Genomic DNA, 44,829 nt, shown 5'->3' with positions numbered 1-44,829 from the left:
ATTCTTTTTGCGGTGTATTGGTCTTGGTTTCCAGCCAAGGCATAATGCTGGCATGCTGGGCATAGAAATGCGTCAGATCCGGTACCAGATCCTTGATCACCGGCATATGCGGCAGCGGATAGATGCGGATATCGCCGCGGATTTCGTCCAAGCCATAGATGCAGGCCAGAGTATTCTGCCCGTCGATATTCATCGCGCAAGAGCCGCAGATCCCCTCGCGGCAGGACCGGCGGAAGGTCAGGGTCGGGTCGATCTCGTTCTTGATCTTGATCAGAACGTCCAGCACCATCGGGCCGCATTGATCCAGATCGACGAAATAGGTGTCGAGGCGCGGGTTCGCGCCATCATCGGGCGACCAGCGATATATCTGCACCTTGCGCACGTTCTTTGCGCCTGCGGGCTTGGGCCATGTTTTGCCAACCGTCATCCGGCTGTTCTTGGGCAGTGTCAGTTGGACCATGTTCCCTCTCCTTATCCCTGGCTGTCGCTGGGGGTGCCGCTTAGCCTGCGGCGTTCACGCAATTCAGCGCGGCCGGACGGCTGACGATGCTGGTAATCAATGTGCCAACCTCGCGGCTGGGGCCGGTGGCGGCGGAAAGCGTTGCCAATTCGTCTGCCGTTGCCGCCTGCAGCACGCAATCGGCCAGAATTTCACCTGCGGCCCCCGGCGAGATCTCTTGCAGCATCGGCAGGATCAGGGCGCGGGCGGCGCTGGTATCTTGCGCCATTGCAGGCGCGGCGATCAGCGCCAGCACAGCGGCGAATACGAATTTCTTCATGAACAGCTTCCTTATCACAGTGCGGGCGGACGATAGGGCGCAAAGCCCGTTCTGCGGCGCACACATTCATCATAGACCTGCATCGGGTCGCGCCCGCGCAGGAAATCTGTATTCACACCCAACTCGACCTCGGCCGACGGGCCGGATCGGTTGTTGAAGCCAACCGTTACACCGCCCGTTGGCCCCATCGCCGCACGGGCGCGCTGTTCGCAATAAGCGGTCGCGGCGACAATATCGACATTGCCGCTGGGCGCGGCACCGCAAGCCGTCAGGGTCACAAACCCCAGCAGTGCCAGCGCCGGCGCGCGCATTACGACAGCGCCCCTTGCATGACCGACAGCAGGCCGGCGTTGCTCATATTACTCAGCAAACAATTCTGCGTGCCGCGGCGCGTGGCGATATCGCGCACAAGCTGCGAGGTTTCCGCACTGACCGTGCCTGTGACGGCCCCGGTTGCCAGCACCAACAGCTCAGACCCGTTGGCATTGTCGATAATGCAATCCGTCACCGGCGCGACATTGATACCGGGCGCGCGGGCGGCCACGGCATTATTCACCGCTTCCTTGGCCAGGACGCGCGACGCATCGGTCACCGTATCTTGCCCGATGCACCCCGCCAGCCCGGCAAAAGCCGTAAAGAGAACGATATACTTCAATTAATAGACCCGTGCTTTGGGGGCGATCTTTTTCAGATCAATCCCGCCTTCCTCGACCGTCGTCAGCGGATCAAGATGAACCGGACGATAATCCAAGGATACAGTATTCCCCTCGACCCAGGCTAGCGAGTGCTTGCGCCAGTTCACGTCATCGCGTTCAGGATAGTCCTCATGCGCATGGGCGCCGCGCGATTCCTTGCGTGCCTCGGCGGCGACGATTGTCGCCAGCGCGTTGGGCATCAGGTTCGTCAGCTCCAGCGTTTCCATCAGATCGCTGTTCCACACAAGGCTGCGGTCACTTACCTTTAGATCCGCGACTTTGGCCGCAACGGCGGTCATCTTTTCGACCCCCTCTGCCAGCGTTTTGTCGGTGCGGAACACGGCGGCATCGGCCTGCATGGCGCGCTGCATTTCCAATCGCAGATCGGCGGTCGTCGTGCCGCCATTGGCATAACGCAAGGCGTCGAACCGATCAAAAGCCTTTGCAATTGAATGCAGATTCGGCGCGGCATTGGGAGTGCCCGCCTGAACGATCTGGCCCGCACGAATGGCTGCCGCACGCCCGAACACCACAAGGTCGATCAGTGAATTCGACCCCAACCGATTCGCACCGTGGACCGAGGCACAGCCCGCCTCGCCCACCGCCATCAGACCCGGCTGCACACGGTCGGGATTATCCGCCGTCGGGTTCAGCACTTCGCCCCAATAGTTCGTCGGGATACCGCCCATATTGTAGTGGACGGTCGGCAGCACGGGGATCGGCTCTTTGGTCAGATCGACACCGGCGAAAATCCGCGCCGATTCCGAAATACCGGGCAGACGCTCGTGCAATGTCTCGGGCGGCAGGTGGTTCAGGTGCAGGTAGATGTGGTCTTTGTTCGGGCCGACACCGCGGCCTTCGCGAATCTCGATCGTCATGCAGCGCGAGACGACGTCGCGGCTGGCCAGATCTTTATAGGTGGGGGCGTAGCGCTCCATAAACCGCTCGCCGGCCGCGTTGGTCAGATAACCACCCTCGCCGCGCGCGCCCTCGGTGATCAGACAGCCCGAGCCATAGATACCCGTGGGGTGGAATTGCACGAATTCCATATCTTGCAGCGGCAGCCCCGCGCGCGCCACCATGCCGCCGCCGTCGCCCGTGCAGGTATGGGCCGAGGTTGCGCTGAAATAGGCGCGGCCATAACCGCCCGTCGCCAGCACGACCATCTTGGCCGAAAAGACGTGGAACGTGCCATCATCCAGCTTCCATGCCAGAACGCCGGTGCAGACACCGTCTTCGGACATGATCAGATCGAGCGCGAAATATTCGATGTAGAACTCAGCCTGCTGTTTCAGGCTTTGGCCATAAAGCGTGTGCAAGATCGCGTGGCCGGTACGGTCGGCGGCGGCGCAGGTGCGTTGCACAGGCGGGCCTTCGCCATATTCGGTGGTGTGACCGCCAAAGGGGCGCTGATAGATCTTGCCCTCTTCGGTGCGGGAAAACGGCACACCGTAATGTTCCAGCTCGTAGACCGCCTTGGGCGCTTCGCGGGCCAGATATTCCATCGCATCGGTGTCGCCCAGCCAGTCGCTGCCCTTCACCGTGTCATACATATGCCACTGCCAGCTATCGGGGCCCATATTCCCTAGGCTGGCCGCAATGCCGCCCTGCGCCGCAACTGTATGCGAGCGGGTCGGGAAAACCTTGGAAATACAGGCCGTCCGCAGGCCTTGTTCCGCCATGCCCAGCGTTGCGCGCAGGCCCGCGCCACCGGCACCAACCACCACGACGTCATATTCATGCGTCTCGTATGTGTAAGCAGCCACGTCTTTACGTCCTCATGAAGGTTGGCCCAGCGCCAGACGCACCAGCGCCAACAGGCCGGTCGCGATCAGCAGCCACGACAGGCCGCGGGCGATCAGCACGGTAATTTCACGGGCAAAGCCCTGCAGGTAATCTTCCAGCATCATCTGTGCGCCGACAGCAAAGTGGCGCAGACCGACCACCAGCGTCAAACCCAAGACGATCAGCGGAAACGGCCGACCGACATAGGCGCGCGCCTGATCAAACGGCAGGAACAGCGCATTCCCCAGCACCCAGACCAGGCAAGGCACCAGCACCAGCAAGCCATAAGATGTCGAGGTCATGAAAATATGGTCAAACGTGCCCGTGCGCGATGCGCCATTGCCAACGGCACGTTTGCGATCCGTCAAATAACGCATGATCGCCCCCTTAGATCAGCCAGAACAGGCCAACGGTCAGCACCGTCAGCACGAATGAGCCAATGACAGCCGCCCAGCCCAGCCGCTCGGCCGTCTGGATTTTCAGGCCATAGCCCTGATCAAATATCAGATGCCGCGCGCCTGCCAGCAGGTGATACCACAGCGCCCAGGTCGAACCCACGATGATCAGCCGCCCGATCCAGCTGGTCACAACCCAATGCACCGGCCCGAACCAATCAGGCCCCATCGCCAGCCCGAGCAGCCACCACACCAGCAGCACAGCGCCCGCAATCAGGGCATTGCCGCTGATGCGTGTCAGCAAGGACGATGCCGAAGTTAATTGGATGCGGTAATATTTGCCAAGCATGAAGGGCGATAATGGCCGCCCGCCCTTTTGCATATCAGCCATGACGCCACCTCTCTCGTGGCGGGCTGGCAGTGGGGCCAACGCATGGCCCACACCGGCTCGCCCGCAGCAAACCCTTTGGCAATTCGCTTTTGCATAAACGATCCAAAAGCGAAGTCACGGGAAAATCGCCACTGCCGGGGTCATGTTATCGCAAAACCTGTCATTTGTGATCACAAGCCGCGTGACACGCAACCGAATCGAAACGGATTACAGCTGGCCCAGCTTGATTTCAGGGTCATAGGTCGCATCGACATCCTTGGTCACGGCCTGACCGCAGCGCATGACTCCGTTCGCCGCATCAAAGGCATAGGTGGGATTGCCGTATAGTTCCCAGCCTTTGGACAAGGCTTCGGTCACCTTATGGCAGAAGGCAGAGGTGTCATCGGCGGTCAGCAGGCGATAGGCTTTCATGGCATGTCCTTTCAATTGGAAAACAGCGATTTCCCCAGCGATACGACGGGCCACGTTCAAAGGCGAGCGCTAACAGCGCGCAGGCAGTCTTGCGCCAGTTGCCGTGCGGGTTTACGCAAGGCCCGTCAGAGCGGCAAAAGCCCGCTGTTTGCCCTTCAAGGAGGAACGGAAAACCATGGCACGACCCAAAATTGCACTGATCGGCGCCGGTCAAATCGGTGGCACGCTGGCCCATTTGGCGGCCATCAAGGAACTGGGCGATGTGATCTTGTTCGACATCAGCGAAGGCACCCCCCAGGGCAAAGCGCTGGATATCGCGCAATCGGGCCCGTCCGAAGGCTTTGACGCCATCCTCAAAGGCACCAATGATTACGCCGATATCGCAGGCGCCGATGTCTGCATCGTGACCGCCGGCGTGCCGCGCAAGCCGGGCATGAGCCGCGATGACCTGCTGGGCATCAACCTGAAAGTCATGAAATCGGTCGGCGAAGGCATCGCCAAACACGCGCCCGACGCCTTTGTCATCTGCATCACCAACCCGCTGGATGCGATGGTCTGGGCGCTGCAACAATTCTCGGGTCTGCCCGCGCATAAGGTTGTTGGCATGGCTGGCGTGCTGGATTCGGCGCGCTTCCGTCACTTCCTGTCGGTCGAATTTGGCGTGTCGATGAAGGACGTTACCGCTTTCGTGCTGGGCGGCCATGGCGATACGATGGTGCCGCTGGCGCGCTATTCCACCGTTGGCGGCATCCCCCTGCCCGACCTGGTCGAGATGGGCTGGACCTCGCAAGAGACGCTGGACGGCATCATCCAGCGCACCCGTGATGGCGGCGCGGAAATCGTCGGCCTGTTGAAGACCGGCTCGGCCTTCTATGCGCCCGCGACCTCGGCGATCGAGATGGCCGAAAGCTATCTGAAAGACCAAAAGCGCGTCCTGCCCTGCGCAGCCTATGTCGAGGGCGCCTTCGGCCTCGACGGCCTTTATGTTGGCGTGCCCACCGTGATCGGTGCAGGCGGCATCGAAAAGGTCATCGGCATCAAGCTGTCGGCGGACGAGCAAGCCATGTTCGACAAGTCGGTCGACGCGGTGAAGGGCCTTGTCGCAGCTTGCAAGACCATCGACCCCAGCCTTGTCTAAACCCGCCGTTTAAGGCCATGAAGCCCACCGGAACATCACGTTCTGGTGGGTTTTTGTTATCACGAATCCACGTTGTTTTGATTAAGGTTTTATTACCGCCAAAACTTTGGACTTTTTTGTGATCACATGATCAAATCGTGTGATCACAAATGTCGGATTTTAGCGCTAACCCCCAAGAATCCCGTTCTGAACGCGCACCGCCTGTGGTTGATTGGCCGCAGTTTCAGGCGGCCACGCGGCGGACTATAGGAAGTTTACCGCAAAGACCGCATATATGCCCCAAGTGGCAAGATGAGGCGGGCGATGAATATTCATGAATATCAGGCAAAAGGCCTTTTGCGTGATTACCAGATCCCCGTTGGAGCGGGTCAGATCATCCTGAACAGCCGTGATGCCGACCAAGCTGCGGCCGCGCTGCAGGGCCCGCTATGGGTGGTAAAGGCGCAAATCCACGCAGGTGGTCGCGGCAAAGGCCATTTCATCGAGGAGGCCGCAGGTGCCGGCGGCGGTGTCCGCCTCGCGCGCTCGGCGTCCGAGGCCGCGCAGATCGCGCGCCAGATGCTGGACAACACCCTTGTCACCGTGCAGACCGGCCCCAAGGGTCGCAAAGTCGGCCGCGTCTATCTTGAAGCTGGCGCCGATATCGCGCGCGAGCTGTATCTGGCGCTGCTGATCGATCGCAAAACCTCGCGCATCTCGTTCGTTTGTTCGACCGAGGGCGGCGTCGATATCGAACATGTCGCTGCAACGACGCCGGAAAAGGTCATCACCATTGCGGTCGATCCCGCGACGGGTTTCCAGCAATGGCATGGCCGCGCCATTGCCTTTGCGCTGGAACTGTCCGGCGCGCAGATCAAGGAATGCGTCGCCCTGACCGGCAATCTTTACCGCGCCTTCACCGAGCGCGACATGGAGATGCTCGAGATCAATCCCCTGATCGTGACGCCAGCGGGCCATCTGCACTGCCTCGACGCCAAGGTCGGTTTTGACAACAACGCCCTTTATCGTCACCCCGAAATCGCCGCCCTGCGCGACGAGGCCGAGGAGGACGAAAAGGAGCTTGCTGCGTCCAAATTCGATCTGAACTATATCACGCTGGACGGCAGCATCGGCTGCATGGTCAACGGCGCGGGCCTTGCGATGGCGACGATGGATATCATCAAGCTCTATGGTTCGGCGCCCGCGAACTTTCTGGATGTCGGCGGCGGCGCCAGCAAAGAAAAGGTGACCGAGGCGTTCAAGATCATCACCTCTGACCCCAATGTGCAGGGGATTTTGGTGAACATCTTTGGCGGCATCATGCGCTGCGATATCATCGCCGACGGTATCATTGCCGCCGTGCGCGAGGTTGGCCTGCAAGTGCCCCTTGTCGTCCGGTTGGAGGGCACGAATGTCGAAATCGGCAAGGATATCATCCGCAATTCCGGCCTGAACGTGATACCCGCAGACGATCTGGCGGATGCGGCGCAAAAGATCGTCGCGGCGGTCAAGGATGCAACCCATAAGGCAGCGGAGGCTTGAATGGCCATTCTCGTTAACGCCCAGACCCGTGTCATCTGCCAGGGCATCACCGGCGCGCAAGGCACATTCCATTCGCAGCAGGCGCTGGATTACGGCACGCAGCTTGCCGGCGGCGTGACGCCCGGCAAGGGCGGCACCACCCATCTTGGCCTCCCCGTGTTCAATACCGTGCATGAAGCGATCGCGAAAACCGGGGCCAATGCCACTGCGATCTATGTCCCGCCGCCCTTTGCCGCCGATTCGATCCTCGAGGCGATTGACGCCGAAGTGCCGCTGATCGTCGCGATCACCGAAGGCATTCCGGTGCTGGATATGATGCGCGTCAAACGCGCGCTGGTGGGTTCGAAATCGCGCCTGATCGGGCCGAACTGCCCGGGCGTTCTCACCCCGAATGCCTGCAAGATCGGCATTATGCCCGGCAGCATTTTCAGCGCGGGTTCGGTCGGCGTGGTCTCGCGCTCGGGGACACTGACCTATGAGGCGGTCAAGCAGACGACCGACGTCGGTCTGGGCCAGTCGACCGCCGTCGGCATCGGCGGCGACCCGATCAAAGGGTCCGAGCATATTGATATTTTGGAAATGTTCCTCGCCGATCCGGCGACGGAATCCATTATCATGATCGGCGAGATCGGCGGCACAGCCGAGGAAGAGGCCGCCCAGTTCCTGAAGGACGAAAAGGCCCGTGGCCGCTGGAAGCCGACCGCCGGTTTCATCGCGGGCCGTACCGCCCCGCCCGGCCGCCGTATGGGTCACGCAGGTGCGGTGATCTCGGGTGGCACCGGGGATGCCGAATCGAAAATCGACGCGATGCGCTCTGCCGGCATCGTGGTGGCCGATAGCCCAGCGACGCTGGGGCAGGCCGTAATGCAAGCCATTCGCGGCTAAAGCCGCCTTTATAGACCCAAAGAGTCGAGAGTCATGAACGACCAGTCCTCATCGCAAGCCTTTCGCGCCGCAGATATGCTGAACGGTGCCAATGCCGATTACATCGCGCATTTGCAGGCAAGCTACGCCAGTGACCCGCAATCGGTTGACGAAAGCTGGCGGGCTTTGTTCGCCGCGCTTGACGACAATGGGGCGGCCCAGGCCGAAGTATCTGGCCCCTCTTGGGCGCGGCGCGACTGGCCGCCGATGGCGGCGGGCGATGCGATCTCGGCGCTAGACGGGCAATGGCCGGGCGATCCGATCCCCGCCGATCAGGTGAAAACCACGACGCAAAAACTGCAGGCCAAAGCGGCCGAGGTCGGCAGCAAGGTGTCCGAAGGCCAGCTGCGCACCGCCGTGCTGGATTCGCTGCGCGCGCTGATGCTGATCCGCGCCTATCGCATCCGTGGCCATTTGGCCGCCGACCTTGATCCCCTTGGGATGCAGGCAAAACCCTATTACCCCGAGCTGGACCCGGCCTCTTACGGGTTCACCGGTGCCGATATGGAACGCCCGATCTTTATCGACAACGTGCTGGGGCTGGAAGTTGCGACCATGACCCAGATCGTCGATCTGGTCCGCCGCACCTATTGCGGCACGTTTGCGATGCAATACATGCACATCTCGGACCCCGCACAATCAGCTTGGCTGAAAGAGCGGATCGAGGGTTACGGCAAAGAAATCACCTTCACCCGCGAGGGTCGCCGCGCGATTCTGAACAAGCTGGTCGAGGCCGAGGGCTTTGAAAAGTTCCTGCATGTCAAATACATGGGCACCAAGCGCTTCGGCCTTGATGGCGGCGAAGCGCTGATCCCGGCGATGGAGCAGATCATCAAGCGCGGCGGCGCGATGGGCGTGCAGCAGATCGTCATGGGCATGCCCCACCGCGGCCGTCTGTCGGTGCTGGCCAACGTGCTGTCCAAACCCTATCGCGCGATTTTCAACGAATTCCAGGGCGGCAGCTTTAAGCCCGAGGATGTCGATGGTTCGGGCGATGTGAAATATCACCTTGGCGCATCATCTGATCGTGAATTCGACGGCAACAAGGTGCACCTGTCGCTGACCGCGAACCCCTCGCACCTCGAGGCGGTGAACCCTGTCGTGCTGGGCAAAGTGCGCGCGAAACAGGCGCAGCTGCGCGATAGCGAGCGCACCAAAGTGCTGCCGATTCTGCTGCACGGCGATGCCGCCTTTGCCGGTCAGGGCGTTGTGGCGGAATGTTTTGGCCTGTCGGGCCTTGTTGGCCATAAAACCGGCGGCACGATCCATATCGTCGTGAACAACCAGATCGGCTTTACCACCGCGCCCAGCTATTCGCGATCCTCGCCCTATCCGACCGACATCGCCCTGATGGTCGAGGCGCCGATTTTCCACGTCAACGGCGACGATCCCGAGGCCGTGGTCCACGCCGCCAAGGTCGCGACCGAGTTCCGCCAACTGTTTCACAAGGACGTGGTGATCGACATTTTCTGCTATCGCCGCTTTGGTCACAATGAGGGCGACGAGCCCATGTTCACCAACCCGGCGATGTATAAAACGATCAAGGGCCACAAGACGACCCTGACGCTTTATACCGACCGCCTTGTCGCTGACGGCCTGATCCCCGAAGGCGAGATCGAGGAGATGAAGGCGCGTTTCCAAAGCCATCTGAATGATGAATTCGAGGCGGCAAAGACCTTCAAGCCGAACAAAGCCGACTGGCTGGACGGCCGCTGGGCGCATTTGGGCCGCCCCGATCAGGACAATACCCCGCGCGTCGCCACCGCGATCGCGGCTGAAACCATGGCGGAAATCGGCAAATCGCTGACCACCGCCCCGGATGGCTTTGGCCTGCACAAGACCGTTGACCGCCTGCTGGAAGCCAAACGGAATATGTTTGAAACCGGCGAAGGCTTTGACTGGTCGACAGCCGAGGCTTTGGCCTTTGGCGGTCTGCTGACCGAAGGCTATCCCGTCCGCCTGTCGGGTCAGGATTCGACGCGCGGCACGTTCAGCCAGCGTCATTCGGCCTTTATCGACCAACAAAGCGAGACGCGTTACTATCCGCTGAACAATATCCGCGAAGGCCAGTCGCATTACGAAGTCATCGATTCGATGCTGTCGGAATATGCTGTTCTGGGCTTTGAATACGGCTATTCGCTGGCCGAGCCGAACGCCCTGACCCTGTGGGAAGCCCAGTTTGGCGATTTCGCGAACGGCGCACAGATCATGTTCGACCAGTTCATCTCGTCGGGCGAATCGAAATGGCTGCGGATGTCGGGCCTTGTGATGCTGCTGCCGCACGGGTTCGAGGGCCAAGGCCCCGAACACTCGTCCGCGCGCCTTGAGCGGTTCTTGCAGATGTGCGGCGGCGATAACTGGATCGTCGCGAACTGCACGACGCCTGCGAACTACTTCCACATTCTGCGCCGTCAGATCCACCGCGATTTCCGCAAACCGCTGGTGCTGATGACGCCCAAATCGCTGCTGCGCCACCGTTTGGCGACGTCCAAGGCCAGCGATTTCACCGAAGGCAGCTCGTTCCACCGCGTGCTGTGGGATGATGCGCAACTGGGCAGCTCGGCGACCGAGTTGAAGCCGGACGATCAGATCAAACGTGTCGTCGTCTGTTCGGGCAAGGTCTATTATGACCTGCTCGAGGAACGCGACGCCCGCGGCATCGACGATATCTATCTGATGCGTCTGGAACAATTCTATCCGTTCCCGACGATGACTCTGGTGCGCGAGTTGGGCCGCTTCAAGGATGCCGAGATGATCTGGTGTCAAGAAGAGCCCCGCAACCAGGGCGGCTGGAGCTTTGTCGAGCCGAATTTCGAATGGGTTCTGAACCGGATCGAGGCAAAACACCGCCGTCTGACTTATGTCGGTCGCGCAGCCTCGGCCTCGCCCGCAACGGGGCTTGCAAGCCAGCATAAAGCCCAGCAAAACGCCCTTGTCGACGAAGCGCTGACCATCAAAGGAAACTGACCATGAGCACCGAAGTCCGTGTTCCGACGCTGGGAGAAAGCGTCACCGAAGCCACCGTGGCAACATGGTTCAAAAAGCCCGGCGATGCCGTCGCGGTCGACGAAATGCTGTGCGAGCTGGAAACCGACAAAGTAACGGTCGAGGTTCCCTCGCCCGCTGCCGGCACCTTGGCCGAGATTATCGCGGCTGAGGGGGAGACCGTCGGTGTCGGCGCCCTGCTGGCGCAGATCACTGCGGGTGCCGCCGCGCCTGCGCCTGCGCCCGCCGCTGCCCCCATCGCGCCGCCCAAGGCCGAGGTGAAGCCCGTCCCCGAGGCCACCGCCCGCAAGGGCGATGACGCCCCCTCGGCGCGCAAGCTGATGGCGGAAAACAATATTGAGGCCAGCGCCGTCGCAGGCTCGGGCCGCGATGGCCGCGTGATGAAAGGCGATGTCCTGGCCGCATTGGTCAGCGCACCTGCCGCGCCCGCACCTGCCGCGGCCCCCGCCGCGCCGCGCGCCGCCAGCCGCGCCGATGATGCGCCGCGCGAGGAACGCGTAAAGATGACCCGCCTGCGCCAGACCATCGCGCGCCGGTTGAAAGAGGCGCAAAACACCGCCGCCATGCTGACCACCTATAACGAGGTGGACATGACGGCGATCATGGATTTGCGCAATCAATACAAAGACCTGTTTGAAAAGAAACACGGCGTGAAGCTGGGCTTTATGTCCTTTTTCGCCAAGGCCTGCGCCCATGCTTTGGCCGAAGTGCCCGAGGTGAATGCCGAGATCGACGGCGATTCGGTGATCTACAAACGCTATGTCCATATGGGCGTGGCGGTTGGCACGCCGAATGGTCTGGTGGTTCCCGTCGTGCGCGACACCGATACCAAATCCTTTGCGCAGATCGAGAAAGAGATCGCAGGCTTTGGCCGCAAGGCGCGCGATGGCAAACTCTCGATCGAGGATATGCAGGGCGGCACCTTTACCATCTCGAATGGTGGTGTGTATGGCTCGCTGATGTCCTCGCCCATTTTGAACCCGCCGCAATCGGGCATTCTGGGCATGCACAAGATCCAGGATCGCCCCATCGCCCTGAATGGCCAAGTTGTGATCCGGCCGATGATGTATCTGGCTTTGTCCTATGATCACCGTATTGTGGATGGTCAGGGGGCGGTGACTTTCCTTGTGCGCGTGAAAGAAGCGCTGGAAGATCCGCGCCGCCTGTTAATGGATCTGTAATCAAAGGGATAGACCATGACTGCTGAGCTGATCGTTCTTGTTCTGGTGGCCTTGTTACAAGTTGTGCAAATTATGCTTGCAGGTGCGGCGATGAACCAAGCCGGGCTGATGCAATGGAATGCGGGGCCGCGTGATACGGCCCCGAACTTTCCGCCGCTGGTCGGGCGCCTGATCCGCGCCGTGAACAACACGACCGAAGGGCTTGTGCTGTTTGCCATCGCCGTCATCGTCACGGTGATCACCGGCCAAAGCAGCGGCCTGACCGCGACGCTTGCCTGGATCTATCTGGCTGCCCGCGTGCTTTACGTGCCCGCCTATGCCTTTGGCTGGTCGCCTTGGCGTTCGGCCATCTGGGCGGTCGGGCTGCTCAGCACTGTGATCATGCTGATCGCTGCACTTTTCTAACCCAACAAGACCAAGCCCCCGACGAGGAGGAACCCAATGTCCAGCTTTGACCTGATCGTGATTGGTGCCGGCCCCGGCGGTTATGTTTGCGCGATCCGCGCAGCGCAGCTGGGCCTGAAAACAGCCGTGGTCGAGGGACGCGAGACTTTGGGCGGCACCTGCCTGAACGTCGGGTGTATCCCGTCGAAAGCGCTGTTGCACGCGACCCATAGCCTGCATGAGGCGCAGCATAATTTCGACAAAATGGGCCTTGAAGGCGCGGCGCCCACTGTCAACTGGGACAAGATGCAGGCCTATAAAGGCGATGTCGTCGGGCAGAACACCGGCGGCATCGAATTCCTGTTCAAAAAGAACAAAGTGACCTGGATCAAGGGCTGGGCCTCGATCCCCGCTGCGGGTCAGGTCAAGGTCGGGGACGAGGTTCACACCGCCAAGCATATCGTCATCGCCAGCGGCTCGGAGCCCGCGAGCCTGCCCGGGGTCGAGATTGACGAGGAGGTCATCGTCAGCTCGACCGGTGCCTTGGCGCTGAAACAGATCCCGAAACGTTTGGCCGTCATCGGCGCGGGCGTCATCGGGCTAGAGTTGGGTTCGGTCTATGCCCGCCTTGGCGCCGAGGTGACCGTGATCGAATATCAGGACAAGATCACCCCCGGCATGGATGCGGATGTGCAGCGCACATTGCAGCGCATTTTGGCAAAACAAGGTCTGAATTTCGTGCTGGGCGCCGCTGTTCAGGGCGCGACCACCGCAGAGGGTGGCGCGACGCTGAACTACAAACTGAACAAGACCGGCGATGAGCATAGCTTGACCGTCGATACCGTTCTGGTCGCCACCGGCCGCAAGCCTTTTACCGCGGGCCTTGGCCTTGATACGCTTGGCGTTGCCCTGTCGCCGCGTGGCCAGATCGAGACTGACAGCCACTACGCCACCAATATCAGCGGCATCTATGCCATCGGCGACGCGATCGCCGGCCCGATGCTGGCCCATAAGGCCGAGGACGAGGGGATTGCCATCGCCGAAATCCTTGCCGGTCAGGCGGGCCATGTGAATTACGGCATCATCCCCGGCGTCATCTATACCACGCCCGAGGTCGCCAGCGTCGGCGCAACCGAAGAGGCACTGAAAGCCGAAGGGCGTGCCTATAAGGTGGGCAAATTCAGCTTTATGGGCAATGCCCGCGCCAAGGCCGTGTTCCAGGGCGAAGGCTTTGTAAAGCTGATCGCGGATAAGGAAACCGACCGTATCCTTGGCGTCCATCTGATCGGCCCCGCAGCGGGCGATATGGTGCATGAGATCTGCGTCGCGATGGAATTTGGCGCATCAAGCGAGGATGTCGCCCGCACCTGCCACGCCCACCCGACCTTTTCCGAAGCTGTGCGCGAGGCCGCACTTGCCTGCGGCAGTGGCGCAATTCACGCCTAACGCTGCTGCATTCGCGCGTATTTCCGCTTTCGCATGGATTTCCCCTAGCGCTTGGCCCTATCATGGGCCTTGCGCCTATCATGGGATATTAACATGTTGCGCCCATAACGGATGCGGGAACGCAGGTAACAGGCAATGTTGGAATTTCACGACGTCAGTAAGTCCTTTTGGACCGGGACACAGCGCAAGGTGATCCTGAACCACGCCTCGTTCCGGGTCGAACTTGGGCAATCCCTCGGCATTTTGGCGCCCAACGGCACCGGGAAAAGCACTCTGATCAATATGATCGCGGGGCTGGAAAAGCCGGATGAGGGGAAAATCATCCGCAATTGCCGCATTTCCTTCCCGCTGGGTTTTATGGGCGGCGTCGTGAACAAGATGTCCGGCAAGGAAAATGCGCGCTATATCGCCAATATTTACGGACTTGATGACGATTATGTCGAGGCTTTCTCGCGCTGGCTTTGCGGCCTTGGCGAATATTTTGATATGCCTCTGGGCACCTATAGTTCGGGGATGCGCGCGCGTTTCACGCTGTCGCTGATGCTCGCGCTGGATTTTGATATGTATCTGATTGACGAAGGCATGCCCAGCACGACCGATGTCGAGTTTAACCGCAAAGCTGGCGCGATTTTGCGTGAGCGGCTGGAAAAATCGACGGTGATCATCGTGTCTCACCTGCCGAATGTGCTGGAAAAATTTGCCGAGCGCGCGGCCGTCTTGCGCGACGGGACGCTGCATATGTTTGACACGCTGGAAGAGGCGAAACAACTTTATGACTACACCGCCTAAAGTCCGCCGGTTCCGCCCGCGCCCCGATGCCCCGCTCACCGATACGGACGCCGTACAATCTGCGGCCACCCCGCCCGAGGCCGAAGCACCTGTGACGGGATCGACCGACCCCAATGTCATCGCGCAAGAGGGGCTTTCCGCCCGCCAACTGCGCATGGCGCGCCGCGTGGCCCAACGTCACGGCATAACATTTACCACGGATTTTGACGCTGTTGCCCAATTGCGCGCCCGCGGCGTCGACCCCTTTGGCGGCAATAGCCTGCTGGATATCATTCCCGATGATGGCCAAGGGCAAAATGGCACGGCGAATTCGCCGCTGACCGAAAATCTGCCTGTAAAACGCGCCAAAACAGAACCGCAGCTGCGCCCCGCCGCACCGGTCGGGCGTCCAACCGTTGCTGGCACCAATGCCACGCTGATCGACGCCGCCGCAGATCGCAGCAAGGAAATCCTGGCGCTGCAGCGCGACATTGCCCGCCGCCGCCGCCGCAAACTTGCGCTGCTGATCGCACGGCTGAGCTTTTTCGTATTTCTGCCGACCCTGCTGGCCGGCTGGTATTTTTATGTCATCGCAACGCCGATGTATGCGACGGAATCTGAATTTTCGATCGACCAACCCGCATCTGCCATGATGGGTTCGGGCACCAGCACAGCATCTATGCTATCGGCCAGCGGCTCGGTCGGCATCATCCAAGACAGCGTAACGGTGCAATCCTATCTGACCTCGCGCACAGCGATGATACGTCTGGACGAAGACTTGGGCTATCGCGCCCATTTCAACCAGCCAAATATCGACCCGCTGCAGCGCCTGCCCGATGATGCGGGCTATGAAGACGCCTACAAGCTGTTCGAGCGCAACGTGAAGGTCGGTTTCGACCCGACCGAAGGCATCTTGCGGATGGAGGTGATCGCCGCCGATCCCGCCACCAGCGAGGCCTTTGCCAAGGCGCTGGTCGGCTATGCGGAAGAGCAGATCGACGGCATGACCCTGCGCCTGCGCGAGGCGCAGATGGCCGATGCAGAACAAAGCTATCGCGATGCCGAACTGCGCCGCGCTGATGCCTTGTCCCGCTGGCTCGCGATTCAGCAAGAGATGCAACAGATCGACCCAACCAGCGAGTTGCAAGTGCGTATGCAGCAGATTGCGTCACTGGAAACCGAACGCCAGCAGCTGCAAATCTCGCTGCGCAGCCTAGAGGTCACCTCGCGCCCGGTCGAATCGCAACTGCAGGGGCTGCGCAGCCGGATCGCGACGATTGATGGCCTCGTGGCCGAGCTGCGCACCTCGCTTGCGGCCTCGGACGGCGGCAGCTCGCAGGCGGTGCGTAACACTGAACTGCGGATCGCCGAGGAAAACTATAACTTCCAGGTCGAGATGGTGGGCCAGTCGTTGGCGCAGATGGAGGCCGCCCGTCTGGAAGCCTCGCGCCAAGTGCGCTATATTCGTATGGGCGTCGAACCCGTCGCCCCGGACAGACCGACCTATCCGCGCGCCTTTGAAAACACCCTTGTCGCACTATTGGTGTTTGCTGGCATTTACCTGATGCTGTCGATCACAGCCTCGGTTCTGCGTGAACAGGTGTCGTCCTGATAAATGCGGCGCGGGCACGCCCCGCGCCAACCCCAAGGAGAAGATCATGCAGGACGTCGCCATTCGCGGCCTGAGCGTTGGAAACAACCAGCCATTGACGCTGATCGCTGGCCCCTGCCAGTTGGAATCTGCCGATCACGCGCAGATGATTGCCGGCACTTTGGCCGAGATCTGCCAGCGCACCGGCGCGCAGTTCATTTTCAAGGGCAGCTATGACAAGGCGAACCGCACCTCGCTGTCGGGCACGCGCGGCCTTGGCATGGAGGCTGGTCTGAAGATCCTAGAGGGTGTGCGCGCCGCATTTGGCTGCCCCGTGCTGACCGATATCCACGAACGCGAACAATGTGCTGAGGTCGCCTCGGTCGTGGATGTGCTGCAGATCCCTGCCTTCCTGTGCCGCCAGACCGATCTGCTGATCGCTGCCGGCGAGACGGGCGCCGCGATCAATATCAAAAAGGGCCAGTTCCTTGCGCCTTGGGATATGGCGAATGTCGCGTCCAAGGTCGCATCGACCGGCAATAACCGCATCATGCTGACCGAGCGCGGCGTGTCTTTTGGCTATAATACATTGGTCACCGATATGCGGTCGCTGCCGACCATGGCCCGCACAGGTTATCCGGTGGTCATGGATGCCACCCATTCGGTGCAGCAGCCCGGCGGTCAGGGCAATTCTTCGGGCGGTCAGCGCGAATTTGCGCCGGTGATGGCCCGCACGGCCGTCAGCCTTGGCATTGCTGCCGTGTTCATTGAGACACACCAAGACCCCGACAATGCGCCGTCGGACGGCCCCAATATGATCTATCTGGATCAGATGGATCGCCTGATGACCTCGCTGATGGCATTTGATGCGCTGGCAAAGGCCGACCCGCTGCGCCCTTGACCTTGCGGCGCGGCAGCGCCATATCTGCGGCAGGTTGCCGGAACCTGCCGCCCGCGGGACAATCCCTTGGTGAAGCCGGCCACGCGGTGTCGCGTGTTTTTCCATGATCCATCCGGCCAGGCCGGGGCGGTTATTGGCAATGCGGGCCCCAAGACCAACGCCCGCGACCCCAAGGATGCCATCATGGCACGTATCGACCACCTGAAAACCGAGGCGCGCGCCCTGCGCGCCCAAAACCCCCATCTCACCCATTCAGCCGCGTTGGAATCAGTGGCGCAAAGCCACGGCTATCGGGACTGGAACACCGCCAGCGCCGATGCGCAGCGCCCGCTGGAACTGGGCGCGCCGGTGGCGGGTCATTACCTTGGCCATGCCTTTACCGGTAGGCTGCTGGATGTGCAGACATTGGACGCCAGCGGGCGGCAACGCCTGACGGTGCAATTCGACACGCCGATCGACGTCGTCGAATCGCAGCACTTCTCGGCCTACCGGCAACGTGCGACCGCAACGGTCGAGGCGAATGGGGTTTCCCCCGCGCGTCTTGGCAATGGCACGCCCCAAATGCAGATCTGGCGCGATTCACGCCGTATGTGACGCATGGGCATTGGCGGTATTGCTGAAAATGGGGGTTGAACAGCCCGAAAGACATCAGTAGATACCGCCTCACGGTTGGGGTATCGCCAAGTGGTAAGGCAGCGGTTTTTGGTACCGCCATTCCCAGGTTCGAATCCTGGTACCCCAGCCAATTTCCTGAAAAATAAAGACCGCAAGAACGCCACAGCAATGTGACGCCTAAACGTGTTTTTTTACTTGCGGCGCAGGCGGATGATCACGTCGACGGCGGCAACCTCGACGCCAGCGGGCGCCTGGGGCAAGCGGCGGATTTCCAGCTGATCAGCAGGCGCGTCGCTGAGGGTCGCGCTGTCTTCCCAGTAGAAATGCGGGTGATCATCAAGGCGCGTGTCGAAATAGCCCTTTGAGCCATCGACCGTAATTTCGCGCAACAGCCCCGCCTCGCAGAAGGCGCGCAGGGTGTTATAGACCGTCGCCAGCGACACCTGCTCGCCCGAGGCGGTCACGGCATCGAACAGGCTTTCCGCGGTCACATGGCGATCCAACCCGTCGCCCACCAAATGGGTGGCCAGCGCAACGCGCTGACGTGTCGGGCGAAGACCCGCCCCGCATAGCCATGTAATGCCACGCTCGGTCTGCGCTTCACCCATCTCGGGAAAGGTTTTCATCGTATCCATAGGGGGACTATGCGGGAAATGGGCCAATCTCGCAATGCGAATCGTGTGCAACTGGATTGGCGCGCCCCGCAAATTCACGCGATCCTGCCTTCTGCAAGGCCAATGCCACGCTTATATGACGCCCATCGCCGTTCGCGACGCCCCGTTGCGCTTGCCCTGAATAAGCGGGGGGTGATAGACGACCCCTGATATAAGTAGACATGGATAAGCCCTTTAGATGACCAGCTACCCGACGCACTTCGACAAAGATGACCTCCTTGCCTGTGCGCGAGGCGAATTGTTCGGGCCGGGCAATGCCCAGCTACCCATGCCCCCCATGCTGATGATGGACCGCATTACCGATATCTCGGGCGATGGCGGTCTGCACGGCAAGGGCCATGTCGTGGCCGAGTTTGATATTACCCCCGATCTGTGGTTTTTCGCCTGCCATTTCCCCGGCAATCCCGTGATGCCCGGCTGTCTGGGTCTGGATGGCCTGTGGCAGTTGACCGGTTTCAATCTGGGCTGGCGCGGCTGGCAGGGTCAGGGCTTTGCCCTGGGCGTCGGCGAAGTGAATCTGAAGGGCATGGTCCGCCCCGACCGCAAAATGATCCGCTATTTCGTCGATTTCACCCGCGTCATCGACCGCAAGCTGAAGATGGGCGTGGCCGATGGCCGCGTCGAGGCTGATGGCGAGCTGATCTATACCGTCAAGGATATGAAGGTCGGCCTTGCGGCACCTGCCGCCTAAGTCGCCTGAAAGGAGAATGCCATGCGTCGTGTTGTGATTACAGGTCTGGGGATTGCTTCCTCGATCGGAAACAACGCCGAGGAAGTCGCCGCCGCGCTAAAGGCGGGCAAATCCGGCATCACTGCCAATGCGCAGATGCAGGAACACGGCTTCCGCTCGCAAATCGCGGGCGATGTGAAACTGAACATCGCGGACCATATCGAAAAGCGCACGCTGCGCTTCATGGGCCCGGGCGCAGCCTATGCCTGGATTGCTATGTCGCAGGCGATTGCCGACGCTGGCCTGACGGAATCCGAGATCTCGCACGAGCGCACCGGCCTGATCGCAGGCTCGGGCGGGCCATCGACCTCGAACCTGTTCGCGGCGCATCAAACCGTGCTGACCACCGGCAGCCCCAAACGCATCGGGCCGCTGATGGTGCCGCGCGGCATGTCCTCGACCGTGTCGGCGAATCTGTCGACCGCCTTTAAAATCAAGGGCATCAACTATTCTATCACCTCGGCTTGCTCGACCTCGCTGCATTGCATTGGCGCGGCTGCGGAACAGATCCAATTCGGCAAGCAGGACGTGATGTTCGCAGGCGGTGGCGAGGAACTGGACTGGACCCTGTCCTGCCTGTTCGACGCCATGGGGGCCATGTCCTCGAAATACAATGACACGCCCGAGCGCGCCTCGCGCGCGTTTGACGCGGGCCGCGATGGTTTTGTCATCTCGGCGGGCGGCGCGATTGTCGTGCTGGAAGAGCTGGAACACGCCCTTGCGCGCGGCGCGAAAATCTATGCCGAAGTCACCGGCTTTGCCGCAACCTCGGATGGCCATGACATGGTTGCCCCCTCTGGCGAGGGCGGCGAGCGCGCCATGCGCCTGGCGCTGAACACCCTGCCCGAGGGCCGCAAGGTCAGCTATATCAACGCACATGGCACCTCGACCCCCGTCGGTGACGTGGGCGAGGTCGAGGCGGTCCGCCGCGTCTTTGGGGACACCCATCCGGTGATCTCATCGACCAAATCCATGACCGGCCACAGCCAGGGCGCGACCGGCGCACAAGAGGCGATCTATTGCCTGTTGATGCTGCGCGATGACTTTATCGCGCCCTCGATCAACGTTGAAACCCTCGATCCGGCGATCAATCCGGGCGAGATCGCCCTCACGACAGTGCTTGACGCGGGGCTGGATACTGTGATGACAAACAGCTTCGGCTTTGGCGGAACGAACGGCTCTATGCTGCTGTCCCGCTTCGTGAAATAATCCGCGAAGGAAGGATGCGCATGACACTGGATCTGAACGGCAAACGTGGCCTGATCATGGGGGTGGCAAATGACCACTCCATCGCTTGGGGCATTGCAAAAGCCATGCACGAGGCCGGTGCGGAACTGGCCTTTACCTATCAGGGCGAAGCCTTTGGCAAACGCGTGGCGCCGCTTGCGGCCTCTGTCGGGTCGGATTTTCTGGTCGATGTCGATGTCACCAACGACGAATCGCTGGATAAGGCGTTCGACCTGCTGGAAACCCGCTGGGGCAAGATCGACTTTCTGGTCCACGCCATCGCCTATTCCAACAAAGACGAGCTGACCGGCCGTTTCATCAACACCTCGCGCGAGAATTTCAAAACCTCGATGGTGATTTCGGTCTATTCGCTGATCGAAGTGGCCCGCCGCGCGCGCCCGCTGATGAGCGACGGCGGCACGATCCTGACGCTGACCTATCAGGGCTCGAACCGCGTGACACCCAATTACAACGTCATGGGCGTGGCCAAGGCGGGTCTGGAAAGCGCCGTGCGCTATCTGGCGAATGACCTGGGGCCCGAGGGTATCCGCGTCAACGCCATCTCGCCCGGCCCGATGAAGACGTTGGCGGGTTCCGCCATCGGCGGCGCGCGGGCAACCTTGCGCCATACCGAACAGAACTCGCCCATGCGCGCCAATGCGACGCTGGATGCGATTGGCGGTACGGCGGTTTGGCTCGCCTCGGCTGCGGGGCGCTGCACCACGGGCGAAGTCGTCAGGGTCGACGGCGGCTATCACGTTCTGGGCATGCCCCAGCAAGAAAATCTGTAAAAGATCAGGGCGCCAACCGGCGCCCTTTTTCATGGCCACGACGACTGCACAACGGGGACAAAGATGAATCACGACTTGATCAATGCTGCTTGGGATCGCCTGCAGGGCCATGTGCGCCGCACCCCGATCCTGTCATCGCCCGCGCTGGATGCGATTGCCGGGCGGCGCATCTTGGTCAAGGCGGAATGCCTGCAAGTCACCGGATCGTTTAAGGCGCGCGGCGGCTGGGCGGCAGTCTCGGCGCTGACAGGCGCGCAGGGTGTCATCGCCTATTCCTCGGGCAACCACGCGCAGGGCGTCGCGCGCGCGGCAACAGCGCATGGCCTGCCCTCGGTCATCATCATGCCGGCCGATGCACCAAAGGCCAAGATCGACGGCACCCGTGCCCTAGGCGGCGAGGTGGTGCTGTATGACCGCGAGACCGAGGATCGCGACGCCATTGGCGCCGAGATCGCCGCCGCGCGGGGGCTGGTGCTGATCAAACCGTTCGACGACGCGCAGGTCATCGCGGGCCAAGCCTCGGTCGGGATCGAGATTGCCGAGGAACTCGGCGATCTGCCCGCCGATGTGCTGGTGCCCTGCGGCGGCGGCGGTCTGGCTTCGGGAATCGCGCTGGCACTATCCGCCCGCGCGCCGCAAATGCGTGTCCGCACCGCTGAACCCGAAGGATTCGATGATGCCGCCCGCTCGCTGCTGGCGGGCCATCCGGTGAAGAACGCCAGCCTTGGCGGCTCGATCTGTGATGCGATTCTGACGCCCTCGCCCGGCGCGCTGACCTTTCCAATTCTGCAATCCTATGCGCAGGCAGGCCTTGTCGTGACCGAGGATCAAGTGCTGCGCGCCATGGCTATGGCCTTGAAACACCTGAAGATTGTGGTAGAGCCGGGCGGTGCCGTCGGCCTTGCCGCCGCGCTGTTCCAGCCGCAAGCATTTGACACCGATACGGTCATTGCCGTTGCCTCGGGTGGGAATGTTGACCCCGCCATTTTGGCCCGCGCCGTTGCCCTGATGTAAACCCCCGATCTAAACCCTAGTAAATGAGTCGGGCGCGGGTGTCGCAGTGTAATGTCGCACCCCCTGGCCTATATAGGTTTCAGCACAGCAAGCAGCGTCGCTTCTAGGCAGCCACCCGATAGGGCAAGCAACCGAGTGAGGCGACGCAGCCAGCCAATCCCCTGACATACCGCCAGCAAGGCAGGTCGCCACCAACCGGCAGCCACCCCCTCAGCCAGCTTGTCAGGATGCCAATCAAAGCGCCGCCAGCTATCGCGAGCCCCGCTTTAAACAGTCTTTTCTTCAAACAGACAAAGATCAGCAATCAGGCAATCGCCACAGCGCGGCTTGCGTGCAAGGCAGATGTATCGTCCGTGCAGGATCAACCAGTGATGCGCGTGCTGCTGGAATTCAGCGGGGACGTTATCCTCGATCGCGCGTTCGACCGCGACCACATCTTTGCCCGGACAAATCCCGCTGCGATTGCCGATGCGAAAAATATGGGTATCCACCGCCTGCGCGGGGAAATGCCACCAGATATTCAGCACCACATTCGCCGTCTTGCGCCCCACGCCGGGCAGTGATTCCAGCGCCGCGCGTGAACTGGGCACCTCGCCGCCGAATTCATCCACCAGAATCTGGCTCAGACGCATGACGTTTTTGGCTTTGTTCCGGAACAGGCCGATGGTTTTGATATGTTCGATCAGACGCTCTTCGCCCAGATCCAGCATCTTTTGCGGCGTGTCGGCCACTTCGAACAGCGCCCGCGTCGCGCGGTTCACCCCCACATCAGTCGCCTGCGCGGACAGGGCCACCGCCACCACAAGCGTATAGGCGTTGGTGTAATGCAGCTCGCCCTCGGGGGTGGGAGATGCGGCGCGAAAGCGGGTAAAGACCTCGCGCATGACGTTATAATGCAGCTGTACGACCATGGCTTCCTTTTGCCTTGGCGCAGACGCACGCACAAGCGTTTGCGCATGTTTCGGGTCGCCAACGCCGCGCCGCGCCCCTAAATTCACCGCATGGAAACGCATGAACCTTATCACTATGGGCTGATCGCCCGTGCCATTGCCGCGCTGGATGCGGGTGGGGCGGATATGTCGCTGGATGATCTGGCTGCAAAGCTTGGCCTGTCTCCCGCCCATCTGCAACGCGTGTTCACGCGGTGGGCCGGGATCTCGCCCAAGAAATACCAGCAGTTCCTGCGCGCCAATCTGGCGCGTGATTTGCTGGCCAGCCGTCACACCACGCTGGATACAGCGGCAGAGGCGGGCCTGTCCGGCACCGGCCGTCTGCACGACCTGATCCTGCAATGGGAGGGGATGACCCCCGGCGCCTATGCCGCCAAGGGCGCGGGCGTCACCATTCGCCATGGGCTGTTCGATACGCCATTTGGCCCCGCGATCGTGATGGCAACCGATCAAGGCATCTGCGGCATCGGCTTTACCAGCCATCAGGACCCCGCCCTGACCTATCGCGATCTGGCGTCGCGCTGGCCAAACGCGGACTTTCAACAAGACGGCCGCCTTGATTCGCAGGTTCAAGCCGCATTCAGCGGCGGCCCCGCCCGCCTGCATATGATCGGCGCGCCGTTCCAGATCAAAGTCTGGGAGGCGCTGCTGGCGATTCCAGAAGGGCAAGTCACGACCTATGGTGATATCGCGCGCCGCATCGGCAATCCCGCCGCCGTGCGGGCTGTCGGCACTGCTGTTGGACGTAATCCAATTGCCTATTTGATCCCCTGCCACCGCGTTTTACGGCGCGATGGCGGCATGGGCGGCTATCACTGGGGTTTAGACAGCAAGCGACATCTGCTGACATTTGAGGCCGCGCGCACGGAACCGCCTGTCATTTCAAGGGTTATTGGATAGCCACTGCGATTCTGGCATAGTTGGCGCATCCTGCGGCAAACTTGGCCGCAATTGGTATAAGGCAGATCAGATATGACCTTCTCGAAAATTTCGCTCGGCGTTGCTGCCGCCTCGATGCTGGCGCTGGCCGCATGTCAGGCCCCGATCCAAGGCCAAACCAACGACAACACGCGCCAAGGTGCGATGGTTGGCGCGGGTCTGGGCGCTGTTGTTGGCGCGCTGACCGGCGACGACTCGAATGACCGCTGGCGCAACGCCGCCATCGGCGCAGCGGTTGGTGGTGGCCTCGGTGCCGTTGGTGGCCAAGCGCTGGACCGCCAAGAGGCCGAGCTGCGTCAACAACTGGGCGGCAACGTCGGCATTGTGAACAACGGCCAAAACCTGACCGTGACCATGCCGCAAGACGTGCTGTTCGGCACCAACTCGACCGCTGTGTCGATCCAGTCGCAAACCGATCTGCGCACCGTCGCAGCCTCGCTGAACCGCTATCCGAACACGTCGATCAGCGTGATCGGCCACACGGACAGCACCGGTTCGGCCTCCTATAACCAAGACCTGTCGGTGCGCCGCGCGCAGGCGGTGGCTTCGGTCCTGATCAACGGCGGCGTTGCCCCGGCACGCGTTTACACCGTTGGCCGCGGCGCAAGCCAGCCGATCGCCAGCAACGCGACCCCCGATGGCCGCCAGCTGAACCGCCGCGTGAAAATCATCATCACGCCGACCAACTAACGCCGCGTCGCAACGCATGGGCCGCCAGATCGCTGGCGGCCCAATTGCCCGTCCTGCCGTTTTCTGGTGTTATGCGCTGAACGATGGGGGGCCCTATGCCATTCGAAAAAATTCAGGCGGAGAAGCTATCGCAATCCGTCGCCCGCCAGATCGAGCTGCTGATTCTGCGCGGTATCCTGCGCCCGGGCGAACGCTTGCCCGCCGAGCGTGAGCTGGCCGAACGCCTTGGCGTCTCGCGCCCCTCACTGCGCGAGGCTTTGGCCGAATTGCAAGACCGCGGCCTGCTGATCAGCCGCGCCAACGCCGGTGTCTTTGTCGCCGAGGATCTAGGCGCCGCCTTTTCCCCTGCCCTTGCCAAGCTCTTCGCCAGCCATGACGAGGCCGTATTCGACTATCTGGCCTTTCGCTGCGACCTCGAGGGGATGGCGGCCGAGCGCGCCGCGACCCATGCCTCTGATATGGATCTGCGGGTGATCAACACGCTTTACCTCAAGATGGAGGCCGCGCATCTCAAGCGGAACCCGTCGGAGGAAGCCGAGTTGGACGCCGATTTCCACCTGTCGATTGTCGAGGCCAGCCACAACGTCATCATGCTGCATATGATGCGCGCGATGTTCCAGCTGCTGCGCGTCGGTGTGTTCTATAATCGCCAGGCCATGTTCAAGCAGCGCCCGATCCGCCAGCAGTTGCTGGAACAGCATCGCGCGATCAATGATGCACTGCAAACCCGCGACCCCGAAGGCGCGCGCAAGGCGGTGATCGACCATCTGGCCTTTGTCGAACGCTCGCTGACGCATCAACGCAAGGCGGACCGCAACGATGCTGTGGCCCGCCAGCGTTTTCAACACGAAGTCACCCGCTAAACAAAAGGCCCGCCACCGTCACCGGTCGCGGGCCTTTCTTTTATCTTGTCTTCAGCGACTTAGTGCAGCTGGGCGTCAACCGTTTTGATCGCGTCATCGATCAGCTTGTTGCCCTTGGTAGCATCCATCTGGCCGGCGATCACATCACGGGCAGCCGCGATTGCAACGCTGGCCGCGCGGTCACGCACGTCTTTGATGGCCGCCTTGTGGGCGCTGGCGATCTGGTCTTCGGCAGCCGACAGGCGACGTGCTACCGAGGTCTCGATATCGGCACGCGCTTTTTCAGCAGCAGCTTCGGCCTCGCGGCGGGCAACCTCGACAATGCGGGCAGCCTGCTCTTGGACTTCTTTTTGCTTCTGCTCATAGGACGCCAGCAGCGCCGCAGCCTCATCGCGCAGGGCGCGGGCTTCGGCCAGTTGGGCGCGGATCGTCTCGGCCCGTGCATCCAGAACGCGCACGATCAGTGCGGGAACCTTTGCCCAGATCAGGACGCCGATGAACAGCAAGAAGGCCAGCAGAACGACGAAGTCGGTGTTGCGCAGCGAGAAGAACGGGCCGTCAGCCGCCAGTGCAGGCGCGACTGAGGCGCCAACCAGCAGAGCTGCGATGCTAAGAACCTTACGCATCTGTTCAGCCTTTCATCTTGGCGTCGACAGCAGCCGACAGCGCATCATCTTCGGCGGCAACGCCGAACAGGGCAACAACATCACCGACCGTTTCCTTGGCGACGCTGGTGATGCTGGCAACAGCCTGATCACGGATCTCGCCCAGAACCTTTTCGCTTTCGGCAACTTTGACACTGATCTGCGCATCGGCCTTGGCAAGCTCTGCCTTCAGCTCGGTGTCGATCGTGGCACGGGTCTGCTCGACAATGCGGCCAGCCTCGACACGCGCATCGCTCAGCGCCTGTTGATAGGCAGCTTCGGCGCTACGTGCTTTCTGGTTCAGCTCTTCGGCGGCAGACAGGTCGTTACCGACGGTGCCCGCACGCTCGGCCAGAACCGAACCGATACGCGGCAGCGCAATGCGCGACAGAATGAAATAAATCGCGACAAGCCCGAGCAGCGTCCAGAAAATCAGGTTTCCGTAATACGCTGTGTTGAGCTGAGGCATGGCCGCTTCGACGGCGGGATTGTCCATGGCGTTCTCCAACGGCTCTGCTTGCATCAAAGGGCGCGCGGGGGAAGACCCCTCACGCGCCCCAAAGATGGGCCGCTATGGCCCGGTCAGATCGAAATCAGACCGCGAACAGCAGCAGAAGAGCGACCAGGAACGAGAAGATGCCCAGGGCTTCTGCGAATGCCATGCCGATGAACAGCATTGCAGTTTGGCCACCAGCGGCCGAGGGGTTGCGCAGCGCGCCAGCCAGGTAGTTGCCGGCAACGTTGCCCACACCGATGGCTGCGCCAGCCATACCGATGCATGCCAGACCAGCGCCGATGTATTGGCCGAGTTGTGCGAGTTCCATGATTAGCTCCATTCGCGGGAAATTGGAATTTCGGTTTCGTTTGCGCCGTCCCTGCCCTTAGTGGGCGGGGTGCAGCGCGTCTTTCAGGTAAACACAGGTCAGGATCGTGAACACATAGGCCTGGATCACGGCGACCATGACTTCAAAGGCAAACATCCCCGAGATTGCGATGATCGACACGGGGGCGATCAGCAGCGATGCGGCGAATGCAGCGAAAACTTTGATAACAGCGTGACCAGCCAGCAGGTTACCTGCAAGACGGATCGAGTGGCTGACGGGGCGCACGAAGTAAGAGATCACCTCGATCACCGCCAGAACCGGGCGGATCGCCAGCGGGGCCGACTTGATCCAGAACAGACCAAGGAAGCCTGCGCCGTGCTTTACAAAGCCCAGACCGGTCACAAAAACAAACACGATCAGCGCCAGAACGACCGTCACCGCGATATGCGAGGTGGGCGAGAAGCTCATCGGGATCAGTGCAAGGGCGTTGGCAAACAGCACGAACAGGAACAGCGTCATCACCAGCGGGAAATATTTCACGCCGTCATGGCCAGCCACGTCTTCGACCATCTTGTGGATGAAGCCATAGGTCATTTCTGCAACCGACTGCATACGGCCGGGGATCAATTCGCGCTTGCGGGCACCGACAACCATCAGCAGCCAGACGCAAACGACGGCCAGCATGATCCACAGCGACGCATTGGTCAGCGTGAGGGTGCCGATATCGCCGCCGAACAGCGACTTTACTTGGAACTGGTCAAGCGGGTGGAAAACAAAACCCGTTTCAGTGCTCTCGGCCACTCTCTTCACCCTTTTCTTCGCTGGCCGCTTTGGCCTGCTGTTTCATCTGCACTTCGTTGGCGGAACGGATCATCGTCCGCACGCCAGCGATCAGGCCCAGGAACAGGAAAATGATCATCAGGAACGGCTTGGTGCCGAATACAACATCAAGGCCGTAGCCAATCGTTGCCCCGATCCCGATGCCGGCGACCAATTCGATCACCATGCGCCATGCCAGATCGGCCTGCGAAAAATCCCGACCGGGTTGGACCTGCGGCGCGTCACGTTTCCTGACCTCGCGAAGGCGATGTTCAAGTGCCTCTAGGCGCTTCTTCTCACCATCATTTTGATCGGGATCGGACATGTCGCTGACCCTTCCTGTCTTGGGCTAGGTGCTAAGCAATGATGCGCCATGAGTCAACCCGACTCCAACGAATATATATAACGCAAAATCAATTACTTACATAAATAGATCAGCGGCAGCGCGCCCAAAAGCCCCATTTCCCATATTCAACCTTTCGGTTGACGTTTTTCACGTGAAATGACCATATTGGCGGATGCAGCACCGCCTTGATCTTGTCTTTTCGGCCCTTGCCGACCCTACGCGGCGCGCCATCTTGGCGATGCTGCTGGAGGATGACATGGCCGTCACCGATGTCGCGGCGCCCTTTTCCATGTCGCTGGCGGCGATTTCCAAACACCTTCAAATCCTGGCTGAGGCGCGCCTGATCTCGCAAGAAAAGCGCGGGCGGGTGAAATGGTGCAAGCTAGAGCCGGACGCCCTGCGCGAGGCAAGCATCTGGATTCAAGGCTTTGGCCTGTTCGAGGGCTTTGACCTTGATGCGTTCGAGGCGTTCCTGACGCAGGAGCTGCCCCCCGAGGCCCAAGCGGAAGCCTAACAGGTCCAGTCGCGCGCCGCGCCCTTCAGCATCCGCAAGAACCCCTGTACCTTGGCCGAGCGATGCAGATCCACATGCGTCACCACCCACAGGGGCGAAATCCAGTCATCGCGCAGCGGCACGACCTCGCGCAGTTCAGGGTTCACGCCCAGCAGCCAGCGCGGCACAAAGCCGATCCCCGCCCCGGCGATGACGGCGGCATACATCTCTTGCAGATCCAGCGTGCGATAGACGACCTGCTTGCGCGGCACGACCGTCGCCAGCCAGCGCGAATAGGGCGCGCGGTAATCTTCGGCGTCATGTCCGACAAAGCGGTGGCCCGCAAAATCCGCCTCGGATGCTGGCAGGCCATAGCGGGCGATATAGCTTTCGGCGGCGACCAGTGCCATCGGATGCTGCGCCAGCGGCTGGATGACGTGATCGGGGTCCTCGGGGATGCTGCCCGCGCGGATGGCAATATGCGCCTCGCCATATTCCAGCCGGAACAGCCGCTCGCCCGATAGATGGCGCAGGATGATATCGGGATGCTCGGCCTGAAACGCCATCAGTACCGGCAGCAGTAACTCGGTCATGCCCTGCAAGGATGTAATGACCAACTCGCCCGCCAGCTCTTCTTTATGGCTTTGGATACGGGTGATCATCTGATTAAACTGATCATCGGCCACCTGCGCCACGCGCAGCAGGTCCTGCCCCGCCTCGGTCGCCGTATAGCCGCGCGCATGACGCTGGAACAGTTTCGCGCCCAAACGCCCCTCAAGCGCGTCGATGTGACGGATGACGGTGGCGTGGTGCACCCCCAGCGCCTCGGCCGCGCCAGATACGGTGCCAAAGCGGGCCACTTGATAGGCGGTGCGGATCTCGTCCCAGTCGTCCATGGTCTTTCCTTATGCGGCGTCTGGGACATTGTGCAGCCGCGCCGCCCGCGCGCAAGGCCCTAAGGTTGACAGCGCGCGCCCATTCACCTATTTGCGACCCTAATACCCGGAAGCATGAAGCCTTCCGGTCCCGTCTTTTTGCGGGATCGCCGTCCGTCAGCGCGTTGCGCCCACGGGCGCCTTTCCGCTTTGTCAACGCCGCGCCTTGAAAGGGGAAGCCGCATGTTCGAGAATCTGTCCGAACGCCTGTCTGGCGTATTCGACCGACTGACGAAACAGGGCGCCCTGTCCGAGGCCGATGTCGAATCCGCCCTGCGCGAGGTCCGCACCGCCCTGCTGGAAGCTGACGTCTCGCTGCCCGTGGTGCGCGAATTTGTCAAAGCCGTCAGTAAGAAAGCCACGGGCCAGGCCGTTACCAAATCGATCACCCCAGGCCAGCAGGTCGTCAAAATCGTCCATGACGAACTGATCGCGATGCTGGCTGGCGATACCGATCCGGGCGTGCTGAAAATCGACAGCCCGCCCGCGCCGATCCTGATGGTCGGCCTGCAAGGCTCGGGTAAAACCACCACCACCGCAAAGCTGGCGCGCCGTCTGAAAGACCGCGAAGGCAAGCGTGTGCTGCTGGCCTCGCTGGATACGAACCGCCCCGCCGCGATGGAGCAGTTGGCGATTCTCGGCACGCAGATTGGGGTCGATACGCTGCCGATCGTGAAGGGCGAAGACCCGATCGCGATCGCGAAACGCGCCAAGACGCAGGCCAGCCTTGGCGGCTATGACGTCTACATTCTGGATACCGCCGGCCGCCTGCATATCGACGCCGAGCTGATCGCCCAGGCCGCCGCCGTGCGCGATGTCGTCTCGCCGCGTGAAACGCTGCTGGTGGTTGACGGCCTGACCGGCCAAGACGCAGTGAATGTCGCGACTGAATTTGACGCGAAAATCGGCGTCACCGGCGTTGTGCTGACCCGTATGGACGGTGACGGTCGCGGCGGTGCGGCGCTGTCGATGCGCGCCATCACCGGCAAGCCGATCCGCTTTATCGGTCTGGGCGAGAAAACCGACGCGCTTGAGGTCTTTGACGCGAACCGCATCGCGGGCCGCATCCTTGGCATGGGCGACATTGTCGCGCTGGTCGAAAAGGCGCAGGCCACATTCGAGGCCGAACAGGCCGAGCGGATGGTCAAGCGGTTCCAAAAGGGTCTGTTCAATATGAACGACCTGCGCGGCCAGCTTGAGCAGATGCTGAAGATGGGCGGGATGGAAGGTCTGATGTCGATGATGCCCGGCATGGGCAAAATGTCGAAACAGATGAGCGATGCGGGCATGGATGACCGCATGCTGCGTCGTCAGATCGCGCTGATCAATGCGATGACCAAAAAAGAACGCGCCAACCCCGATCTGCTGCAAGCCAGCCGCAAGCGCCGCATCGCGGCGGGTGCCGGTCTTGACGTATCCGAGCTGAACAAGCTGCTGAAACAGCATCGTCAGATGGCGGATATGATGAAAAAGATGGGCAAAATGGGCAAGGGCGGCATGCTCAAGCAAGCCATGTCCATGATGGGCAAAGGCGGTATCGACCCCAGCAAAATGGGCGAGGCCGATATGGCCGCCGCGCAGCAACAGCTGGCCAAGGGTCTGGGTCAGGGCTTTGGCGGGCAATTGCCGGGTCTGGGCGGGCCGCGCGCGCTGCCGCCGGGCCTCTCGGGTCTGATGAAGAAGAAGTAAGATGAACCTGGCTGATGACATCATGCTGACGACGGATCGCCTTGTGCTGCGCAAACCGCAGGCACAGGACTGGCCCGCCATGCGTGATTTCTATCTGACCGACCGCTCCTATTGGGTCGGCGGCCCCAAAGAGCCCGAGGCCAGCTGGCGCGGTTGGGCGTCCGATATCGGTCATTGGGAAATGCGCGGCTTTGGCGGCTGGGTGGCGGTGCGCAAGGATACCGGCGCGGCCATCGGTCGCTTTGGCCCCTATTACCCGATCGAGTGGCCGGAAAAAGAAATCGGCTGGTCGCTGTGGGATGCAAACCTCGAGGGTCAGGGCTATGCGTTCGAGGCCGCGAAAGCGACCCTCGCCCATGCGTTCACTATCCTCGGCTGGACGACCGCCGTCAGCTATGTCCACGCAAACAACGCCCCCTCGGCCCGTTTGGCCGAACGGCTGGGCGCGGTGCTGGACGGCGATGCCGCCCGCCCGCAGCGCGATTTCGAAGTGCTGGTCTATCGCCATAATCCCGCAAAGGTGCTGGCATGATCCCCGCCCCCACTTTGCACACCGCACGCCTGACCCTGCGCCGCCCCGATGCGCGCGACTGGGTGGCGTTTCGCGATTTCATGCTGTCGCCGCGCGGTGCCACCTTTGGCATCACGACCGAAGGCCGCGCCTTTCGCCAATTCGCGGCAGAGCTGGGTCATTGGGATATCTACGGCCATGGCATGTGGACGGTCACGCTATCGGGCAGTGACGCGGCCATCGGCCTTGTCGGCCCATGGACCCCGCCCGATTGGCCTGAAACCGAGATCGGCTGGATGATCTATCCCGCAAGCGCCGAAGGTAAAGGCTATGCGTTCGAGGCGGCCCGCGCCGCCGTCGATCACGCCTATCGCATTCTGCGCTGGGATACGGTTGTCAGCTATGTCGCGCCGGATAACACTCGCTCGGCCGCCTTGGCGATCAAGCTGGGCGCCGTGCTGGACGCATCTGCCGCAACGCCCGATAGCTGCAAGGGCTATCAAGTGTTCCGCCACCCGCGCCCGGACGCGTTAGACAAAGGAGAAGCCGCATGAGCCAAGACGTCGTCACCCGCGCCGCAGCCCTGCTTGCGGGGCATCGTGCCTCGATCGACCGGTTGGATTCGATCCTCGTCTATACGCTGGCCGAGCGGTTCAAACACACGCAATCGGTGGGATTGCTCAAGGCCGAACACGCCTTGCCACCCGCCGACCCGACCCGGGAACAGCAGCAGATCGAACGGCTGGAAAAGCTGGCACGCGATGCTGACCTTGATCCCGAATTTGCCAAGAAATTCCTGGCCTTCATCATCCAGGAAGTCATCAAACACCACGAAACCCACCAATCCTGACGGGGTTCCCCGTCACCTGCCATACTTCAAGGAGACTATCCCATGGCTATGAAAATCCGTCTTGCCCGCGGTGGCTCGAAAAAGCGCCCTCACTACGCCGTTGTTGCTGCTGACGCACGCATGCCGCGCGATGGCCGCTTCATCGAAAAGCTGGGTACCTACAACCCGCTGCTGGCCAAAGACAACGAAGAGCGCGTGCAGCTGAACGCCGAGCGTATCCAGTACTGGCTGGGTCAAGGCGCACAGCCGACCGACCGCGTTGCACGTTTCCTGGAAGCTGCTGGCCTGGTCGCCAAGACCGAGCGCAACAACCCCAAGAAAGCTGTCCCGGGCAAAGCCTCGACCGAGCGCGCGGCCAAAAAAGCGGCCCGCGATGCAGCACCTGCAGAAGAAGCGGCTGCAGAATAATAGATGCGGCGGGGCCCACGCGGCCCCGCCACTCTTTTGGGGGTAAAGATGTCGGATCGTATCGTTCTGGGTCAAATTGCAGGATCATTCGGTGTGCGGGGCGACCTGCGGCTGAAGTCGTTTTGTGCGATCCCCGAAGATATCGCGATCTACACCCCGCTTTATACCGACGACGGACGCGTCTTCCGCGTTGTCGTGATTACCGGCCAGACCAATGGCGCGCTTGTGGCACGGATCGAGGGGATTTCCTCGAAAGAAGAGGCGGATGCCCTGCGCGGGCAGAACCTGTCCGCCGACCGCGACCGTCTGCCCAATCTGCCCGATGACGAATTCTATCACTCCGACCTGATCGACCTTGAGGTGCTGGACACCGGCGGCGCGATTCTTGGCCGGGTGAAAACCGTGCTGAACCATGGCGCGGGCGATATTTTGGAAGTGCAACTGACGGGAAAACCCGCAACCGCATTGCTGCCCTTTACCCTTGCCATTGTGCCGACGGTTGATCTGAAAGCCGGTCGCATTATCGCCGACCCGCCCGAAGGTCTGTTCGAATGACAACCGCCGCCGACAAGCCCATGCGCGCGGCGGGTCGCAAGGCCATCCGCCTGTCGCTGACCCCGTCCGACCTGTTGTCCGAGCCGCCGGAGTTGGCGGGCATCTGGACGGCGCAGGTCATCACCCTGCTGCCGCAGGCTTTTCCCGGCATTCTTGGCGAAAGCCTGATCGGCCGCGCCCTGCAAGAGGGGCTGTGGCAACTGCAAACCTATAACCTGCGCGACTTTGGCGAGGGGCGTCACCTGAACGTGGACGACACGCCCGCAGGTGGCGGCGCGGGCATGGTCATCCGCCCCGATGTGATGGCCCGCGCGCTGAATGTCGCGCGCGGCCGGATGCGCGGGGATGCCCCAATCATCTACCTGACCCCGCGCGGCCGCCCGATGACCCAAGGCCTGATGCGCGAGCTGGCCGCAGGCGATGGCGTCACGCTGGTTTGCGGCCGTTTCGAGGGGTTGGATCAGCGCGCCATCGAACAGTTCGGCATGATCGAGGTATCGCTGGGCGATTTCGTCATGACCGGCGGCGAGATTGCAGCGCAGGCCTTGATTGATGCCACAGTCCGCCTTATACCCCGCGTGCTTGGGAATCAGGAATCGATCGAAGAGGAATCCTTTTCGGACGGTCTGCTGGAACACCATCAATATACGAAACCCGCGCTTTGGCAGGGGCATGACATACCCGAGGTTCTTCTCTCGGGGCATCACGCCAAGATCGAAGCCTGGCGACGGGCAGAAGCCGAAAGGCTAACAAAGGAACGGCGACCCGATCTCTGGCGAGCTTGGTGTGCACAGCACGGCAAGGACCCGGATGAAGACCGAGAGCTCTCGGGCGCATGACATCTTCGTGGAGCAACCACGGGCTATAGAGGAGCATCAGATGGATCTGATCGCACAACTGGAAGCGGAACAAATCGCCGCTCTGGGTAAAACAATTCCCGACTTCAAAGCCGGCGACACCGTTCGCGTAGGCTTTAAGGTCACCGAAGGCTCGCGTTCGCGCGTGCAGAACTACGAAGGCGTCGTGATCAGCCGCAAGAACGGTTCGGGCATCGCTGGCTCGTTCACCGTGCGCAAGATCTCGTTCGGCGAAGGCGTCGAGCGCGTATTCCCGCTGCATTCGACCAACATCGAATCGATCACCGTCGTCCGTCGCGGTAAAGTGCGTCGCGCCAAGCTGTACTACCTGCGCGATCGTCGCGGTAAGTCGGCACGTATCGTCGAGCAAACCAACTACAAAGCTAAAGCTGAAGCTTAAGGAGAGACGAGATGAAAGAAGGTATCCACCCCGACTATCACTTCATCGACGTCAAGATGACCGATGGCACTGTCGTTCAAATGCGCTCGACCTGGGGCAAAGACGGCGACACCATGTCGCTGGACATCGACCCGCTGTCGCACCCCGCTTGGATCGGTGGCGGCACCCGTCTGATGGACACCGGTGGTCGCGTGTCGAAGTTCAAGAACAAATACGCTGGTCTTGGTTTCTAAGACCTTTGAACGCCGCCCCAACGGGCGGCGTTTTTCTTTGGGCCATCAGGCGGCGCGCGGCGCCCATAGGATGATGGCCGCACCGATCAAACAGATCACCCCGCCCAGCACATCCCATTGATCGGGCCGCGTCTGTTCGGCGATCCACATCCACAGCAGCGACGCGACGATATAGACGCCGCCATAGACGGCGAACGAGCGCCCTGCCGTATCGGCGGGCGCATGGGTCAGCAGATAGGCAAAGACCGCCAGCGACACGACGCCGGGGGCCAGCCACAGCACGCTGCGGTCCAGCCGCGCCCACATCCAAAACGCAAAGCATCCCAGGATTTCAGCCGCCGCCGCCGCAAGATACAGTCCCAATACCTGCATCACGCCACCAGCGGCGCGATCTGCGCCTGCAAAAAGCGGGCGGCATCATCGGGCGCTATCCCCATGATCAAACCGCGCTGACCGGCGTTGATATAGATGACGGGGCCCGACATGGCGCTTTCCTCGAACACGGTGCGGATCGGGCGCATCTGGCCAAAGGGGCCTATGCCGCCAACATGATAGCCTGACAGCTTTTCCGCCTTTGGCACGGACATCATCGCGGCCTGCTTGGCGCCAAAGGCCGCTGCCGCGCGTTTCATCGACAGGCTGTTGCCTGCGGGGATCGCGACGCAAGCGGGTTTGCCGTCGACTTCGATCATCAAGGTTTTCAACATGATCGCCGGATCAAGGCCGAGCGCCTCGGCAGCGGCAAGACCGGTATGTTCGGCCTTTGGGTCGTAATCATAGGGATGCAGGGAAAAGCTGATCCCTGCTTTGCTCAGGGCCAAAGTGCCGCGTGTCGATGCCATGGCGATCCTCCTGCACCAGACCTAGCGGCATCTGCGGCAAAGAAAAAGGGGGCCGAAGCCCCCTGATCTTATGCTGCGGATTTGGCCTGCGGACGGCCACCACGACGTTGGCCCTGGCCCTGTGGGCGACCGAAATCACCCTTGGGCTTGCCACCGCCATTGCCTTTGAAGGGGCGACGACCGGCTGGGCCTTTTTTGGCACCACCGCCATCCGCCGGGACTTCCCACGGTGCGCCCGAAGCGACGGGGATCGTCGTCTTCATCACCTTTTGGATGTCGCGCAGATCGCCCATCTCGTCAGGTGCACAGAAGGCGACGGCCTGACCGTCCTTGCCCGCACGCGCGGTACGGCCAATGCGGTGGACATAGTTGTCCGGCACATTCGGCAGCTCGTAGTTATACACGTAGCGCACATCCGGAATATCCAGACCGCGTGCGGCCACATCAGTCGCCACCAGCACACGCAACGTGCCCGCGCGGAAATCGCGCAGCGCACGGTCGCGTTGACCTTGGCTTTTGTTGCCGTGGATCGCAGCGACGGCATAGCCCGCGTTTTCCAACTGCTTGGCCAGCTTTTCCATGCCGTGCTTGGTGCGGCCAAAAACCAGCGCCAGCTCGTCACGGTGCGCATCCAGCAGCTCGATCAGCAGATCAGTCTTGGCGCGCGAGGCGACAAAGTGCACCGATTGCGTGATCTTGGTCGCGGCCTGACCCGGCGGGTTCACCTGAACGCGGATCGGGTTGGACAAGAACGACGCCGCCAGCTCTTCCATCTGCTTGGGCATAGTGGCCGAGAACAGCATCGTCTGACGGTTTGCAGGCAGCAGCGGCGCAATACGGCGCAGCGCATGGATAAAGCCCAGATCAAGCATCTGGTCAGCCTCGTCCAGCACCAGAAACTCGGTCTGCGACAGGTCGATGGCCTTGCGGTCCAGAAGGTCGATCAGGCGGCCGGGGGTGGCAACCAAAATGGCGGTGCCACGCTCCATGCGCTGGATCTGACCACCGATGCCCGCGCCGCCCGTGACGACGACGGTCTTCAGGTGCGAATCCTTGGTATAGGCCGCAAGGTTTTCAGCGATCTGCTTGGCCAGCTCGCGCGTGGGGGCCAGCACCAGCGCACGGGCGCCTTTGGCCTGCGCACGGCGCGAATCCTTGATCAACGCATCGATCATCGGCAGGCCGAAAGCCGCGGTCTTGCCGGTGCCGGTCTGCGCAAGGCCCAGCACGTCGCGACCGTTCATTGCATGCGGGATCGCCTGCGCCTGAATAGGTGTCGGTTCAGTAATGCCAAGTTCAGCCAAAGCTTTAGTCAGTCTGGGCGAAAGGCCCAGCATATCGAAATCCATAAGAATTCTTTCGGTAAGGTCGCACGCGCACGCACGACAGATCAGGGTGCAGGCCGCACTCTGCCATCACGCAGGTCCGACCACTTGGGGTATTCTGCCGCGGTTGCGGCAATCCCCCCTACGTGAAGTTGGGAATAGCTGTCCCGGCCGCTTGCGCCATGTTGGCGCGCTGCTCACGCGGCAGACGGGTCGGGTCAGGGGTCAGATGCGCGCTTTGACAGCAAAAGTCAAGGGTGCGACGCCGCAGTCCGCAACGCGCGGGCGTTGCATCGCCGCGCCACCTGCAGGGAATTGGCGCAATCACGCTTCCGTTTACCCCGCCAAGGCCGCATAACCGGCGCAAGCCCCACGGGGCGGCTAGAACAGAAGGGCGGCAAATGGCGCATATCATCGTCGTAGGCAATGAAAAGGGCGGCGCGGGGAAATCCACCGTCTCGATGCATGTGGCAACGGCGCTGGCGCGGATGGGATTGCGGATCGGCGTCATGGACCTTGACCTGCGCCAGAAAAGCCTCGGCCGTTATATCGAGAACCGGCTGGCCTTTATGGCAGCGGAAAATATCGACCTGCCAACACCGGTTTACGTCGAGCTGCCCGAGGTCGACCCGATGACGGTCGACCCCAATGACAATGTGCTGGATCACCGCTTTTCGGCGGCGGTCTCGGCGCTAGAGCCGCAGTCGGATTTCATCCTGATCGACTGCCCAGGATCGCATACACGATTGGCGCAGGTCGCCCATTCGCTGGCCGATACGCTGATCACGCCGCTGAACGACAGTTTCATCGACTTTGACCTGCTGGCGCGGATCGACAGCGACGGGGAAAAGATCCTTGGGCCGTCGGTTTATTCTGAAATGGTCTGGTCGGCACGGCAATTGCGCGCGCAGGCGGGTCTGGTGCCGCTGGATTGGGTCGTGCTGCGCAACCGGATCGGCGCGCAGAACATGAACAACAAGCAAAAGATGGAAAGCGCCGTTGACCGTTTGGCCAAACGCATCGGCTTTCGCACCTCGCCCGGCTTTTCCGAACGCGTCATCTTTCGCGAGCTGTTCCCCCGCGGCCTGACCCTGCTGGATCTGCGCGATGTGGGCGGCGGCAGCCTCAACATCTCGAACCTCGCCGCGCGGCAGGAACTGCGCGAGCTGATCAAATCGCTGAACCTGCCGGGCGTGACCCCCGACTTTTAAGCCTTTGGGATATAATTCAGGATCGGGGCCAGCCAGCGCTCGGCCTCGGCCTTATCCATGCCCTTGCGCGCGGCATAATCGGCAACCTGATCTTCCTCGACCTTGGCCACCCCGAAATAATAGCTTTCGGGATGCGCGATATAAAGGCCCGATACGGTCGAGCCCGGCCACATCGCCATGCTTTCGGTCAGCTTGACGCCCGTCGCAGCCTCGGCATCCAGCAGGCGGAACAGGGTCAGCTTTTCGGTATGATCGGGCTGGGCAGGATAGCCCGGTGCGGGACGGATACCGGCATATTCCTCGCGGATAAGGGCATCATTGGGCAGCACCTCGTCGGCGGCATAGGCCCATAGTTCGCGCCGGACATGCTGGTGCATCCGCTCGGCAAAGGCTTCGGCAAAGCGGTCGGCGAGGGCTTTGACCATGATGGCATTGTAATCGTCGTTCGCCGCCTCGAACCGCGCGGCGATCTCGAGTTCTTTGAAACCCGCAGTAACGACAAAGCCGCCGATATATTCCGCCTGCCCCATCGGGGCGACGAAATCGGACATGGCGATATTGGGGCGCCCATCGCGGCGCGGCAGTTGCTGGCGCAGCGTATGCATCGTGGCCAGAATATGGCTGCGAGTCTCATCGGCGAATAACACGATATCATCGCCCACCGCATTGGCGGGCCAAAAGCCGACGACGGCGCGCGGGTCGAACCATTTTTCATCAATGATCTGCTGCAACATGGCCTGCGCATCCGCAAACAGCGACCGCGCGGTCTCGCCGTATTTCTCGTCCTGCAAGATGCGGGGATAGACGCCCTTCAACTCCCAGCTTTGGAAGAAGGGTGTCCAATCGATGTATTGCGCAAGATCAGCCAGATCCCAATCGTCATAGACCTTGGTGCCAAGAAAGCTGGGCACCTTTGCCTGATAGGCGGCCCAGTCGATCTTGACCGGATTGGCACGCGCGTCGGCCAGCGGCAGGCGCTGTTTCTCGCGCTCACCGCGCAAGTAACCCTCGGCCACCTTCTCATATTCGGCGCGCACCTCGGCTTGATAGGCCAGGCTGCGCGAGCCAAGCAGGTTCTGCGCAACCCCCACCGCGCGGCTGGCGTCGACGGAATAGACCACCTGCCCGCGCTGGTAGGCTGGCGCAATTTTCACCGCCGTATGCACGCGGCTGGTCGTCGCCCCGCCGATCAGCAGTGGAATGTCAAAGCCTTGGCGCTCCATCTCGGCCGCGACATGCACCATCTCGTCCAAGGACGGCGTGATCAGCCCCGACAGGCCAATCGCATCGACATCATGTTCGCGCGCGGCAGCCAGGATTTTCTCGGATGACACCATGACCCCAAGGTCGATGATGTCGTAATTGTTGCACGCCAGCACGACGCCGACGATGTTCTTGCCGATGTCATGCACATCGCCCTTTACCGTCGCCATCAGGATTTTACCGGCGCTTTGACGGCCCACACCGCCGCCCGCTGCCTTTTCCTCTTCCAGATAGGGCAGCAGCACGGCGACGGCCTGTTTCATCACGCGGGCGGATTTCACCACCTGCGGCAGGAACATTTTACCTGCGCCGAACAAATCGCCGACGACGTTCATGCCGTCCATCAACGGCCCTTCGATCACATGCAGCGGACGCTGGGCGGCAAGGCGGGCTTCCTCGGTGTCGCCCTCGATAAACTCGGTGATGCCGTTCACCAGCGCATGTTCCAAGCGTTTCGCCACATCCCAGTCGCGCCACGCCAGATCACGCTCTTTCTTCTCCGCGCCGCCTTGGCCGCGATACCGCTCGGCCAGATCCAACAAACGCTCGGTCGCATCGTCGCGGCGATTCAGAACGACATCCTCGCAGGCCTCGCGCAGTTCCGGATCGATCTGGTCGTAGACGGCAAGCTGCCCCGCATTGACGATGCCCATATCCATGCCGACTTGAATGGCGTGATAGAGGAAAACGGCATGCATCGCCTCGCGCACGGGTTCATTGCCGCGGAAGCTGAAGGACAGGTTGGAAATCCCGCCCGAAATATGGACATGCGGACAGGCTTCCATGATGCGGCGCGTGGCGTTGATGAAATCGACGCCGTAATTATTGTGTTCCTCGATCCCCGTGGCGACGGCAAAGACGTTGGGGTCAAAGATGATATCTTCGGGCGGAAAGCCGACCTCCTCGGTCAGCAGCTTATAGGCGCGGCTGCAAATCTCGACCTTGCGATCCTCGGTATCCGCCTGGCCCGTCTCGTCAAAGGCCATCACGACCACGGCGGCGCCATAGGCCCGGCACAGGCGCGCATGGTGCAAAAACGCAGCCTCGCCCTCTTTCATCGAGATCGAGTTGACGATTGCCTTGCCCTGCACGCATTTCAGGCCCGCCTCGATCACATCCCATTTGGAACTGTCGATCATCACCGGCACGCGGGCGATATCGGGTTCCGAGGCGACAAGGTTCAGGAATTTCACCATCGCGGCCTGGCTGTCGATCAGACCCTCGTCCATATTGATGTCGATGATCTGCGCGCCGTTTTCCACCTGATCACGCGCGACCTGCAGGGCGCTGGCGAAATCGCCCGCCGTGATCATCTTGCGGAACTTGGCGGACCCCGTGACATTCGTGCGCTCGCCCACGTTCACGAAAGGAATCTCGGGCGTCAGAATAAACGGCTCGAGCCCCGACAGGCGCATCAGCGGCGCATGTTCGGGGATGGCGCGGGGTCGGTATTTGGCGACCGCCTCGGCCATGGCGCGGATATGCTCGGGCGAAGTGCCGCAGCAACCGCCGACGATATTCACCAGACCGTCGCGGGCAAATCCCTCGATCTGCTGGGCGGTGAAGGCGGGGGTCTCATCGTAATCGCCCATGGCATTGGGAAGACCCGCGTTCGGGTAGACGCAAACGAATGTATCGGCGATGGCGGAAATCTCGGCCAGATGCGCGCGCATGGCATTCGCGCCCAATGCGCAGTTCAGCCCGATGGTAAAGGGACCCGCGTGGCGCACCGAATGCCAAAAGGCGGTCGGCGTTTGACCCGACAGCGTGCGGCCCGACAGGTCAGTGATTGTGCCCGAGATCATCACCGGCAGCCGCTCGCCAATTTCAATGAACACCTCCTCGGCGGCGAAAATCGCGGCTTTGGCGTTCAGCGTGTCAAAGATCGTCTCGATCAAGATCAGATCGACGCCGCCTTCGATCAGGCCGCGGATCTGCTGGGCATAGGCGATGCGCAGATCGTCAAAGCTGACGGCGCGAAAGCCGGGGTCGTTCACGTCAGGGCTGATCGAGGCCGTGCGGTTCGTCGGCCCCACCGCCCCGGCGACAAAACGCATCCGTCCGTCGATGGCGGTGGCGCGGTCGACACCGCTGCGGGCCAGCCGCGCGCCCTGAACGTTCAGGGCATGGACCTGATCCTCTAATGCGTAATCCGCCTGCGCGATGGTGGTCGAGGAAAAGGTATTCGTCTCGACAATATCGGCCCCGGCCATGGCATAGCGGAAATGGATTTCCTCGATCGCCTCGGGCTGGGTCAGGTTGAGCAGGTCGTTATTGCCCTTTTGCGGATGGTCGGAATGAATATGACATTGGCAACCCGCGCTGCCATGGCCCAGATATTCATCCTCGCCCATTTTCAGCAGCTGGATCTGCGTGCCCATCGCGCCATCCAGCACCAGAATGCGCTGACGCGCAGCATCAACAATGCGGGCGAAACTTGCGGATTTGGGTAGCGCGGTCATAGCGTCCTCGGGCGGCACGAAGGGGATGCCTTATCTAGGCGTGAAACCGTGCCGCCGAAAGCGTATAATCCGCCGGATGATTATGAATCCGCCACAAGTTCGGGAATAGCTGGGGCCAAACGGGTCAAAAACGCGTCACACCAGCCAAAGATGTCATGCGCCTCGATCTGCGCCAGCGCATAGGCATGAAGCTCCTGTCGCCGCTCAAGCGACATCGAGACCGCCGTCGCAATCGCATTCGCCATGCCCTCCTCGTCATAGGGATTGACCAGCAGCGCGCCGCCTTCCAGCTCGTAGGCCGCGCCGGCAAAGCGGGACAGCACCAGCACCCCGGGATCTGCCGGGTCTTGCGCGGCAATGAATTCCTTGGCCACCAAATTCATCCCATCGCGCAGCGGCGTCACCAGCCCCACCCGCGCCATGCGGTAAATCCCCGCCAAGATATGCTGCCCAAAGGCGCGGTTCACATAGCGCACCGGCGTCCAATCCAATCGCCCCAACTGCCCGGCGATCCGGCCCGCAAGCTCGGCCACCTCGCGTTGCAAGGCATCGTATTCGGCGACCCCTTCGCGGCTGGTGGGCGTGATCTGCAGATAGCCAACCTTACCCGCCCAGATCGGGTTATTTTCAAGGAACCGGCGATAGCCCGCAAGGCGTTGGGGTATCCCTTTGGTGTAGTCCAGACGGTCGACGCCCACGATCACCTGCTGGTCGCCCAGCGAGTCCTTGAACCGGCGCATGGTGGGATTGCGGGCGGCATTGCGGGCGGTGCGGGTGAAATGCGCCACATCAATGCCGATGGGAAAGGCGTCGACGGTGAACTGCCGGTCTGGCGTCTCAAACAGCCCCGGCTGCCCCGCCACAGGTTTTGCCACGCGCGAGCGTTTCAGGCACAGGCCGAAATTCTCGGCATCTGCGGCGGTCTGAAAGCCAAGCAGATCAAAGGCCGTCATGGATTGCAGCAGCCGCTCGGACACGGGCAGTGTCAGATAAACATCGGGCGCAGGCCACGGAATATGCAAAAAGAACCCGATTTGATTTTCGATCCCCATCTGACGCAATTCGGCCGCCAGCGGGATCAGGTGATAATCATGAATCCAGATGACATCATCGGGGCGGATCATCGGTGCCAAACGCTCGGCGAACTGGCGGTTCACCCGGAAATAGCCCGCCGCATCACGGCGCGCGAAATCGGTCAGATCAATGCGATAATGGCACAAAGGCCATAGAACGCTGTTTGCAAAGCCTTGGTAATATTCAGCAATATCGCGATCTGACAGATCGGTCAGCGCATAGGTGATATTGCCTTCTTCGCGAATGCGCAGGGGGCCTGGGTCGCGCTCGCCGCAGGAATTCCCCGACCAACCCATCCAAATTCCGCCGCGGTCACGCAACGCCGCCTGAACCGCAACCGCAAGACCGCCCGCTGCGGGACGATCAGGGTTTGGCACGCGGTTCGAAACGACGATCAGGCGGCTCATGTGCGCACCGTGATGCGCATGTCGTGATAGGCGTGGCTCATCGGGTTAGTCTCCTTATCCAATCACGAAAGCTGGCAGGCGTCGGCAGCCCAAGGCTGGCGCCACTGCGCGGCAAATCAATCAGCGGCCCCACCCGCACTCCAAGGCCCCCAAGGGCACTGGCGGCGGGGAACATCGCCTCGTCTGTCAAATCATCGCCCGCCGCCAAGGGCTTGCGCCCATAAAACGGCGGCCGCGTCATCAAATAGCGCAGGGCACTGCCCTTATCATGGCCGGCGGGGCAAAGCTCGACCACTGACTTTCCAGGACGTAGCATAAAGGCAGGGCCCGCCAGCACCAAAGCGCGTTTCATCACATCGGCAACGGCCACGGCGGAAAGTGGCGCAAGGCGGTAATGCAAGGCAAAAGCCTGGCTCTTATCCTCGAACAAAACACCCGGAAGCATCTTGGCCTGTGCCTGCGCAAAATCGCGGGCGCTGCTGTAGGCGGCAGAGGCGCGTTCCGCGGGCTGGATATCATCGCCCGGCACACGCAGCGCAGCGCCATGCAGACCTGCAACGGTGAAATGGTGTCCGGTGAACAAGGCATCGACAAATTCGATCGCGCGGCCCGTCACAATGGCCAAAGCGCCGCCGGTTTCGTCCTCTAGCCGCCGCAGGGCGTCGAACAGGCCCGGGGCGGGCTGTACAGCGTCGGGTGTGGACGCAAGATCAAGCAGCGTCCCATCCAGATCCAGAAAGAACGCCCATCCATCGGGCGTTTGCGGCAGCGCTGATTTCATCTGCGCGGTTTGTTCCTCTGGCGCGGTAATCCCGGCGACAGAGCCATCTAAATTCCAAGTCGGCACGGTTGAGGCAGGCTCGGCAATATCC

Annotated in this window: 51 protein-coding genes and 1 tRNA gene (2 of these 52 running past the window's edge); 30 read left to right on the top strand and 22 right to left on the bottom strand. The window is 61.4% G+C overall.

Annotated features, from left to right (window positions below; all coding sequences use genetic code 11):
- The 8 genes from KVU_RS12990 to KVU_RS12955 all read right to left on the bottom strand — a co-directional run.
- Nucleotides 1–460: the 5' portion of a succinate dehydrogenase iron-sulfur subunit gene (locus KVU_RS12990; protein WP_013382969.1), read on the bottom strand. The gene continues 320 nt to the left of window position 1, outside the view; only the first 460 of its 780 coding nucleotides appear in the window; its start codon is at nucleotides 458–460; the stop codon falls past the left edge of the window.
- A 40-nt stretch (nucleotides 461–500) separates the two neighbouring features.
- Complete coding sequence (locus KVU_RS12985) at nucleotides 501–779, bottom strand: hypothetical protein (RefSeq protein ID WP_013382968.1); 279 nt, start codon at nucleotides 777–779, stop codon at nucleotides 501–503.
- 14 nt (nucleotides 780–793) lie between these two features.
- Nucleotides 794–1,090, bottom strand: a complete 297-nt coding sequence (locus KVU_RS12980; RefSeq protein ID WP_013382967.1) for a hypothetical protein — start codon at nucleotides 1,088–1,090, stop codon at nucleotides 794–796.
- A complete protein-coding gene (locus KVU_RS12975; RefSeq protein WP_013382966.1) occupies nucleotides 1,090–1,434 on the bottom strand; it encodes a succinate dehydrogenase flavoprotein subunit in 345 nt (114 codons plus the stop codon). Before KVU_RS12975 ends, KVU_RS12980 begins: the two co-directional genes overlap by 1 nt.
- Nucleotides 1,435–3,240, bottom strand: coding sequence for a succinate dehydrogenase flavoprotein subunit (gene sdhA, locus KVU_RS12970; RefSeq protein ID WP_013382965.1), 1,806 nt, complete (start codon nucleotides 3,238–3,240; stop codon nucleotides 1,435–1,437). It abuts the gene before it with no gap.
- Between the two features lie 12 nt (nucleotides 3,241–3,252).
- Nucleotides 3,253–3,636 carry a succinate dehydrogenase, hydrophobic membrane anchor protein gene (locus tag KVU_RS12965; RefSeq protein ID WP_013382964.1) on the bottom strand — a complete coding sequence of 128 codons (384 nt, stop codon included), beginning with the start codon at nucleotides 3,634–3,636 and terminating at the stop codon, nucleotides 3,253–3,255.
- 10 nt (nucleotides 3,637–3,646) lie between these two features.
- Nucleotides 3,647–4,045: a succinate dehydrogenase, cytochrome b556 subunit gene (sdhC, locus tag KVU_RS12960; protein ID WP_013382963.1), complete on the bottom strand. Its 399-nt coding sequence runs from the start codon at nucleotides 4,043–4,045 to the stop codon at nucleotides 3,647–3,649.
- A gap of 207 nt (nucleotides 4,046–4,252) precedes the next feature.
- The gene (locus tag KVU_RS12955; RefSeq protein ID WP_013382962.1) at nucleotides 4,253–4,456 is read right to left on the bottom strand and encodes a DUF1737 domain-containing protein; all 204 of its coding nucleotides are present in this window, start codon (nucleotides 4,454–4,456) and stop codon (nucleotides 4,253–4,255) included.
- Nucleotides 4,457–4,631: 175 nt separating this feature from the next.
- Between KVU_RS12955 and mdh the strand changes: the two genes are divergently transcribed.
- The 12 genes from mdh to KVU_RS12895 all read left to right on the top strand — a co-directional run bounded on the left by mdh (nucleotide 4,632) and on the right by KVU_RS12895 (nucleotide 18,061).
- A complete protein-coding gene (gene mdh / locus KVU_RS12950) occupies nucleotides 4,632–5,594 on the top strand; it encodes a malate dehydrogenase (RefSeq protein WP_013382961.1) in 963 nt (320 codons plus the stop codon).
- A 303-nt stretch (nucleotides 5,595–5,897) separates the two neighbouring features.
- Entirely contained in the window at nucleotides 5,898–7,115 is a 1,218-nt protein-coding gene (sucC, locus tag KVU_RS12945) for an ADP-forming succinate--CoA ligase subunit beta (protein ID WP_013382960.1), read from the top strand.
- Nucleotides 7,116–8,000 carry a succinate--CoA ligase subunit alpha gene (sucD, locus tag KVU_RS12940; RefSeq protein ID WP_013382959.1) on the top strand — a complete coding sequence of 295 codons (885 nt, stop codon included), beginning with the start codon at nucleotides 7,116–7,118 and terminating at the stop codon, nucleotides 7,998–8,000. It abuts the gene before it with no gap.
- A gap of 33 nt (nucleotides 8,001–8,033) precedes the next feature.
- Entirely contained in the window at nucleotides 8,034–11,006 is a 2,973-nt protein-coding gene (locus KVU_RS12935) for a 2-oxoglutarate dehydrogenase E1 component (RefSeq protein WP_013382958.1), read from the top strand.
- A 2-nt stretch (nucleotides 11,007–11,008) separates the two neighbouring features.
- Nucleotides 11,009–12,226, top strand: coding sequence for a 2-oxoglutarate dehydrogenase complex dihydrolipoyllysine-residue succinyltransferase (gene odhB / locus KVU_RS12930; protein WP_014538105.1), 1,218 nt, complete (start codon nucleotides 11,009–11,011; stop codon nucleotides 12,224–12,226).
- A gap of 15 nt (nucleotides 12,227–12,241) precedes the next feature.
- The gene (locus KVU_RS12925) at nucleotides 12,242–12,631 is read left to right on the top strand and encodes an MAPEG family protein (RefSeq protein ID WP_013382955.1); all 390 of its coding nucleotides are present in this window, start codon (nucleotides 12,242–12,244) and stop codon (nucleotides 12,629–12,631) included.
- Between the two features lie 36 nt (nucleotides 12,632–12,667).
- Nucleotides 12,668–14,056: a dihydrolipoyl dehydrogenase gene (gene lpdA / locus KVU_RS12920; RefSeq protein ID WP_013382954.1), complete on the top strand. Its 1,389-nt coding sequence runs from the start codon at nucleotides 12,668–12,670 to the stop codon at nucleotides 14,054–14,056.
- Between the two features lie 135 nt (nucleotides 14,057–14,191).
- Nucleotides 14,192–14,845 (top strand): ABC transporter ATP-binding protein, encoded by a 654-nt coding sequence (locus KVU_RS12915; RefSeq protein ID WP_014538104.1) that lies wholly within the window; start codon nucleotides 14,192–14,194, stop codon nucleotides 14,843–14,845.
- Nucleotides 14,829–16,436 (top strand): KpsE/RkpR family capsule polysaccharide export protein, encoded by a 1,608-nt coding sequence (locus tag KVU_RS12910; RefSeq protein ID WP_014538103.1) that lies wholly within the window; start codon nucleotides 14,829–14,831, stop codon nucleotides 16,434–16,436. Before KVU_RS12915 ends, KVU_RS12910 begins: the two co-directional genes overlap by 17 nt.
- 46 nt (nucleotides 16,437–16,482) lie before the next feature.
- On the top strand, nucleotides 16,483–17,316 hold the full coding sequence (kdsA, locus tag KVU_RS12905; protein ID WP_013382951.1) for a 3-deoxy-8-phosphooctulonate synthase: 834 nt from the start codon (nucleotides 16,483–16,485) through the stop codon (nucleotides 17,314–17,316).
- Nucleotides 17,317–17,499: 183 nt separating this feature from the next.
- Nucleotides 17,500–17,910, top strand: a complete 411-nt coding sequence (locus KVU_RS12900; RefSeq protein WP_014538102.1) for a glyoxalase superfamily protein — start codon at nucleotides 17,500–17,502, stop codon at nucleotides 17,908–17,910.
- Nucleotides 17,911–17,986: 76 nt separating this feature from the next.
- Nucleotides 17,987–18,061: transfer RNA gene (locus KVU_RS12895), tRNA-Gln, on the top strand.
- 61 nt (nucleotides 18,062–18,122) lie between these two features.
- Here the strand turns inward: KVU_RS12895 and irrA are convergent.
- On the bottom strand, nucleotides 18,123–18,566 hold the full coding sequence (irrA, locus tag KVU_RS12890) for an iron response transcriptional regulator IrrA (RefSeq protein WP_013382949.1): 444 nt from the start codon (nucleotides 18,564–18,566) through the stop codon (nucleotides 18,123–18,125).
- 217 nt (nucleotides 18,567–18,783) lie between these two features.
- Between irrA and fabA the strand changes: the two genes are divergently transcribed.
- The 4 genes from fabA (at nucleotide 18,784) to KVU_RS12870 (ending at nucleotide 22,367) form a co-directional block, all read left to right on the top strand.
- Nucleotides 18,784–19,296 carry a bifunctional 3-hydroxydecanoyl-ACP dehydratase/trans-2-decenoyl-ACP isomerase gene (fabA, locus tag KVU_RS12885; RefSeq protein ID WP_014538101.1) on the top strand — a complete coding sequence of 171 codons (513 nt, stop codon included), beginning with the start codon at nucleotides 18,784–18,786 and terminating at the stop codon, nucleotides 19,294–19,296.
- Between the two features lie 21 nt (nucleotides 19,297–19,317).
- Nucleotides 19,318–20,544 carry a beta-ketoacyl-ACP synthase I gene (gene fabB, locus KVU_RS12880; protein WP_013382947.1) on the top strand — a complete coding sequence of 409 codons (1,227 nt, stop codon included), beginning with the start codon at nucleotides 19,318–19,320 and terminating at the stop codon, nucleotides 20,542–20,544.
- A 20-nt stretch (nucleotides 20,545–20,564) separates the two neighbouring features.
- Nucleotides 20,565–21,353: an enoyl-ACP reductase FabI gene (locus KVU_RS12875; RefSeq protein ID WP_013382946.1), complete on the top strand. Its 789-nt coding sequence runs from the start codon at nucleotides 20,565–20,567 to the stop codon at nucleotides 21,351–21,353.
- 63 nt (nucleotides 21,354–21,416) lie between these two features.
- Nucleotides 21,417–22,367, top strand: a complete 951-nt coding sequence (locus tag KVU_RS12870; protein WP_013382945.1) for a threonine ammonia-lyase — start codon at nucleotides 21,417–21,419, stop codon at nucleotides 22,365–22,367.
- 266 nt (nucleotides 22,368–22,633) lie between these two features.
- Here KVU_RS12870 and nth read toward each other — a convergent pair whose 3' ends face one another.
- Entirely contained in the window at nucleotides 22,634–23,278 is a 645-nt protein-coding gene (gene nth / locus KVU_RS12865; protein ID WP_013382944.1) for an endonuclease III, read from the bottom strand.
- A 90-nt stretch (nucleotides 23,279–23,368) separates the two neighbouring features.
- Here nth and KVU_RS12860 point away from each other — a divergent pair, with 90 nt between their 5' ends.
- From KVU_RS12860 to KVU_RS12850, 3 genes are all read left to right on the top strand, one after another.
- Nucleotides 23,369–24,217: a methylated-DNA--[protein]-cysteine S-methyltransferase gene (locus KVU_RS12860; protein ID WP_013382943.1), complete on the top strand. Its 849-nt coding sequence runs from the start codon at nucleotides 23,369–23,371 to the stop codon at nucleotides 24,215–24,217.
- Nucleotides 24,218–24,289: 72 nt separating this feature from the next.
- Nucleotides 24,290–24,946, top strand: a complete 657-nt coding sequence (locus KVU_RS12855) for a YiaD family glycine zipper/OmpA-like lipoprotein (RefSeq protein WP_014538099.1) — start codon at nucleotides 24,290–24,292, stop codon at nucleotides 24,944–24,946.
- Nucleotides 24,947–25,041: 95 nt separating this feature from the next.
- Nucleotides 25,042–25,809, top strand: coding sequence for a FadR/GntR family transcriptional regulator (locus KVU_RS12850; RefSeq protein WP_013382941.1), 768 nt, complete (start codon nucleotides 25,042–25,044; stop codon nucleotides 25,807–25,809).
- A gap of 59 nt (nucleotides 25,810–25,868) precedes the next feature.
- On the opposite strand, the gene KVU_RS12845 is transcribed toward KVU_RS12850, so the two are convergent.
- The 5 genes from KVU_RS12845 to KVU_RS12825 all read right to left on the bottom strand — a co-directional run bounded on the left by KVU_RS12845 (nucleotide 25,869) and on the right by KVU_RS12825 (nucleotide 28,421).
- Complete coding sequence (locus KVU_RS12845; protein ID WP_013382940.1) at nucleotides 25,869–26,435, bottom strand: F0F1 ATP synthase subunit B; 567 nt, start codon at nucleotides 26,433–26,435, stop codon at nucleotides 25,869–25,871.
- A 4-nt stretch (nucleotides 26,436–26,439) separates the two neighbouring features.
- Nucleotides 26,440–26,949, bottom strand: a complete 510-nt coding sequence (locus tag KVU_RS12840) for a F0F1 ATP synthase subunit B' (protein ID WP_013382939.1) — start codon at nucleotides 26,947–26,949, stop codon at nucleotides 26,440–26,442.
- Between the two features lie 97 nt (nucleotides 26,950–27,046).
- Nucleotides 27,047–27,277 (bottom strand): F0F1 ATP synthase subunit C, encoded by a 231-nt coding sequence (locus KVU_RS12835; protein WP_013382938.1) that lies wholly within the window; start codon nucleotides 27,275–27,277, stop codon nucleotides 27,047–27,049.
- Nucleotides 27,278–27,334: 57 nt separating this feature from the next.
- Nucleotides 27,335–28,078, bottom strand: coding sequence for a F0F1 ATP synthase subunit A (locus KVU_RS12830; protein ID WP_013382937.1), 744 nt, complete (start codon nucleotides 28,076–28,078; stop codon nucleotides 27,335–27,337).
- Nucleotides 28,062–28,421 carry an AtpZ/AtpI family protein gene (locus KVU_RS12825; RefSeq protein WP_013382936.1) on the bottom strand — a complete coding sequence of 120 codons (360 nt, stop codon included), beginning with the start codon at nucleotides 28,419–28,421 and terminating at the stop codon, nucleotides 28,062–28,064. Before KVU_RS12825 ends, KVU_RS12830 begins: the two co-directional genes overlap by 17 nt.
- A 193-nt stretch (nucleotides 28,422–28,614) precedes the next feature.
- Between KVU_RS12825 and KVU_RS12820 the strand changes: the two genes are divergently transcribed.
- Nucleotides 28,615–28,956, top strand: a complete 342-nt coding sequence (locus tag KVU_RS12820) for an ArsR/SmtB family transcription factor (protein WP_013382935.1) — start codon at nucleotides 28,615–28,617, stop codon at nucleotides 28,954–28,956.
- On the opposite strand, the gene KVU_RS12815 is transcribed toward KVU_RS12820, so the two are convergent.
- On the bottom strand, nucleotides 28,953–29,831 hold the full coding sequence (locus KVU_RS12815; protein WP_013382934.1) for a LysR family transcriptional regulator: 879 nt from the start codon (nucleotides 29,829–29,831) through the stop codon (nucleotides 28,953–28,955). The genes KVU_RS12820 and KVU_RS12815 overlap by 4 nt on opposite strands.
- A 222-nt stretch (nucleotides 29,832–30,053) precedes the next feature.
- On the opposite strand from KVU_RS12815, the gene ffh reads away from it, so the two are divergent.
- Genes ffh through rpmE form a run of 9 tightly spaced genes read left to right on the top strand, consistent with a single transcriptional unit; the run spans nucleotide 30,054 to nucleotide 35,373 of the window.
- Nucleotides 30,054–31,559 (top strand): signal recognition particle protein, encoded by a 1,506-nt coding sequence (gene ffh / locus KVU_RS12810; RefSeq protein WP_013382933.1) that lies wholly within the window; start codon nucleotides 30,054–30,056, stop codon nucleotides 31,557–31,559.
- 1 nt (nucleotide 31,560) lies between these two features.
- Nucleotides 31,561–32,091 (top strand): GNAT family N-acetyltransferase, encoded by a 531-nt coding sequence (locus KVU_RS12805; RefSeq protein ID WP_013382932.1) that lies wholly within the window; start codon nucleotides 31,561–31,563, stop codon nucleotides 32,089–32,091.
- On the top strand, nucleotides 32,088–32,624 hold the full coding sequence (locus KVU_RS12800; RefSeq protein ID WP_013382931.1) for a GNAT family N-acetyltransferase: 537 nt from the start codon (nucleotides 32,088–32,090) through the stop codon (nucleotides 32,622–32,624). The genes KVU_RS12805 and KVU_RS12800 overlap by 4 nt, the downstream gene beginning before the upstream one ends.
- Nucleotides 32,621–32,920, top strand: coding sequence for a chorismate mutase (locus tag KVU_RS12795; RefSeq protein WP_013382930.1), 300 nt, complete (start codon nucleotides 32,621–32,623; stop codon nucleotides 32,918–32,920). Before KVU_RS12800 ends, KVU_RS12795 begins: the two co-directional genes overlap by 4 nt.
- 42 nt (nucleotides 32,921–32,962) lie before the next feature.
- The gene (rpsP, locus tag KVU_RS12790) at nucleotides 32,963–33,328 is read left to right on the top strand and encodes a 30S ribosomal protein S16 (protein ID WP_013382929.1); all 366 of its coding nucleotides are present in this window, start codon (nucleotides 32,963–32,965) and stop codon (nucleotides 33,326–33,328) included.
- Nucleotides 33,329–33,376: 48 nt separating this feature from the next.
- Nucleotides 33,377–33,883, top strand: coding sequence for a ribosome maturation factor RimM (gene rimM / locus KVU_RS12785; RefSeq protein ID WP_013382928.1), 507 nt, complete (start codon nucleotides 33,377–33,379; stop codon nucleotides 33,881–33,883).
- Nucleotides 33,880–34,722: a tRNA (guanosine(37)-N1)-methyltransferase TrmD gene (trmD, locus tag KVU_RS12780; RefSeq protein WP_013382927.1), complete on the top strand. Its 843-nt coding sequence runs from the start codon at nucleotides 33,880–33,882 to the stop codon at nucleotides 34,720–34,722. Before rimM ends, trmD begins: the two co-directional genes overlap by 4 nt.
- A 40-nt stretch (nucleotides 34,723–34,762) precedes the next feature.
- Nucleotides 34,763–35,140, top strand: coding sequence for a 50S ribosomal protein L19 (gene rplS / locus KVU_RS12775; RefSeq protein WP_013382926.1), 378 nt, complete (start codon nucleotides 34,763–34,765; stop codon nucleotides 35,138–35,140).
- Nucleotides 35,141–35,151: 11 nt separating this feature from the next.
- Nucleotides 35,152–35,373: a 50S ribosomal protein L31 gene (rpmE, locus tag KVU_RS12770; protein ID WP_013382925.1), complete on the top strand. Its 222-nt coding sequence runs from the start codon at nucleotides 35,152–35,154 to the stop codon at nucleotides 35,371–35,373.
- Nucleotides 35,374–35,418: 45 nt separating this feature from the next.
- Here rpmE and KVU_RS12765 read toward each other — a convergent pair whose 3' ends face one another.
- The 3 genes from KVU_RS12765 to KVU_RS12755 all read right to left on the bottom strand — a co-directional run bounded on the left by KVU_RS12765 (nucleotide 35,419) and on the right by KVU_RS12755 (nucleotide 37,564).
- Nucleotides 35,419–35,745, bottom strand: a complete 327-nt coding sequence (locus KVU_RS12765; RefSeq protein WP_013382924.1) for a YnfA family protein — start codon at nucleotides 35,743–35,745, stop codon at nucleotides 35,419–35,421.
- Complete coding sequence (locus KVU_RS12760) at nucleotides 35,745–36,215, bottom strand: aminoacyl-tRNA deacylase (RefSeq protein WP_013382923.1); 471 nt, start codon at nucleotides 36,213–36,215, stop codon at nucleotides 35,745–35,747. Before KVU_RS12760 ends, KVU_RS12765 begins: the two co-directional genes overlap by 1 nt.
- A gap of 68 nt (nucleotides 36,216–36,283) precedes the next feature.
- Nucleotides 36,284–37,564 (bottom strand): DEAD/DEAH box helicase, encoded by a 1,281-nt coding sequence (locus KVU_RS12755; protein WP_013382922.1) that lies wholly within the window; start codon nucleotides 37,562–37,564, stop codon nucleotides 36,284–36,286.
- Nucleotides 37,565–37,941: 377 nt separating this feature from the next.
- On the opposite strand from KVU_RS12755, the gene KVU_RS12750 reads away from it, so the two are divergent.
- A complete protein-coding gene (locus tag KVU_RS12750) occupies nucleotides 37,942–38,751 on the top strand; it encodes a division plane positioning ATPase MipZ (RefSeq protein WP_013382920.1) in 810 nt (269 codons plus the stop codon).
- Here KVU_RS12750 and metH read toward each other — a convergent pair.
- The 3 genes from metH to otsB form a co-directional block, all read right to left on the bottom strand.
- The gene (gene metH / locus KVU_RS12745; protein WP_014538096.1) at nucleotides 38,748–42,476 is read right to left on the bottom strand and encodes a methionine synthase; all 3,729 of its coding nucleotides are present in this window, start codon (nucleotides 42,474–42,476) and stop codon (nucleotides 38,748–38,750) included. The two genes, KVU_RS12750 and metH, sit on opposite strands and share 4 nt — an antisense overlap.
- Nucleotides 42,477–42,556: 80 nt before the next feature.
- Nucleotides 42,557–43,957, bottom strand: coding sequence for an alpha,alpha-trehalose-phosphate synthase (UDP-forming) (gene otsA / locus KVU_RS12740; RefSeq protein ID WP_013382918.1), 1,401 nt, complete (start codon nucleotides 43,955–43,957; stop codon nucleotides 42,557–42,559).
- A gap of 37 nt (nucleotides 43,958–43,994) precedes the next feature.
- A protein-coding gene (gene otsB / locus KVU_RS12735; protein ID WP_013382917.1) for a trehalose-phosphatase crosses the window boundary here: on the bottom strand, nucleotides 43,995–44,829 show its 3' portion. 8 nt of this gene lie beyond the right edge of the window; 835 of the gene's 843 nt are visible here — the last part of the coding sequence; its start codon lies off the right edge, out of view; it ends in the stop codon at nucleotides 43,995–43,997.

This window comes from Ketogulonicigenium vulgare WSH-001 (assembly GCF_000223375.1).
GTDB classification, from domain to species: domain Bacteria; phylum Pseudomonadota; class Alphaproteobacteria; order Rhodobacterales; family Rhodobacteraceae; genus Ketogulonicigenium; species Ketogulonicigenium vulgare.
Note: the sequence above shows the minus strand (reverse complement) of the source record. Positions and strands in the feature narration are given on the sequence as shown.

What these genes read in the sequence shown, in the direction of transcription:
- KVU_RS12800 (WP_013382931.1), top strand. Translation starts at nt 32,088, where the DNA reads ATGATCCCCGCCCCCACTTTGCACACCGCACGCCTGACCCTGCGCCGC.
- nth (WP_013382944.1), bottom strand. Translation starts at nt 23,278, where the DNA reads ATGGTCGTACAGCTGCATTATAACGTCATGCGCGAGGTCTTTACCCGC.
- KVU_RS12980 (WP_013382967.1), bottom strand. Translation starts at nt 1,090, where the DNA reads ATGCGCGCGCCGGCGCTGGCACTGCTGGGGTTTGTGACCCTGACGGCT.
- KVU_RS12840 (WP_013382939.1), bottom strand. Translation starts at nt 26,949, where the DNA reads ATGGACAATCCCGCCGTCGAAGCGGCCATGCCTCAGCTCAACACAGCG.
- KVU_RS12815 (WP_013382934.1), bottom strand. Translation starts at nt 29,831, where the DNA reads ATGGACGACTGGGACGAGATCCGCACCGCCTATCAAGTGGCCCGCTTT.
- KVU_RS12955 (WP_013382962.1), bottom strand. Translation starts at nt 4,456, where the DNA reads ATGAAAGCCTATCGCCTGCTGACCGCCGATGACACCTCTGCCTTCTGC.
- kdsA (WP_013382951.1), top strand. Translation starts at nt 16,483, where the DNA reads ATGCAGGACGTCGCCATTCGCGGCCTGAGCGTTGGAAACAACCAGCCA.
- KVU_RS12985 (WP_013382968.1), bottom strand. Translation starts at nt 779, where the DNA reads ATGAAGAAATTCGTATTCGCCGCTGTGCTGGCGCTGATCGCCGCGCCT.
- mdh (WP_013382961.1), top strand. Translation starts at nt 4,632, where the DNA reads ATGGCACGACCCAAAATTGCACTGATCGGCGCCGGTCAAATCGGTGGC.
- trmD (WP_013382927.1), top strand. Translation starts at nt 33,880, where the DNA reads ATGACAACCGCCGCCGACAAGCCCATGCGCGCGGCGGGTCGCAAGGCC.
- KVU_RS12925 (WP_013382955.1), top strand. Translation starts at nt 12,242, where the DNA reads ATGACTGCTGAGCTGATCGTTCTTGTTCTGGTGGCCTTGTTACAAGTT.
- KVU_RS12875 (WP_013382946.1), top strand. Translation starts at nt 20,565, where the DNA reads ATGACACTGGATCTGAACGGCAAACGTGGCCTGATCATGGGGGTGGCA.
- KVU_RS12755 (WP_013382922.1), bottom strand. Translation starts at nt 37,564, where the DNA reads ATGGATTTCGATATGCTGGGCCTTTCGCCCAGACTGACTAAAGCTTTG.
- rplS (WP_013382926.1), top strand. Translation starts at nt 34,763, where the DNA reads ATGGATCTGATCGCACAACTGGAAGCGGAACAAATCGCCGCTCTGGGT.
- KVU_RS12795 (WP_013382930.1), top strand. Translation starts at nt 32,621, where the DNA reads ATGAGCCAAGACGTCGTCACCCGCGCCGCAGCCCTGCTTGCGGGGCAT.
- lpdA (WP_013382954.1), top strand. Translation starts at nt 12,668, where the DNA reads ATGTCCAGCTTTGACCTGATCGTGATTGGTGCCGGCCCCGGCGGTTAT.
- sucD (WP_013382959.1), top strand. Translation starts at nt 7,116, where the DNA reads ATGGCCATTCTCGTTAACGCCCAGACCCGTGTCATCTGCCAGGGCATC.
- KVU_RS12835 (WP_013382938.1), bottom strand. Translation starts at nt 27,277, where the DNA reads ATGGAACTCGCACAACTCGGCCAATACATCGGCGCTGGTCTGGCATGC.
- KVU_RS12855 (WP_014538099.1), top strand. Translation starts at nt 24,290, where the DNA reads ATGACCTTCTCGAAAATTTCGCTCGGCGTTGCTGCCGCCTCGATGCTG.
- rimM (WP_013382928.1), top strand. Translation starts at nt 33,377, where the DNA reads ATGTCGGATCGTATCGTTCTGGGTCAAATTGCAGGATCATTCGGTGTG.
- otsA (WP_013382918.1), bottom strand. Translation starts at nt 43,957, where the DNA reads ATGAGCCGCCTGATCGTCGTTTCGAACCGCGTGCCAAACCCTGATCGT.
- KVU_RS12915 (WP_014538104.1), top strand. Translation starts at nt 14,192, where the DNA reads ATGTTGGAATTTCACGACGTCAGTAAGTCCTTTTGGACCGGGACACAG.
- KVU_RS12765 (WP_013382924.1), bottom strand. Translation starts at nt 35,745, where the DNA reads ATGCAGGTATTGGGACTGTATCTTGCGGCGGCGGCGGCTGAAATCCTG.
- KVU_RS12825 (WP_013382936.1), bottom strand. Translation starts at nt 28,421, where the DNA reads ATGTCCGATCCCGATCAAAATGATGGTGAGAAGAAGCGCCTAGAGGCA.
- odhB (WP_014538105.1), top strand. Translation starts at nt 11,009, where the DNA reads ATGAGCACCGAAGTCCGTGTTCCGACGCTGGGAGAAAGCGTCACCGAA.
- sdhC (WP_013382963.1), bottom strand. Translation starts at nt 4,045, where the DNA reads ATGGCTGATATGCAAAAGGGCGGGCGGCCATTATCGCCCTTCATGCTT.
- KVU_RS12805 (WP_013382932.1), top strand. Translation starts at nt 31,561, where the DNA reads ATGAACCTGGCTGATGACATCATGCTGACGACGGATCGCCTTGTGCTG.
- KVU_RS12870 (WP_013382945.1), top strand. Translation starts at nt 21,417, where the DNA reads ATGAATCACGACTTGATCAATGCTGCTTGGGATCGCCTGCAGGGCCAT.
- KVU_RS12860 (WP_013382943.1), top strand. Translation starts at nt 23,369, where the DNA reads ATGGAAACGCATGAACCTTATCACTATGGGCTGATCGCCCGTGCCATT.
- KVU_RS12845 (WP_013382940.1), bottom strand. Translation starts at nt 26,435, where the DNA reads ATGCGTAAGGTTCTTAGCATCGCAGCTCTGCTGGTTGGCGCCTCAGTC.
- KVU_RS12760 (WP_013382923.1), bottom strand. Translation starts at nt 36,215, where the DNA reads ATGGCATCGACACGCGGCACTTTGGCCCTGAGCAAAGCAGGGATCAGC.
- KVU_RS12850 (WP_013382941.1), top strand. Translation starts at nt 25,042, where the DNA reads ATGCCATTCGAAAAAATTCAGGCGGAGAAGCTATCGCAATCCGTCGCC.
- metH (WP_014538096.1), bottom strand. Translation starts at nt 42,476, where the DNA reads ATGACCGCGCTACCCAAATCCGCAAGTTTCGCCCGCATTGTTGATGCT.
- sucC (WP_013382960.1), top strand. Translation starts at nt 5,898, where the DNA reads ATGAATATTCATGAATATCAGGCAAAAGGCCTTTTGCGTGATTACCAG.
- KVU_RS12910 (WP_014538103.1), top strand. Translation starts at nt 14,829, where the DNA reads ATGACTACACCGCCTAAAGTCCGCCGGTTCCGCCCGCGCCCCGATGCC.
- rpsP (WP_013382929.1), top strand. Translation starts at nt 32,963, where the DNA reads ATGGCTATGAAAATCCGTCTTGCCCGCGGTGGCTCGAAAAAGCGCCCT.
- fabB (WP_013382947.1), top strand. Translation starts at nt 19,318, where the DNA reads ATGCGTCGTGTTGTGATTACAGGTCTGGGGATTGCTTCCTCGATCGGA.
- rpmE (WP_013382925.1), top strand. Translation starts at nt 35,152, where the DNA reads ATGAAAGAAGGTATCCACCCCGACTATCACTTCATCGACGTCAAGATG.
- KVU_RS12935 (WP_013382958.1), top strand. Translation starts at nt 8,034, where the DNA reads ATGAACGACCAGTCCTCATCGCAAGCCTTTCGCGCCGCAGATATGCTG.
- KVU_RS12820 (WP_013382935.1), top strand. Translation starts at nt 28,615, where the DNA reads ATGCAGCACCGCCTTGATCTTGTCTTTTCGGCCCTTGCCGACCCTACG.
- fabA (WP_014538101.1), top strand. Translation starts at nt 18,784, where the DNA reads ATGACCAGCTACCCGACGCACTTCGACAAAGATGACCTCCTTGCCTGT.
- KVU_RS12900 (WP_014538102.1), top strand. Translation starts at nt 17,500, where the DNA reads ATGGCACGTATCGACCACCTGAAAACCGAGGCGCGCGCCCTGCGCGCC.
- KVU_RS12965 (WP_013382964.1), bottom strand. Translation starts at nt 3,636, where the DNA reads ATGCGTTATTTGACGGATCGCAAACGTGCCGTTGGCAATGGCGCATCG.
- ffh (WP_013382933.1), top strand. Translation starts at nt 30,054, where the DNA reads ATGTTCGAGAATCTGTCCGAACGCCTGTCTGGCGTATTCGACCGACTG.
- KVU_RS12750 (WP_013382920.1), top strand. Translation starts at nt 37,942, where the DNA reads ATGGCGCATATCATCGTCGTAGGCAATGAAAAGGGCGGCGCGGGGAAA.
- irrA (WP_013382949.1), bottom strand. Translation starts at nt 18,566, where the DNA reads ATGGATACGATGAAAACCTTTCCCGAGATGGGTGAAGCGCAGACCGAG.